The organism is Mediterraneibacter hominis (assembly GCF_014287475.1).
Taxonomy (GTDB): domain Bacteria; phylum Bacillota; class Clostridia; order Lachnospirales; family Lachnospiraceae; genus Mediterraneibacter; species Mediterraneibacter hominis.
The window spans coordinates 57,672-115,342 of record NZ_JACOPF010000005.1 but is presented as its reverse complement, the minus strand read 5'-3'; the positions used below and the strand labels follow the sequence as shown (position 1 = coordinate 115,342).

Sequence of the window (57,671 nt, the reverse complement as noted above, 5' to 3'; positions counted from 1 at the left end):
CCAGTTTCTTTTCCTTTGCCATGCTGTTTCTCTCCTTTTCCTCATCTTCTTACAACAAAATCGCCGGGACTTCCCATCCCCGTCAAGGGACCGGAACTCCCGGCGGCATTATTTTTCATATACAAAGCACGTCCTTCGCCGGCTGTACCTGTGATTTTACTTGAAATCACAAGGATTGTCAACCTTATTATCCCCGTACTTCCAGAAGCTTCTGTCTTAAATCACTCTCCATACGCCGTATCTCTTCCTCTGCTTCTTTACGTTTCTGTCTGCCCTCCCTCTGTATCTGAAGAACTTCATCAAAAGTAGAAATCAAAGCTTCGTTCGTCGCTTTGAGCGTCTCAATATCTACAATTCCTCTCTCTGTCTCTTTTGCCGTCTCTACTGTCGCCATTTTCAGCCTCTGTGCATTCTTTTTCAAGAGTTCATTTGTCATATCCGTTACTTCTCTCTGTGCAGCGGCGGCCTGTGTGGAATGTTCTACTCCTAGAGCTAACACCATCTGGCTCTTCCACAGTGGCACGGTATTAACAAGCGTAGACTGTATTTTTTCTGCCATCTGCGTATCATTGCTCTGAACCAGACGAATCTGGGGCGCTGTCTGCACAGAGATTGTCCGCGTCAGCTCCAGATCGTGTATCTTCTTTTCAAATCTTGTGCACATAGCATCTAAATCCCTTGCAGCCTGCGCATCCTGTGCAAGCCCGCTTTTTTCCGCCTTCTCAATAAGCTCTTTCAGCTTTCCTGCCCGCACTTCCTGAAGTTTTTTCTTTCCCGCAAGAATATACATGGATAATTCTTTAAAATACGTCAAATTCAACTCATACATCTTATCCAGAACCGCAACATCCTTTAAAAGCTGTACCTGATGCGATTCCAAAGCACGGCATATTTCATTAATATTCGTCTCTGCCTTTGCATACTTCGCCTTCATTGCCTGGATTTTATTAGAAGTTTTCTTAAAAATCCCCAGGAAGCCCTTCTCTTCTTCCTCATCAAAATTTTTGAGTTCTCTGACAACCCCTGACAGAAGCTCTCCAACCTCACCTAAATCCTTCGTTCTTACATTCTCAAGCGCACTTTCCGAAAAATCAGCCATTTTTTTCTGTGTGCCTGCGCCGTATTGAAGAATCATTGCAGAATTCGTCAAATCAATCTGCCCTGCAAACGCATTTACTGTTCTTTGCTCCTCTTCACTTAAAATAGAATCATCCATCACCGCATCTTTTTCTTTTACTTCCGTTTCTTTTTCCTCTTTAAATGGCTCTAACGTAAGTGTCGGTGTGGTGTCAAATTCCTGAAATTCTCTGTCCATTTCCGGCCTCCCTGCTCTTTCTTAGTTCTTAATTTTTACTTTCCGCTGATTTCATCCTCTGTAAGTCCTTCCTGCGCCAGCATCGTATGCAGCACAGAAATATCGGACGATACGTCCCATGCCGTATCCTGGAACAGGTCATCCAGCAGTTTTTCAAATGCAATATTCAACGTGTCCAGCGTCTTTTCTATCTCTGTTTTCGATGATGTAATATTCTCTCCTTGTATAGGCTGCGCGTCCAGCTCTTCATAAGCTTCTAAAAGCTTCACCGTAGTAGGAAGATAATATTCCATCAGCCTGCGTATATCCGCCACCGACTCTGGCGCCTGTTTTACCCTGTCAAATATTCGCCCTATCAGTAATTCCATATGGGATATTTTCGCTGAAATTTCTTCTCCCGGTATGGCATCATTACACTGTCTGATTTTTCTGACATACTCCTCACCTGCGCGGATTACTTCCTGCACCTGCGGGGAAAGTCTCTTTTCTTCCTCTTCTTTTCTAGAACGCATGTTCTCTTCTTCTGTTCTCTGCCGGTTCTGCCTTTCCATCAGTTCTTTATACTGATTATACGCATCTTCACTCACCATCAGGCAAGTTTTCTGCATATCCAGGTGCCCCTGACAAAACCACCCCTTTTCTATCATGTCTTCTAAATCTTTTACTATATACCTGGCAGATTTTCCCGATTGAGAGGACAATTCTTTTATTTCACAGTACTCTCTGCCTCCGATTGCGCGGATGTAGGTTCGGAATCTTTTAATTTTTCCAAGCATGCTTGTCCCTACTCCCGCCATTATTCCACACCCAATCAACAAAACTGCCAAAAATATCGCGGCTGCCTTAAAGGGAAGTCCAAAATCTCCCGCCATTCCCGATGCAACAAGCAAAATCACAAATAAAATAAGAGAAACCGCTCCAAATGCATATCCCGTCACACAAAGAAATGTCCCGCCTATTTTTGTCGACGTTCCCTTTAAATAAAGGAGCCTCTTTTCTTTTACTGCCTCCTTTTGGAGCGGCTCTTCCCATGACTTGCGGCAGCTTTTTTTCTCTCCCGCCGCTGTTCTTTCGTATTCCTTGGTGCCATACCAGCCGCCGTTTTTCACTCCTTCTTTTATATTTCCAACCGCATTGTTTATTGTATCTGTTATCGTCTGGTTCAGTCTGCCGAAATCCCGAGAATCCACTGCATCCTGGATAGTTCTTCGTATTTCGTCTCCGAATCTCTCCCAATCTCTGCCAGCCATATTGTCCCTCCTGACGAATCCTTGTACAACTGTCATAAATAACCAGATGTTACAACAGCGGCACTTGACCTTTCATTTCTTTTATATGATAATCAGTTTAGTCAGATTATATAAAAAAGTCAAGAATCTGCCTAAAAAGGAGACAATTTATGACCCCTAACATATTATTTGAAGATCCTTATATTCTCGTTTGTCTGAAACCTGCCGGTATTCCTGTACAAAGCCGTATGCTTTCAAAGCCTGACATGGTCAGTATTTTAAAAAATCATCTGTCCGCAGAGTCTTCCAAAAAGCAAGCGCCTTATCTCGCAGTCATTCACCGGCTTGATCAGCCAGTAGAAGGAATTCTTGTTTTTGGGAAAACGCCGATAGCTGCCAAAGAATTAAACCGTCAACTACAAACAGAAGGTTTTGGAAAACATTACCGTGCACTTCTACATGGAACTCCTGCTATTTTAGAAGCCAGTCTCACGGATTACATCGTCAAGGATGGGCGTACCAATACTTCCCGCATCTGCCTTCCTGACACCCCCGGAGCCAAGCTTGCCCAGCTTCATTACCGCACTATACAGTCAAATCAGACATTTTCCACAGTGGAAATCAAGCTTGTCACTGGAAGACATCATCAAATCCGGGTACAGATGGCACATTTAGGCTGCCCCATTGTTGGGGATAGAAAGTATGGAACCTATAGCATATCCTCTGACTGTACCTCCTCCTTTCCCTCACAGAAGCTCCAGCTTTTTGCATACTGCCTGGAATTTGTCCATCCCTATACAAATAAACCACTCCGATTTGAAATAGACAGACTAGATACGAAGCTTCTGTAACAAAACAAAGTGGGCAAGCCCACTTCAACTCCCCTGCCCCTCAATCTTGAGGGGCTTGTCCACTTTGCGCGCCGCCGCAATACCGCAAAGCGGTAAAATTTCCTATTATGATTAGGGTGTCAAAAGGTAACTTTTGCAAATGCTTCCGGCACTTTTCACAAAAAGATAACTTGCCAGACGACTTTATGCGCGATGGAGATGAAACTCAAAAATCTCGGAAGCCTTTGCTGACGTGATTTTCGTATTAAGAGGTTCATCGGAATGTTCCGCGCACCGGAGTCTGAAAAGTTACTTTTTGTGAAAAGTGACAAGAGAATTTAAATAAGTTACCTTTTGACACCCGAATCCTATTATATAAAAAATCAGGCTGCCGATGCTCCTATTAGACATCAGCAGCCTGTGCTCTTAATTCACTTTACATTTCTCCGGCAATCGCTTCAGGTTCTTCTTCCAGCGATTCTGTATACTTTTCCAAGATTGTACTCTGAATACGCTCTCTTGTTCCCGAATTAATCGGATGGGCAATATCACGATATTCACCGTCTAATGCCTTTTTACTCGGCATAGCGATAAATAAACCTTTTTCCCCCTCTATCACTTTGATGTCATGAACCACAAATTCATCATCAATCGTAATAGAAACTACTGCTTTGAGCTTTCCTTCTTTTGCCACTTTACGTACGCGCACATCTGTTATCTGCATACTTCTCAAGTCTCCTTTCTCTGCCTGCATTAATGCTGAAACTCTTATAATGCATACCGTTCGTTTTTCTCAACTACCACTTTCACACCATTCTCACCGACATGTCTTGTGTTTGCTCTTATCGTGTCGCGACTCTCAACAATACAATTTTCAATATATGTATTGTCACCTAAATATACATCGTTTAAGATAACTGAGTTTTTGATCACACAATTATTTCCAACAAAGACTTTCTTAAAGATAACAGAGTTTTCAATCGTTCCGTTAATAATACTTCCGCTTCCCACAAGACTGTTTTTCACAACAGCACCCGGATTATACTTAGCGGGCGGAAGATCACTTACTTTGGAAAACACACTCGGAAGTTCCCGGAAAAAGTAATTTCTTACCTCTGGTTTCAAGAAATCCATATTGGTCTGGTAATAGGAATCTACGGTTGAGATGTTACTCCAGTAGCTGTTTATCTTATAACCGTATATTTTCTTCAGATTCTTATAACGAATCAAAATATCGGTTACAAAATCATGTCGTTCTTCCTCTGCACAGTGTTCTACGAGGTCAATCAACTGTCTCCTGCGGATGATATAAATTCCCGTAGAGATAGTCTGTGAATGGGCCACCATCGGTTTTTCTTCAAATTCCTCAATTCGTGCTGACTCATTCATGCGCACGGTTCCAAAACGTGTCGCGTCATCTGTGGGTTCCAGATCTTTACATACAACAGTAATATCTGCCTTCTTTGCAATATGGTATTCCAACACTTTATTATAATCCAGTTTATACACCGCATCGCCGGAAGTAATAATCACATAAGGCTCATGGCATCGTTTCAAAAAATCCAGATTCTGATAGATTGCATCTGCCGTACCGCGATACCAATTGCTGTTATCCGTCGTAATTGTCGGAGTAAAAAGATACATTCCTCCTTGTTTTCTTCCAAAATCCCACCATTTCGATGAGTTCAAATGTTCATTTAAAGATCTTGCATTGTATTGAGTCAGAACTGCTACCTTCTGAACATGAGAATTCGTCATATTACTCAAGGCAAAATCTATCGCACGGTAGCTTCCTGCAATCGGCATGGCTGCCGCCGCTCTTTTTGCCGTAAGTTCATGCATCTTCCTGCTGCTTCCGCCTGCTAAAATAATTCCAACTGCTCTCATAACCGTTCACCTGCCTTTATCAATGTTTCTCCGCTTGCAAGCACTCCCTCGCTGTAATCTTCAATGGATGTCACACCGCTTATGGCAGTATTCTTACCGATCTGTACGCCAGACGGTATCTCAGAATTCTCCCCGATCGTTGCAAGACCTCCGCTATAAATATTCGGTTTCATTTTATTGGGTGCCTCACTTCCGATACCAATGGTCACATTATTTCCAATTACGGTATCTTCTGCAATAATCGCTTTTTCTATTATACAATTTTCCCCGATTTTTACTCCCTGCATGATGATGGAGTCTTTAATCACACTGCCCTTGCCTATCGTTACTCCACCCCCAAGCACCGAATTGTGAATCTCTCCATGTATCTCTGATCCATTACTGATGATACACCGGTCAACCACTGCATCCTCGGCAATATACTGTGGAGGAATATTTGCGCTGTTTGTATAAATCTTCCAGAATTCTTCATATAAATTAAATTCCGGAATAATATCAATCAGCTCCATATTTGCTTCCCAATAGGAGCTTAACGTTCCGACATCTTTCCAATATCCATTATATTCATATGCAAACAGCCTGTCCCCTTTCCCATGACAGTACGGAATCACATGTTTTCCAAAATCACAATTCGGCTGATCTTTTAAATGAATCAAAGCTTCTCTTAGCACCGGCCAACTGAAAATATAAATTCCCATAGAAGCCAGATTACTACTTGGTTTCTCAGGCTTTTCTTCAAATTCCTTGATTCTGCTTTCTTCGTCTGTGACGACAATGCCAAAACGGCTGGCTTCTTCAATCGGAACAGGCATAGCCGCTATCGTGACATCCGCATTGTTTGCTTTATGGAAGTCCAGCATTACTTCATAATCCATTTTGTAAATATGATCCCCTGAAAGAATCAGCACATAATCCGGATTATATGTCTCCATGTAATTTAAATTCTGATAGATTGCATTCGCCGTCCCTGTATACCACTCACTATTGCTGCTCTTCTCATACGGGGGCAGAATTGTCACCCCTCCAATGTTGCGGTCAAGATCCCAGGGAATACCAATCCCAATATGTGTGTTCAGTCTCAGCGGCTGATACTGTGTTAAAACCCCCACGGTATCTACACCAGAATTAATACAGTTACTAAGCGGAAAATCAATAATACGATACTTACCGCCAAATGCTACTGCCGGCTTTGCAACTTTGGCCGTAAGAACCCCCAGTCGACTGCCTTGTCCACCCGCTAATAACATGGCAATCATTTCCTTTTTGAACATTGCGTCACCTCATTTCTAGTTAGATATATTCATTATACCACATTTTTGGATTTAGTGAATATTTTTTACAATTTTTTTGGATTTTTTTTGCTCTTTTTGTTAAATTAGTACAAAAAGAACTTCTTTAAAAATTTCCCATATATAGTATAATATAGAAAGCATATATAATTTATGACTGTTTTCATAATTTTTCAAAATTATTTATTAAAAAGGGGCACTTTCTATGTATAAAATCAATTTCCAGAAACCAATTCATATTCATTTTATAGGAATCGGAGGCATCAGCATGAGTGGGCTTGCCGAAATTCTTCTAAAAGAAGGCTTTACAGTCTCTGGCTCTGATTCAAAGGAGTCAGCGCTTACATGTCAACTTGCATCCAAAGGAGCACATATACTTTACGGTCAAAAAGCTTCGAATATCACAGATGATATTGACTGTGTGGTGTACACTGCTGCAATCAGCCGCGACAATGCAGAATTAATTGAAGCAGTGGCACGTAAAATCCCTATGCTTACACGTGCGGAGCTGCTTGGCCAGCTGATGAAAAACTACGATACTCCCATCGCCGTTTCAGGTACACATGGTAAAACAACGACGACTTCTATGATTTCTCATATCCTCCTGGAAGGAGATTTAGATCCCACCATTTCTGTCGGTGGTATTTTAAAAGCTATCGGCGGCAATATCCGCGTCGGAAATTCAGGCACCTTTATAACAGAAGCCTGTGAATATACTAATAGTTTTCTGCACTTTTTCCCTAAGATTAGTGTCATTTTAAATATCGAAGAGGATCACCTGGATTTTTTCAAGGATCTGGAGGATATTCGTCACTCTTTCCATCAGTTTGCAGCGCTACTTCCTTCTGACGGCACATTGGTCATCAATGGGGACATTAAAAATTATACAGAAATCTATGAAGGTCTCTCCTGCCACGTTATCACTTACGGTTCTTCTTCTGACTTTGACTACAGCGCCGAAAACATCCGCTATGACGAAAAAGGCTGTGTGTCTTTTGATTTGGTAAAATTTGGTGAAACCGCAGAGCATATTACTTTGTCTGTGACAGGAGATCATAATGTCTCCAATGCATTATCTGCAATCGCTGTCGCAGAGCTTATGCATATTCCTATGAAGACAATCCAAAAGGGACTTTTCTCCTTCACCGGAACGGATCGCCGTTTTGAATATAAAGGAATGTTAAACGGTGTTACAATTGTCGATGATTATGCTCATCACCCAACGGAGATCACCGCAACTCTAAAAGCTGCGCATCACTATCCGCATAACAGCCTTTGGTGTGTGTTCCAGCCTCATACGTACACACGCACCAAAGCATTTTTCCGCGAATTTGCCGAGGCTCTTTCCCATGCAGATCACCTCGTTCTCGCGGATATTTATGCAGCTAGAGAGACAGATACTCTTGGCATCTCCTCGGCTGATTTGGCAGAAGAAGTGAAAAAATCAGGAACCGATGCACATTATTTCCCTAGCTTCAAAGAAATAGAAATCTTTTTGAAGGAACACTGTGCCCCTGGAGATTTGTTAATAACTATGGGCGCCGGAGATGTCGTAACTGTGGGAGAAGAACTCTTAAAAGAATAGTTATCCACATTTTCTACACAGAGTTATCTACAAAAAACCCGTTCTTTCCCACGAAAAAATACTTTTTTCAACAGGTGTTAGATGCTATAATACCATCTGTACGAATGATAAAATTATGAAGCTAAAAGGTGGGACAAGGTTATATGAAAACTCTGATTTTGAAAAATAAATGCCAGACAAATGCGACACTTTTATCGAATGAATTTATTGATAATTACATGATAAATGCAAACGGGGAATTTGTAAAAGTCTATTTATTTTTATTACGGCATCTCGACGACCCTTGTTCCTCTTTGACGATCTCTAAGATTGCTGACTGTCTGAAAAATACCGAGAGCGATGTCCTTCGTGCTTTTCGTTACTGGGAATCAGAAGGACTTCTTCTGTTAGAAAAAGATGAGGAAGGCAAAATCATTGGGCTTGAACTGCAAAAGACTGCTCCTTTTGTGAGCGTTTCCTCCGTGGAAAAGCAGACACCCAAGACATCTTCTGGCTCTCCTTATATATCTGCCGGTGCTTCCTCTGCTTTTTCCCCTCATACTGCCCCTGCCTCAAAGGCAATCCCGCTGGATTCTTTTAAGGCGCAGAAGGAATTGAAATCTTTATTTTTTATTGCAGAACAGTACCTTGGAAAGACATTATCCCGCACAGATATGGATGCCATCACTTATTTTTATGATACGCTCCACATGTCCGCAGACTTGATTGAATATCTGATTGAATCTTGTGCAGAAAATAATCACAAAAGCATCCATTACATACAGAAGGTTGCGCTTTCCTGGGCGGACAACGGTATTGAAACAGTTGCACAGGCAAAAGAACAAGCACTTAGTTATCATAAAAACTGTTATACTGTTCTCAATGCATTTGGTATCAAGGGAAGAGGGCCTGCCTTATCTGAGCTGTCCTATATAAAAAAATGGACTGAAGATTTCGGTTTTTCACTGGACATTATACAAGAAGCCTGCCGGCGCACGATCACCGCGACTCACCAGCCAAGCTTTGAATATACAGATTCCATACTCTCTAAGTGGAAAAAGGAAAATGTAAAACATTTAAAAGATATTCTTTCTCTAGATGAAAACTATCTAAAGAAAAAATCAGCACAAAAAGAGGTTGTCCGCAAAACCAAGCCTGTCACCAAAAATCTCAACAATTTCGAAAGACGTTCTTATGATATGGATTCTCTGGAAGAGAAGCTGTTGAACAGTAATTAAGTAAGGAGTAAATAACTTGGGACTAAAAAATTCGCAATACCAGGCAATTATGAGAGACTATGAGCAAAAGCAGTTTAGAAGCCACGATATACTGACCAAGCATTATCAAACAGTATATGAAAAGCTGCCAGAATTCAAAGAATTGGATGAGTCCGTATCATCCCTTTCTGTTCAATATGGGAAAAAGCTTTTAAATGGCGTGGAAAAGGATATTCAATCTCTCAAAGAGGAGCTGGATATTCTGCGCAGCAGCAAAGAGCATCTTCTTGTAAGCGCTGGTTTCCCTAAAGATTATCTGGAACCCGTCTATGAATGTCCTGACTGCCAAGATACAGGATATATAAACGGTCAAAAATGTCATTGCTTTAAAAAGGCTGTTACGGATTTACTCTATGAACAATCCAATCTGAAGGAAATTCTAAAGGAAGAAAATTTTGATACTTTTCAGCTTGATTTTTATTCGGATAATTTCTTTGATCCGAAAACCGGACGTTCTTCTAAAAATATTATAAAAGACGCTTTGAAGGTATGCCGCCATTTTACAGATACATTTGGAACAGAATTCCATAATCTGTTTCTCTACGGGGATGTCGGAGTAGGTAAAACCTTCCTCTCCAACTGTATCGCAAAAGAACTTATGGACCGCGAATATTCCGTTCTTTATTTTTCTGCGCCTAAGTTTTTCAATATCCTGGCGCAAAATACCTTTGATAAAAACGATATTGACGCACACAATATGTTCGAATATATTTTTAGCTGTGACTTATTAATCATAGATGATTTGGGCACAGAATATACAAACTCATTTATAGCATCCCAGCTTTTCACCTGCATCAATGAAAGGCTGATTAATAAAAAATCCACCATCATATCTACGAATCTGTCTCTGGAAGCGCTGGCTGATTTGTATACAGAACGTGCTTTTTCCAGAATTACTAGCAGTTACACATTACTAAAGCTGGTTGGGGATGACATAAGAATCAAAAAGAAGTTAAAAAACAGGGAGGAGCATTCATGCTAAGTCGAACAGAACGAATTTTAGAAAATATTCCAGTTGGCGCACTGGGCCTGATTCCAGTTACTGGCTGCGAACAGCTGGTGAAAAAGGTTGATGATTATCTGGTCAAATGGAGAAAAGAAAGCGCATCCAAATATAAAGACGATATTGCTTTCGCCGGATACGAAAAAGACTCTTTTATCATTGACGCTAAAATTCCTCGCTTTGGTTCCGGAGAAGCAAAAGGAATCATTGCAGAGTCAGTCCGCGGAAAAGATTTATACATCTTAGTAGATGTTTGCAACTATAGTGTAACCTATTCTCTCACTGGAAATATCAATCACATGTCTCCAGATGACCATTTTCAAAACTTGAAACGTGCGATCGCCGCCGTTGGCGGAAAAGGCCGTCGTGTCAATGTTATTATGCCCTTCCTCTATGAAAGCCGCCAGCATAAACGAAGCGGCAGAGAGTCTCTGGACTGTGCTCTCGCGCTCCAGGAACTCGTCCGTATGGGAGTAGAGAATATCCTGACATTCGATGCACACGATCCACGTGTACAAAACGCAATTCCTTTAAGTGGATTTGAGACCGTATCTCCCACCTACCAGTTCATCAAAGGCCTTTTAAGAAATGTAAAAGATCTACAGATTGACAGTGCACATATGATGGCAATCAGCCCTGACGAGGGCGGAACAAACCGCGCTATATACCTGGCTAACGTGCTTGGGCTCGATATGGGTATGTTCTATAAACGACGCGACTATACAAAAATTGTAGATGGGCGAAATCCAATTGTAGCACATGAATTTCTTGGCAGTTCTGTAGAGGGGAAAGACGTAATTATCATTGACGATATGATTTCCTCCGGAGACAGTATCATTGAAGTTGCAACAGAATTAAAGCGCCGCAAGGCAAAACGTATTTTTGCCGCAGCTACATTCGGTCTGTTCACTAACGGCATGGAAAAGTTTGACAAAGCATATGAAGATGGGATTCTCACAGGTATCCTTACGACAAATCTAATCTATCAGACTCCAGAGCTGCTATCCAGGCCCTACTATATTAGCTGCGATATGAGTAAATATATTGCCCTGTTGATTGATACATTAAACCATGACGGTTCTATCAACTCCCTGTTGAATCCAAATGAACGTATTCAGCGTGTACTGCAAAAATATAAAAACGGAGAAACAATCTAACATAGTTCATACCCTCTCTTTACAAGAGCACACACAATCTGTAAAGAAAGGGTACCAATTTCATATATTATTTTTATAAAAAGGGTATCACTTCTCTGTAAATCAATATTTCAGAGAAGCGATACCCTTACTTTTCCTCATTGTCCGCCGTATTATATTTTTTACAGAATATTTTCCAGTCAGTTTCTATGTATAATAAGATTATCCTTTCTTTTACACTTCTATATTGGTCAAAATATTCCGCAAATTTGTTCCTCTGTCCACCCTTTTCTGATAAACAAGACAAATTCTTGTAATAATAATACTGTATCTCATTTTCGAATCTCTCCAGACACTGTTTAATATCCAATTCGGTTCCCTTGATCCTGTAACAAGATTTCTCCATGCCAACACAGTATCTCAGATTGTCCATGCATACCTTAAGTTCCTCAAATAATTCCCGCATAATCCACCACTCTCTGATTTACAGTAAAAGTCTCGCTATAAGGATGACGATATAGTGAGTCCCTTTATAGTGACTTACTATTTACTACCTCATTATATATAATTAGAATAAATTTGTAAAGGAGAATTTGAATGGACTACGGCTATTTGGAGTTTCATATAGATGAAATACTAAAAGAAAAACACATCTCCAAAAATAAAATCTGCAAAGATTTAGATATTCCACGTTCTAACTTTAACCGATACTGCCGCAGTGAATTTCAACGCTTAGACGCTGGTTTGATCTGTAAACTGTGTTATTATCTTCAAATTGATGTCGGCAGCCTTATCACTTATCATAAAGGAAATGCTACAGATGATTCTGTATAAGCCGCGTATCTTTTTTCAATATTCTCAGCTTGAATTTTCTAAATTCTTTTGCTATAATTATTTCTGTTGTAGTTTTAGTTCGTCTAAATTACAGCAGAAAATAACATAGAAATGAGCTTAATCAGCCAAATAGAAATAAGTCTCTAAGGCGTAGTCTATTGTGCATCAATGGATTAACGCCTTTTTATATTGAGAAACGGAGGATTATTATGCCAAAAACAAAATTCCAGGAGGTAGTTTTCTGCCTGCTGATGTCATTCTTTATGGTTATAGCTATGGAGCTTTACAACACAGGACTTCGGATGCACGGTCTGACTAACGCCGGAATGCTGCATACATTCCGCGAAATAATATTAATACTGCCTATTTGTTTTATTATGAGCTTTTTCATTGTCGAAAGAATTGTGCCTAAAATCGTTTTTCAGTTGGTAACTCCCGGAGAAGACAAGCCTGTCTTTGTCATTCTCATCAGATCTTCTGTCACAGTCGCTTTTATGTGTCCGATTATGAGTCTCTGGGGGATATGCATTTTTAAACAACCAGGAAGTGAATTTCTGCCTGTTTGGCTACAGACAGTTGTTTTAAATTTTCCCATGGCATTTTTCTGGCAGCTTTTCTTCTGCGGGCCGCTGGTACGTTTTCTGTTCCGCTGTATATTTGAAAGGAAAAATGGCCAGGAGGAATTTGCCTCATAGCGTTTTTCTTGTGATTAAGTCCGTTTCCTTATTGAAGCGGACTTATTTATATTAGTGATATTTGCAAAAAACATTTCGTAAAAATCATCCTCCCCGTTAAGAACCGGAGAATTCTCTCCACCTCCGTTTGTACTCCGCTTCATTGTCGCATAAAATTCCTCTCCCGCACTGATTAATTCCATCTCATACAATTCATATCCCAGTTCCCTGCAGGTCCTGCAAAATGCAGACAGAGGCTCTGTCGCCTCCCTTGTTTTCAAAAGTCTCTGCCGTACAGACTCATCCTTGAGCGCTAAATTCTGTAATTCCTCTAATATAGTTGGTATATCCCTCATAAAATTCACCTCTCATCTAATCCAATGATTATAAAAAACCTGGAAAACTTAAATTTTTCGAGCTTTTGAACTTTTCGATTTAAAACAGTTAATTAACGTTTGGGCAACTGGGAATGCCTGATTTTACTGGGTTCTTGGAATGTAGTATTGCAAACACATTACGAACGCAGGACTTCTCATTACTCCTCAGCACACCTTATGAATCATCCACCTGACTACTTATCTTTTTTTGTAAATCACAATCTCAGGTTCTGCACCATTACACCCATACTCGCATATGAGCAGATAATCGTTGTCCGCAACAAATCCATAACATCTGTCGCTATTTGTTTTTTCTACTTGACAGCCGATATATATTTTTGTATCGTCAAGCAATTTGATTTTCCTCTCATCGGGAAGCGTGTATTCCAAATTCACATAAGCGCCGCTTAATTGAAAAAGTGTTGTTATAGGCGGCATGTCCTTAATTTTAAAAGAATTAACTTCATCTATTAGCTGCTTCTTATATTGTAAAAAACACTTTTCACCACCTGACTGATAGCATTTGGCAGCAACACATTTCCCTCCCAACGGATGCCCCTTTGTTTCCTACTCTATTGTTAAGTAAATAACCACAAAGGCAAGGGCAATGCCAGTACCAACCATAATCCACCGTAACGGAAAAATATCTGAAAGCGGACCAAAAACAGCCATTCCAGCAGGAAGAAATCCAGAATACATTGCTCCCATCAATCCAAAAACACGCCCCTGCATGGATTCATCCGCCTTCTCCTGTATAATTGTGGTTGTCGATGTCTGTATCATTGTCAATGCTATACTGTATAAGAACATTATTACAAGATAAAGTAAAAAGTAAGGAGATATGCCCATGCCAACTGTCATAATACTAAGAGCAGACAATCCGACCGCCAATGTTTTTACTCTGTTTGGGAAACCTCCCCAAATTCCTATCAATATGCCGCCTAAAGTCATTCCGGCAAACCCAATCAGTTCTGTTGCTGTTAAATACCAATAAGTATCTCCATAAGCACGACTGACTAACAATGCTGACATAAATCCGGCTGGTACACATAAGAAGATAAACATACCATAAACGATCAATATTTTCCCGATATTTTTATCTGAAAAGGAATAGCAAATACCAGCTTTTATATCTTCTAAAATAGACACTGCTTCATTTGTCACAGATTTTACTGGCAAGCGTAAGAAAAATAATATTCCAATGCCAACAAAAGCTGTCAGAATATCAATTAAAAGTGTTGAGCGGAATGTTCCTGCTGATAATACAACACCTGCGACAGCAGGGGACGCAAACTGGACAATAGACTGCATTGTTGCATTTATTCCATTGTACTTCATCAGATATTCCTCTGGTACAAGATACGGTATTACAGCATTGACAGCAGGTGTTTGAACTCCCGCACCAATGGAGCGGATAATAGATATTCCCAATAATCCACTTAACAATATGACATCTGACGACATCATAGGTATTACTAAAAACATAATAAAAGTTGCCAGCATAATTACAGTATCAGAAAGAATGATTAAATTTTTGTGACTGTATCTGTCTGCCCATACTCCACCTAGAAAAGAAGTCAAAAATTGCGGTAGATAAGAGCATATCGTAAATGCAGCCACCCACGTTCCACTTGATGTTTTCAAAGTTACATACCAAATGATTGACATTTGTACAATCATCGAACCAAACAAGGTAATACATTGACTCATGAGAAAAAGAGTAGTATTTCTTTTCCAATTATTTTTCGTTTGTTTTATTATCATTATCTTTTTTGTTCCTTTTTTCTAATAATCACTTTCTGCTCCATAAATACTCTCCATTCTACTACCGTTTGATTGGCATTTTTTTTATCAGCTTTGAAATTTCTTTTTCCCGTTTTCCTTTTGCAATCATATAGCTTTCCTTATCTTCAATATAATCATTTTCAGCTTTTAGTTTCCGATAGGATTGCCAGCGTTCTATCTGCAATTCTCCCATTTCCAGTGCACTTCTAATGGCACATCCCGGCTCATTTGTGTGAGTACAATTACGGAATTTGCACTGAACAGCGAGTTCTTCAATGTCCGTAAAAGTTCTCTCAATTCCTGTATCGTTATCCCACATTCCAAATTCACGCATACCCGGAGTATCGATTACCATACCGCCTGAAGGGAGCACAAACAATTCTCTGCGGGTAGTGGTATGTCTACCTTTATCGTCATTGCGTAGTCCGTCTGTTTTTAGGTATTCTTTACCTAATAATCGATTAATAAGGGTGGATTTTCCTACGCCCGAAGAACCAATGAATGCTATCGTCTTTCCCTCCGAAATGAATGGTAGAAGTTCCTTGTATCCATTTTCTTCTGTTGAGGTCGTAACCAGAATGTCTATTCCAAAAGCAATCGAAGATACTTTTGAAAGTTTGTTCTCCAAATCATCGCACAAATCTGATTTTGTCAGTACAACGACCGGCATAGCACTGCTGTCCCATGCAATGGAAATATATCGTTCCAACCTCCTGAGATTAAAATCATTGTTTAATGCCATACATAAAAATATCGTATCAATGTTTGCAGCAACTACCTGTTCCTGCTGCGGTTCACCAGCCGCTTTTCGGATAAAAGCACTTTTTCGCGGCAACAGTGATTCGATGATTGCACTGTTGCCAGATTCGTTCCAATTTACCCGTACAAAATCTCCAACAGCCGGGTAATCGGAAGAAGCCGTAGCCTGAAATCGGAACTTTCCTGACACTTCCGCCAATTTCTCGCCTTTGTCCGTTACAACTCGATAGAACCCTTTTTCCTGCGATAGAACACGAGCTGGTTCTAATGAAGCATCTTGTAAAGTTTCGTTTGAAAATGCTTCAGAGAATCCGTATTTTTTTATGTTAATCAAATTATTCACTATAATTTCCTTTCTGCTATAAGTTTTTATGCAAAATATTTTTGAAAGAAATCGTTGATATAACACACATAGCTTTTGGCGATTTCATCTTTTTTCTCCTTACAATCTGCTCCATCCGACAAACTGAGCAAAAGATAAAAAGGAGCATAAAACTCTACTGCTAACGCATGGGACGATGGCAACCGTTTCTCTTGTTCCTTTGATAGTTCGCGAAACAGATTTTCTATATAATCCAAGGGTCCACTTACAAGAACTTTTTGGTATAAATCATTCATTTCCGAGGATTTGTATTGTTCCAGTGTCAGCATTTTGCGAAAATTGCAGGCAATTTCATCTTCACTCCAATAACGAAATTGTGCTTTCATATAATCGCCTATACTTTCTGCTGATACATTAGAAAAAGCTTCCGGCATTTCCGAATAATCCTTTTCCGGAACACCGCTTTTCTGAGAACGCTCTACATCCAGTTGGCAAACATATTCAAATATGCAATTAAAAATATCTCTCTTGTTTTTATAATGCCTATATAACGCACCTTTTGTTATACCTAATTCTCCGGCAATCTGGCTGACAGATACCGCCTCATACCCATTGACAGCAAATAGCCGCAAAGCAGCCACTAATATTTTTTCCTTCGTATTCATCATAGCCCTCCATCTAGTAAACGATTGTTTACTAATATAGTATAGTGAACAATCATTTACTTGTCAAGTGTTTAAATATAATTTCCTACTTAAGGTGAAATGGTATACAAATGCTTTGTTTCATTAAAAAACCTCCCAAGGATTTCTCCCTGAGAGGTCTGTAAAATCTTTTGAAATTGTATGTTTTGAAACGTATGATTAACGTTTACTGAACTGTGGAGCTCTACGTGCTGCCTTAAGACCGTATTTCTTACGTTCTTTCATACGTGGGTCACGTGTCAGGTAACCTGCGGATTTCAAAACCGGTCTGTAATCAGCATCAGCTTCCAGAAGTGCTCTTGCAATACCGTGACGGATTGCTCCAGCCTGGCCTGTATATCCACCGCCATGTACATTTACCAATACATCAAATTTATCAACTGTACCCGTCGCAACAAGCGGCTGGCGTACAACAACTTTCAATGTTTCCAATCCGAGATACTCGTCAATATCTCTCTTATTGATAGTAATCTTACCTGTTCCAGGTACAAGATATACTCTTGCGATAGATTTTTTTCTTCTTCCTGTTCCATAATATTTTGCGTTAGCCACTGTAATGTCCTCCTTTCAACCTTTCCCTAAAATGTCAGTACTTCTGGCTTCTGAGCCTGATGTGCGTGATCTGGTCCAGCGTAAACATGAAGCTTCTTAATCATGTCTCTGCCCATAGGTCCTTTCGGAAGCATTCCTTTAACAGCCAGCTCAATTACTTTTTCCGGTTTCTTGTTCATCATCTCTGCCAATGTAGTCTCTTTCATTCCGCCTACATATTCAGAGTGATTGTAATAAATCTTCTGCTGCAGTTTCTTACCTGTAACTTTTATTTTCTCCGCGTTTACAACGATTACATAATCACCTGTATCGATATGAGGTGTATATTCCGGTTTGTTCTTACCTCTCAACACCTTTGCAACTTCAGAAGCAAGGCGTCCTAATGTACACCCTTCTGCATCAACCACATACCATTTTCTTTCAATCTTGTCAGGGTTAGCCATATACGTTTTCATGGGTATTCCTCCTACTAATAATCTCAACTATAACATTGCTTTTATATATGAAATCAGTACACTCCGGGGCTTTGGTGTATACCGTTTCTCCTTATGTCATGCTGTAATATTATAGTACCTGTCCGGCCTTATGTCAAGTTTTTTTCACTTTTTACCTGTCACTTTATTATCCAAAGGAATTAAAAACTGAATTTTTGTCCCCTCATTTTTTCTACTAATTATATGCAGCCTGCTCTCCTCACCATAACAGAGTATCAGCCGCCTATATACATTTTTCAAACCGATAAACTGCTTTGTCCCCTGCTCTTCACACTGCTGATAAAAAAACTCTATTTCCTCCTCTGTCATTCCTATTCCATTATCTGCTATAAGAAAATGTAGTTTTCTTTCTTCCATGTGAATCCGAATTACCAGCTTTCCTTTTTCGATTTTAGGTTCCAACCCGTGAATAATCGCATTCTCTACTAATGGCTGCAAAATAAAATTAGGAACCTGGCAATCGTATACCTCTTTTGCTACATCGTAACAAACTGTTATTTTATCCCCAAACCTTTCTTTCTGAATCAGCAGATAATCCTTGACAGCTTTTAATTCTTCATTAAGTGTAACGAAATGTTCTTTTTTTATCGTAGCGCGCAAAAGTTCCGCCAAAGCTATAGCAATATCTGATATTTCCGTATTCCCTTTTTCCATAGCAAGCCAACTGATTGTATCCAAAGTATTATATAGAAAATGCGGGTTAATCTGCATTTGAAGAAATTCCAGTTCAGCCTGTTTTTGTGTCAGTTCCATTTTATAAACTTTTTCAATCAGCATTTCTATATGTGCTGCCATTTCATTATATTCTTTTCCTATCAATCCAATTTCATCATAGGAAATCTCTTTTACTCTCGGATATTTTCCTTCTTTCCCCAGTTTCTTCATACTTTCTAATAATTCCTGTGTAGGCTTTGCTATCTTTGAAGGAAGTCGCCATTCTTACAAACACAAAGCTGATTCCTAAAATAAAAAGTACAACTGTAGCCGCAAGGAAAACCATTCTATTTAGTTCCCTGTAAAATTCTTTTACAGAGACTGTCTGTACCAGTGTCCAATCATTCTGCATTTTATTTCCAATGTAATAAAAAGATTCCGAACTGCTTAAAAAATCGTACTGAGAGTTATTTAAATTTTTGAGTTTTTCAATATCCACAGGAAATTCCGTACCTATATATTCTTCTTTATTCCCAGCTACAATTTTTCCATCCCCATCTACAACATAAGCCGCCCCCTCATAATTTATAGAGTTGTCTTTGACAATATCAGATAAATAATCGTTTTCATAAATAATATTAATATAACCCAGAGGTTTCATAGTGGTTAAATCAAGAATCGCTTTTGCAACACATATCCGGTTATCTCCTTCTATAACTTTCCAAAGACTACTTCCATTTGCCGCATAAATCTCTTCTTCTGTAAATCCGAATTGGTCTGCTTCTATTCCAACTTTTTTAACAGAAAATTCTATACCAGATACAGAAATTACGCTGATTGAAACCATATAGGGTTCATACAATGCATTGACCAATACTTCCCTTTCCGCAATCTGCCGACTCTTCTGAATACTATAAAAATCATCTGGTACAGAATTTACTGTCTTTAATTGATTCTGCATTGTCTGGCTTGATAATATCTGCAAATTTATATCCTCTGTTTTTTGAATATTATGCTCCAGATTATTTGTTGTCTGTCTGTTAACATCCTCTAAATACTGTTGGGAAATAGAACCATATCCATAACGGAATACAACAACAAAAATCCCTGCAATTCCTATCCCTGTAATACTGATAAGAACAGCAAAGATCATCATCATTCTTCTTCGTATACCGATAAATTTATGTCTCTTCATAATATACACCTTTTGTTTCTGTCCAAATTGTATTTTTATTCGGTATCTTCTGACATTTCCAATATTTCCTTAATACTATATAATCTTTTTTCTTTACCCTGTTTTCTAAATTCTCCCGGACTGCATCCAAAAGTTCGCTTAAATACCTGACTAAAATATTTCGGATCACTAAAGCCGGCACGTTCACAAATCAGATTAATCTTTTTCGCATTTTCCTGCAAAAATTCTTCTGCCGCGGCTAAACGAATACTGTTTAAAATAGCACTAAAAGAATATCCCGTTTCTTTCTTTATCATCCTGGATAGATATCCGGCAGAAAAGTGATACTTTTCTGCCAGAAAATGTAACGAAATCCCAGAGGCATAATTCTTCCCCATATCCTGAAGAATTTCCATCGCCTGTTCGTCTATCCCACGAAAGCTCCAAAAAATCTGCTCACTCAAGTCTTTGCTAACCGAAGCGCTTTCATAATTTTTGACTACATTTGCCCGATATCTCTCTCGCTCCAATGATTGAACCAGTCGTTTTACTGTTGGAAGTATTTCTTCCCGTCTTACAGGCTTTAGCACATAGTCAAAAACCTGGTTCTGCAAAGCGCGCCTTGCATATTCAAACTCCGAATAACCTGTAAGCAGTATAATAGCTACGTCCATCGAATGTTCTTTAATATATTCTGCCAGTTCCAGACCTGAAAGTCCGGGCATTTTTATATCACTGATAAGGATATCTATCTTTTCATCCAGTAGGATATTTTTCGCCGCTAATCCGTTTTCCGCTTCAAGTACTTCTTGGATTCCCATCGACTCCCACGGAAGAGAGCGTAAACCATTTCTGATAATCCTCTCATCATCTGCTATCAGTAATCTCATCACCAATGTCACCTTTCTTTAGCCTTTTACTGCTCCTGCAACCATTCCTTCCATAATATGCTTATGAAGCCAGATATACACAACAATGCTGGGAATAATTGTAATAATAACCGCGGCTATCTCAACTACATAATCGGTTGCATACTGCCCCTGGAACTCTGTAAGCCCTACCGGCAGCGTCATTTTTTCTGCATCTGTCAGAAAAATCTGAGGAAGCAGCAAATCATTCCAGACTCCTATAAATGTTACAACTGCTACTGTAACAATTGAAGATCTTGAAATAGGCATTACAATTTTGAAAAACAGACGATAAATATTACATCCATCCATAACCGCAGCTTCTTCCAGCTCTCTTGGCAAAGCTCCCATAAACCCTGTCATAATAAAAATGGCCAGCGGAAATGCAACTCCTATATGCGGAAGGATTACAGCCAAATGCGTATTTAACAGCCCTACTTTATTGAACATTGAAAACAAAGGAATGATCGTAGCATATACCGGGATCATCATTCCCAAAAGAAAAATGTTCAAAGTCACTTTGGACAGTTTCCACTGCATCCTGACGATCGCGTACGAAACCATACAGCTTAATATAACAGCCACCACAACAGTTACTACCGCAATAATAACAGAATTGCCAAAGTATTGAAAAATGTTTCCTTCTATAATTGCCCGTTTGTAGTTTTCCAGGCTAAATACTGCCGGCAGTCCCCATGGATTTGCATATAATTCTTCATTCGTTTTAAAAGAACTGAAGAAAAGCCAGACAAGAGGAAACAGGCACATAATTGTAAACGCAATCAATATTATATATTTTGGAACTAAAAAACATTTTTCTTTCAATGAATGTTTCATTTTCCTCTCTCCTCTCTAATATTCTGTCGGCTCTGAACGGAATATAAAATTAGACAGCAGCACTGAACAAATACAGAGCAGCAGCAATACTACACCGATCGACGCTGAATATCCATATTTTAAAGTTCTAAATCCCTGATAATACATATATGTAGACAATAGCTCCGTTGCATGATCCGGCCCGCCTTCCGTCATAACCGCAACCAAATCATAGTATTTCAATGCCGATGTGACAATTAGAACAGCATCTACTTTCAAAATTGGTTTTATCAATGGAAATGTAATTTTTTTGAATTGTTCCCACTGACCCGCACCGTCAATTCTAGCAGCTTCATAATAGGACTCCGGAATATTTTTCATAGCCGCTATCTGTATAATCATATGATAGCCTATAAATTGCCACATAACAACGATCATGATGCAAAACATAGCCAGCTTTTTATCTGCAAGCCATATATGCTGAAGATCTTCCAGTCCAACGGTTTCTAGTAATTTATTAAGGATTCCAAATTCTGAATTATAAATGAAGGTCCAAGCCAGTCCTATCGCTACACCACAGATAACACTCGGCAGAAAAAAACGGTCTGGAAGAAATGACTTCCCTTTATTTTTTGGAACAGAATATTTCCCAACAATAAAGCTATCGGCAAATTTGCGACCAAAGAACCAATCACCAGTATAACATTATTTCCCAGTGCTTCTATAAAGGTCTTATCACGAAACAGATTTATATAGTTCTTCATTCCTATAAATTTGCTGGGGCTCATTAAGTCCGTCTGTAGGAAACTCATATATACGTTATACCCAATCGGTATTAGAACAAAAACTGCATATATGCAAAACGCCGGAAGTACAAAAACCGCGATACTTTTTTTATTTCCCAATACCTTATTCATGCCATTCCTCCTAACCGCTTGTTTTCGGAAGCCTTATCGCTCCACATTGTCTTCTGCAAATTGCTGAAGAGCGTCAAATGCCGTCTGCGGATCCTCACCGCCTAACACAGCAACGCAAGTATTATTAAATTCCACGCCTTCTCCTGCCGCAAACTGTCTGTCCAGCCATGGTATTACATTTTCTTGTTCGTTAGAAACCTTTAAAACATCTGCTGTCAGTGAATCTAACTTCGTCTCATCAATCTCAAACTCGCGTTCTGGAATTCTGCCGGCATTATATAAAAGTGTCTCTTCATTTTCCTCAGAAGTCCAATACTTCAGAAATGCAATAGCTGCATCCTTATGTTCCGAGTTTTCCGCAATTGCAAAGCTGGTGTCAACAGAACCTATCGAAATATTTTCATACTGAGGATCTGTCGGCGGCAATGCAAATGCCGATATGTTTTCTCCCAAGTCACTCTGCGCTATTTTATCTGTTTCCCATACTCCCGTGAACAGCATTGCCGCCTGACCGTTCGTAAACGTGTTCACCGCTTCATCTGGGTTTGCGCCGATATATCCTTCCTGAAAATATCCCTTGTCTGCCATATCCGTCATTTCTTTTGCAGCTTTTACAAATGTTTCGTTATTCCATTTTTCTTTTCCGTCATTAATATCATCGAATAATTGGCTTCCTGCCATTCCAATAGCAATCTGCTGTACTATCTGTGCGGAAGGATATGCCTCTCTTCCTGCCAGGCTTATTGGTGTAACACCATTGTTCTTTAATGTTTCACAGACATTGAGAAATTCTTCAAATGTTGTCGGAACTTCTACATTATTCTCTTCAAAAATCTCTTTATTGTAGTACACAACACAAAGAGTTTTTTGTGTCGGAATCCCATAATATTTCCCATCATATGAAAGCAATTCTAAAGTGCCGCCTGCAAAAGAATTTTTCCATTCTTCATCTTCTTCTAGGTAAGATGTAATATCAGCTACTTTGCCTCCTTCTACAAAAGGTTCGAGATAGGACAATTCCCAAGTGTAGAAAATATCCGGCACAGCGTTAGAAGCCATCAAAGTTGTCAGTTTTGTCTTATACTGTTCATTCTCATAATAGTCAATCTTGACTTCTACGCCATATTCGTTATTTTTAGAAAATTCTTCTGCAATGGCATTATAGTCATCCACATTTGCATCCGCCTCAGTCCCTACGCACATGACCGTAAGTGTTTCTTTTTCTCCCGAATCACTTTCTGCCGTCTTTTCAGACTGACATCCTGCCAGCAGTCCTCCTGCCATGGCAATGGTTAATAAAACCGAAATACTTTTTTTCATCCTTTAAATCCCTCCTTAATTTTACTAAATTTATAATATCATCCTAAAACTTGTTCAAAAAGGCGTGATTATTACCTAAAAAGTTGAATATTTTCACCACATTTCATCTTATATTTTATTTTTTTTTATTATTATTCTCTAACAATCACAAATACATTTCCAGAAAACCCCGGCATTTTATATATTTTTAGCACATCCCCCTTAATATCTGTTTGAGCAGCACTCAGACTATCCGTAATTTTCCATCTACTTCCCGGAAGATGTAAAGAAATTTCGTCCGGCGCTTCTTCAAACGTATGTACTACAATCATTCCTTCGTTCTCTCTTATCCGAACAACCGCCTGCCAGCCTTTGGGATGGCGCAGACTTGCATTTCGTCTGTTAATAATAGAGCTGGAACCATATTTAATCACAGGAACCACCCGTTTATACAACGATACGGCACGGCTGACCCGCTTCCTTTGTCCCACACTCAACTGAGCTATTTCTCCTGAAAGACACATCCTTCCCAGAAAAGCAGCCGACAGGCTGTAATCCATCTCTCTTGGAGAATCTGCTGCCAGCAAAACAGCCCAGACCTGTGATTGACGAGGTAATATAAGGCGATGCATCGATGCGGCTATAATCGGAATTTCAGGCACCCCATGAGCATCTGAACAACTGTTCATTGAACATCGTTGAAGTATAGACGCCTCCAGCCGATTTCCTCCAGCTGATGTTATCTCAATAACCAATTCAGGAAGTTCTTTTCGGAAGCTCTCAAGAAGTGATAAGGTCCCTTCTCCCTGACAGCGCAGCCCTTCCCCCAATCCGTCTGGATGATCCACGCCTATTCCCAGCGTCTCACTGTGATCCACTTTAAGATAGCCAAAACCTGATTTCCTAAGGAATTCAGTTACCCGCGAATGAATATAGGCAATTGCATATGGATCCTGCAAGTCCCATGCTCTGCGCACTCCGACAGTCAATGGTACGCCATCTCTTTTCAGCAGATGTTCTGTTTCTTGGAATGCTTTTGAATCCCTTGCAACATATTCCGGCTCAAACCAGATTCCTGGTATCATCCCATATTCCCTGATTTTCTCGGTTACTGCACGTATTCCGTTAGGGAACCTTTCCTTTTCCGGAATCCAGTCTCCAAATGACGTAACCCAGTTGGTATTTTTATCTGTTGGTGTGTACCAGCCAGCATCAATCACGAAATATTTTACTCCCAATTCGGCTGCTTTTTTTGCCGTGTCCAGCAATCCTTCTTCACTTGGCTCTCCCCAACTTGTACACCAGTCATTATAGATGACAGGCAGTTCCTGTTCTATTGCCGGCTGTTCTTCCGCCGCCTGCTGATCTACGCTGACCAGCCTTTCGCATGCCTCATCTACTGTACCGGCAACACAGGTCAGCCAGGCGGCAGGGGGAGTGAAGGTTTCTTTTGTATCTATTGTTTTTGTCCAGTGTCCAAATTCTCTGTCCGCAATTCCTCCAGACATCACTATATCATCATGGCGTCGGCCAATTTCCATCTGCCAGCTAACAGGCGCCTCCAGACGTGCGCCCCATGTAACGCCTGCCGCAGTATCCTCCACAAGAGTTGTCGGAAACCATCCGCGCGTAGGCATAGAGCCTACCTGTCCAAATCGCTCTGACAAATGAGTTTTCCCCGCCCACGTCCGTTCCAGGTGTAAATGTTCAATAGATTCGCTTACCATCTGGCCCTCTGCCGACCATCCAGTGCGAAAACGGTGAACCAGTATTTTTTCCCCTGCATCAGATGAATCATAAGGGCTGATTCCTCCGATAGAAAAAGAAGTAAACAGTTCGAGTTTAACGGCTTTTTCCGAGCCATTTACAAAACTGGTTTCACTTTTTAATATTCCCTTTGTTCCTTCTTCTAATTTATGAAAAATACGAAGCCCACTCTTATCCTCCAAGATTGTAACTATCTTATCGTCTTCCACCTTTTGTTCGACTAAATGAAATCGTTCATTCGATGGTGACCACTTCATTGTCCTTCCACCGCCAAATTCTCCTGGTTGATCGTCCCCGTTGATTTTAATATGTACCAACGGCTCAACTTTGATTGCAATTCTTCCTTTCAGATGTCCCCGCGCCCATTTCTCATTATCAAGTGTTCTTCGTTTTTCGGAGAGAGGAAGAGTGAAATGAGCTGGATATAGCCAGAGTCCTACTTGTCTGTTTCTATCTGTAATGTATCGTACTGTTATATCTCCCAATATATATTCTGACAAAACAGAAATCGTTTCTTCGGCAATATCCGTATTTGCTATACTGCTGTCATATATTCTATTATTTTCTTTTACCAGCATAATTATTTTCCTTTCTTTTCCGCTTTACCTTTTAAGCAGCTATTTAAAGGCATAGTTACACTAAATCTGGTCCAGTCACCCAGCCTTCACCTTGTCGCAACCAGACAACCTTTGGCACAGAATCTTCCTTTTCCATATCCAGCAGTTGCAGCGGCAACCCTCCATGTTCTGCATACATCCAATAATGGCAGGGTATCAGAATCTGACATTTCATTTCTTTTGCAAAATCGTATGCTTCTATGGGATTCAAATTTCCAAACCTCCCATTAATAGGCATAATCGCAATATCAGGATGTAGATTCATCACCGCCTTTTTTAATTCTGGGGAATATGCCGTATCTCCCGCATAGTAGAGGCGTATCTCCCTAAAATCAAATACAAACCCCATTGCATTCGGAGTTTCCGCGCCATGGTCGGAAAATACTGGCGTGACAGCCACACCGGGCAATTCTGTTTTTTTCTCATATTCTAGTTGTGTATACACTTTCTCCAACCCAAACTTCTGAATCCACGGTATAATAGAACAAGGACCCCATATTTCTTTAAATTGCCCGTTCTGTGCCATTACTTCTATTAAATCTGCATCAAAGTGATCTTCGTGTTCGTGGGAAATCAACAATATGTCACATTCCAATTCTTCACATCCGCATACAGCAGGAACCAGCCTCTTAAATCCTGTTTTCTTCTCACAAAAATCCGATAGACACGGATCGACAGCAACCGTATTTCCTTTCGGTGTCTTAATCAGGAACCCCGCCTGTCCTAGCCAGAATAAAGCAATTTCATTCGCTTCTGGTTCTGCCAGATACACTCCTTCCATAAATCCTTTTGTATGAATTTTATTAATAAATTTCATTTTGCCACCTCTCTTAGTATTTAAGCCTATTGTGGAAGTTTCTCTGCTTTCCTTTTACCATTCCGCTACTGTTCCGTCATAATTTCGCCAGACAGGATTTTTCCAGTCATGCCCCTCACATGCCCTTTCTTTTACATACTCTTCATTAACTTGAACGCCAAGCCCAGGTGTTTCGGGTATGTCAATAAATCCCTGATGATATGTAAACACTGATTTATCTATAAGATAATCCAGCAAATCTCCAGACTGATTATAATGAATCCCCAGGCTCTGTTCCTGGATGGATACATTCGGTGTACATGCATCCAGTTGTACACATGACGCCAGCGCTATCGGCCCCAACGGACAATGTGGTGCCACACTGACATCATACGCCTCCGCCATAGCAGCTATTTTTTTACACTCACTGATTCCTCCTGCATGGGAAAGATCGGGTTGAATAATATCCACATAGCCTGCTTCTAAAAGATCTTTAAAGTCCCATCTGCTAAACATCCTTTCACCTGTTGCTATAGGTGTAGAAGTATGATTGGCAATATCACGTAGTGCCTCGTTATTCTGAGGCAATACAGGCTCTTCTATAAACATCAGTCGGAAGTTCTCCAGTTCCTTAGCCAGCGTTCGTGCCATACTTTTATGTACACGTCCGTGAAAATCTACCGCTATCCCCATCTCACTTCCCAGCGCTTCTCTGAGTGCTCCTACTCTTTCAATTACTTCATCGATTTTTCTGTAATTGTCTATATAATGCATTTCTTCTGTGGCATTCATTTTTACCGCGCGATATCCTTGCCTGTATTTCTCTTTTGCCGCGCTTACAACATCCTGTGGGCGATCGCCTCCAATCCAACAATACACTTGCAATTTGTCCCGGCAGCTTCCTCCAAGTAATTCATAAATTGGAACATTTAAATATTTCCCTTTAATATCCCACAAGCACTGATCTATCCCCGCTATTGCACTCATCAGTACCGGTCCGCCCCTATAAAATCCTGCCCGGTACATTACCTGCCAATGATCTTCTATCTTCAAAGGATTTTTGCCTATCAAATACGTTTTCATTTCTTCTACTGCCGCCTGAACAGTAGACGCGCGTCCCTCAACGATCGGTTCACCCCAGCCACAAATATTTTCGTCTGTCTCTATTTTTAAAAAGAGCCATCGCGGAGGAACCTGATACAGTTTCATTTCAGTAATTTTCATTCTCTTTCTTCTCCCCTTCTATTTAAATATTTCTTTCTTCTGTTACGGGCAGCTTTATAGACACTTTATAGGAGGTTCCAGAACGAATATTTCGAATCACCCCGTCAGGCACATACTGTCCGTCTACAAATACTTCTATTTTGTTTACCTTTTCTTCTCTTTCTACATGAATGTCCAGTTCTGCTCCCCGGAATCTTCGTATAATCTCTGCCTTCTTCCACTCCGACGGAAGCTGAGGGCTTATTATCACCCCATCCCTAATACCTTTTATTCCCAAAAGCTCTTCTATGATACAGCGATACAGCCAGGCAACAGTTCCTGTATTAAATAGTTGGCTGGATCTCCCTGCCGTCTTAGGTATTTGCTTATATGCCCCACGAAAATAATTCGGAATAAATACCGGTAGTTGCCCCCTTTGTATAAAATCTTTTCTTCGGGGATCTGGTATCATTTTCCTGAGCAAACGGTACGCATTTTCCTTTTCTCCACTTATATATAAAGCGTAAATATAGAATACAGACGCATGGTTGTATACAGAACCATTTTCTGCTGTTCCCGGATATTTCTGGGTCAATCTTCCAATGTCCTCCTGCATAGCTGTATATGCGGGTGAAAGTTTTTCTATCCCATAGGGTGTTTCCAGATATTCCTCTACCATTTTTATCATCAATTCTTTTTGTTCTTTATCTGGCGCCCCGCATAGCAGCGCCCAGCTCTGGGGATTAATATAGATTTTTCCTTCCCTGTCTTTCTCTATCCCAAAAATACGGTTATCATCTGTAATTCCCCGGGCATACCACTTACCATCCCAAAAATATGTATTAATATTTTCATTCAATTCTTTTACTGTCTTTTTATATTCTAAAGCTTTATCGCTCCATCCAATTTTTCCGCATATCTCAGCCCACACAGTACATGCATATGCAACCGCCATTGTCAGCCATGCCGATACGCCTTTGCCTTTATACCCGACCATATTCATAGGATCGCACCAATCCCCCTGCCCAATTAAGCACAACCCTCTGGAATCTGTATTTTTAATCATCCAAGCCATTCCTCTGTCAATATGTTTGAACACAGAAATAGCTTCCTTATCATCTGCAAAAGGCAACGTCTCATTTAAAATGTCATAATCATTCGTTTCATTCAAATAAACCTCCAACCAAAGAGGCAGCCAAACGCAGTGATCCATATGGGGAATCTGATTGATATATTTCAACACAGTATCCTCTTTAAGTTTTATCCCATCTGGCATACGCCCATTTTTAAACTGCTGTTTCAGTGCAAACAAAAACGCATCCCTACTCCTATCTGGTTTTATGTAACACATTCCCATATGATCCTGTAAGTAATTGCGGATCTGGGGATCCATCGTCATTCTGTTTGTAATTCCATGATAATAAATCTGGTGCGGCAGCCATGTATTTACAAAATTATCAAATATTTCATCTCCTGTCTTTACTGATATACATCCCTGCCCCTCTGCTATATATGCGGCATATTCCGATTCAGCCAAGGCAAATGCATCTGTCATTCTATAATCAGATACCCCAAAATACTTCTTTCGCACTGATGCTATCTCTTCTTCCGTTTTCGCCGGTCCGAATAGGAACCTGAATTCTTTTTCCTCCGAAGGATTCATATCCATTCTATATTGGAATACACAAACTGGCGTTTCATATCTCGCCTCTCCATTTGACAGTTTATCCGCCACAACTCCGTCCGGCATAGACAAACTGCCCTCACCTCCAAATTCTTCCTGCGCCGCCTCCCATGCATACGGTTCCTTTTCCGTCAGTAAAAATGTCTTATCCTTGTAATTTTTAATAGCCTCATAATCTTCTTTTTTTTGGTATGGGGTAACTGACGAGCACACAATAGCTTGCAAATCCGGATTATATATTCCTTCTTGATTCATCCATGACATATAGCCTACTGTAAAATAGGGATATATGCTGAGTTGTCTTTTCTTTTTACTTTTATTTTTCACTTTTATCTTCCAAAGCTCTAACGCTTCATCCCTAGGAAGGCTTAGCTGCATTTCAATGCCTATACCGTAATTTTCCGCGTACCAGACAATTTTGTCTCTTCTCACACTGAATTTATATTTTTCAGGAGAACATCGCATTGGTTCATAAGGAGCAGAAAACATCTCTTTGCTGTTTTCATCCTTTACATATACAAAACGTCCAGGATGTTCCGTATAATAAGGCACTTCCGGCTGCATAAAAGTCTTTTCCTCAATATTAGGCGCATGGGAATACTTTGCCGGTTCTGGCTGCATAAACTGTGACACTACGTACCCCCGGCAGTTCGCATGAAGCATCATACTGCTGTTCCAGAGAAAACCAGAAGCCTTTGGCATCATAACAGGACTGTCAAGTTCACACCGCTCCTTATCGAATATTACATTCATAAAACTTCATCCTTTCTATTGTAGTTCACACTTCGTTTTAGCCTAATTTTATCATCCGTGGTATCATCAAAATAGTTGGTTTTACTACTTAAAAAGTTGAATATTATAACCTTTTAACCCATGCAAAAAAACGGATATATAAAAATCTTTGATTCCGGCAGCCTTGTCCATCCAAAGTTTCTTACACATCCGCTTCCTATTTTCATTTTATACTGTCAGTTAAGGTTTCTCTCTAATACATGAAATTTCTCCGTCAGGCTTTTGCATGCCTCGTGGAAAATCCCTACATCTACAGAATAGGAAATATACTGTACCCCTGCTTTCATCCACATTTCCATCATCCTCCCACTGTCTGTGAAAGTTCCAACAACAACGCCGCGGCTCTTTGCCACTGTCACAATCTGATTCATCTCTTCCACTACACGGGGATGATTGACCTGGCCGGGTACTCCCAGGCTCTGGGAAAGATCATACGGGCCGATAAAAATAATATCTATCCCCTCGACCGCCAGTATCTCCTCCAGATTCTCTACCGCTTCTTTCCCCTCAATCTGGGCAATTACAATCGTCTCGTTTGCCTGTTTAAAATAATGTTCTTTTTCCATAGACGAATAGTGCGCTGCTCTTACAAAACGGCATACACCCCTTTCTCCTAATGGGGAAAATTTCGCCAGCCTCACAGCCTCTTTTGCCTCTTCTGCCGTTGAAATCTGCGGAATCTCCACAGCAGCAGCACCAATATCCAGTGCTTTCCCGATTGCTTCCTCTGTCACCGCCGCAGCCCGCACCACCGGCAATATCCCAGATACCTGCGCCGCGCGGATATTATTCTGCATATCCTGTATGTTGACAGGCCCATGCTCCATGTCCAGAATCGCAAAATCCATTCCCGCGTATCCGGCAGCTTCTACAAAACCAGGATCGCTGGTTTTCATAAAGGGCCCGAAAACCGGTTTCCCTGCCTGTAATTTTTCTTTAAATATTTGTATCAGTTTTTCATTCACCACTGTTGCCTCCCAATCCTCTAAAGTTCTTGATTTCTCTAATTCTAGCATGCTTAGTTTTTCCAAAACAGTTGGTTTTTCTACTGAAAAAGTTAAATATTATAACTTGTTTACACCACACAAAAACGGATGTATAAGAATCTTTGATTTGGACAAGTTCCTCCATCCCAAAGCTTCTTACACATCCGTTCTCTACTTTCACTTTATACTGTCTATACTGTCTAATTAATGTTTCCCTCTAATACATGAAATTTCTCCGTCAGGCTTTTGCATGCGTCGTGGAATATCCCTACGTCCACAGAGTAAGAAATATACTGTACCCCTGCCTTCATCCACATTTCCATCATTCTCGCACTGTCCGTAAAGGTTCCTATGACGACGCCGCGGCTCTTTGCCGCTGCCACAATCCGATTCATTTCTTCCACTACGCGGGGATGATTGACCTGACCGGGCACTCCCAGGCTCTGGGATAGATCATACGGGCCGATAAAAATAATATCTATCCCCTCGACCGCCAGTATCTCCTCCAGATTCTCTACCGCTTCTTTCCCTTCAATCTGGGCAATCACAATCGTCTCGTTTGCCTGTTTGAAATAAATCTCTTTTTCCATAGAGGAATAGTGTGCTGCTCTTACGAAACGGCATACGCCCCTTTCTCCTAATGGGGAAAATTTCGCCAGCTTCACAGCCTCTTTCGCCTCTTCTGCCGTTGAAATCTGCGGAATCTCTACAGCAGCAGCACCAATATCCAGCGCTTTCCCGATTGCTTCCTCTGTCACCGCCGCAGCCCGCACCACCGGCAATATTCCAGATACCTGCGCCGCGCGGATATTATTCTGCATATCTTGTATATTAACAGGCCCATGCTCCATATCCAGAATCGCGAAATCCATTCCCGCATATCCGGCGGCTTCCACAAAGCCGGGATCACTGGTTTTCATAAAGGGCCCGAAAACTGGTTTCCCTGCCTGTAATTTTTCTTTAAACGTTTGTATCAATCTTTCATTCATCGCCGTCGCCTCCTACGCTCTAGACATCTGTACGGCGCAAGTTTTTCCCGCAGGCGTCATCACACATATTTCCATTTTCCCAAGCAAGCTTTCCGTTGACAAAGCATTTTTCTATTCCACTTGCAAGCTGCACCGGCTTCTCAAAGGTCGCATGATCCTTTAGTTTGGAAGGTTCAAAAATATTAATATCCGCAAAATATCCTTCTTTTATCTGTCCGCGGCGTGCAATACTCATACGTGACGCCGGCAGGCTGGTCATTTTCCGCACGGCTTCTTCCATTGTAAATAAGTGCCGTTCTTCTACATACTCCCTGATAATTTTAGGAAACGCTCCGTACATACGCGGGTGGGGTGTGTCTGTCACCGCATAAATAGAATCCGAAATTACCGTAGAATATGGTAGTTTTGCTACTGTGTCAATATCCTCCTGGCACATACTCATGTTGATGATCGCTACTTTTCCATTTTCATCATGCAACAGCCATGCCACAAATGCTCCGTCACTCTCAAAACCATATTCTTTTGCGGCTTCTGACACCATTTTCCCTACGAACTTTTGATTGCTCTCTTTGTTTACCCCAGATATTAAAATCCTGTCCCATCCGAGTGTAATCGCAAAATTATCCCAATCGTCGTAGTCTACTTCCAAAGATTTGCAGAATTCTTCTACTCCTTCTTTTGTTCCCATTCTTTGTAATGCACGGTTCATATCACCATTTACAAATGCAGGGGGAACCATTGTTGTGAGTGCAGTGGAGCCTCCTTCATAAGGATAAAAATCACAGGTAACATCCTGTCCTTCGTTGCGTGCCTCTTCAATCAATGCGATAGCGCGGTGGATTTCTTTCCTCCAATTTGCCATACCACAGGATTTAAAATGGCTGATCTCTACAGGGCAGCCAACCTTTTTCCCTATTTCTATTACCTCTTTTACGCTGTCCACCATACTGTCGCCTTCTCCTCTGATATGGGTACATAGCGGCGTCTTATATTTTCCCATAGGCGCTAACATTTTCGCGTAATCATCTGTAGAATTATAACATTCCGGCAAATACATGATTCCTGCCGATACACCGACTGCTCCCTTTTCCAGCGCGTCCTCAATATAACCGGATGCCTTTTTCATCTCTTCTTCTGTAAACGGTGTATTGGCAAATCCCTTCACCGCTATCTTCACCGTACCTGATCCTATCATAGACGCGAAATTCAGCGGAAGCTTTATTTTATCCAGCGCATCCATGTATTCCCCATATGTATGAATCCCTCTGTATGCAGGGCCTACAACAGGCTCTGCAAAAGCGAACATCTCTTCTGCCTTTTCCTCTTCTTCCGGTACCGGAACCATAGAAAAACCGCAGTTTCCCGCTACTGTTGTTGTAATCCCCTGCGCCAGCATTACTTTTCCAAAATCTGTACCATAAAAAGGCTGAATATCACAATGCCTGTGAATATCAATAAAACCTGGAGTAACGGTCTTCCCCTGTGCATCTATAATTTCTGCCTCTTTTTCAATTTCTTTTAATTCCGGCGTATCCTCTCCCTTTTTGAATACTTTTTTAATCAGTTCATCTTCTATATATATGTTTCCTTCAAAAGGTTCATTTCCCAATCCATCATAAATCACACCGTTTGTGATCAATATTTTCGTCATACTATTTTATGCCTCCTCCTGGGCTTCATTCAAATAATTATAAACAGTAAAACGGGAAATACCTAAAAAGTCTGCAACCCTCTCCGCAGATTTTTTTATTAAAAAAGCGCCTTTATTATCCAGGTATCTGACAACCGCTACTTTATCCTCTTTATCCAATGTGTCCAGTGTATGTCCTGTACTCTCAACTGCTTCCTTCATGAGGATCTCCAGCAATTCATCTATATTGCTTGTGAATACTTCCCTCGTATTCTCTTCTCTGTCTGGACTTGTCAGCTTCATCATTGCTGACTGTCCGGCTACAAGAGCAGTAATGTCGTAATTGATACAAAGGCTCCCCACTGCATTTCCCTGTTCATCTAAAAAATATTTGCTGGAGGAGCGTAAAATACGCCCCTCCTTTGTTCTATTTATATAACAATACTCATCCTTTGGCTGGGCAGTCCCGCGCAAAATGGCCAATCCTGCGTCTGTTCCCCCATCTCCTACGTTTCTTCCGGTTACATGTCCATTCCAGATTGCAACAATCGTATTATCATAAGATCTGGTTAAATCATGCAAAACAACCTCGCAGTCATCACCAAATTGCTTAGCGATACATTCTCCTATTTCACACAACATCTTAAAATGCTCATTTACAAAACTCATCGTCTGCCCGACCTCCAACACATTCAATTTTTACTGAGCTGTGCCGCGGCTTTCTACTACAAGCGCCATACGCTCTTCCTCTGACATTTCAACCTTCTTGGTGCACAGAGATACAACCACTTCAGCAACCAGCGCTACAATTGTAGCTGGAATCGCCGGACCTGTAAAGATACCAACGATCCATTCCTGGAACGGAGTCACAAACAAGTACAGTACTCCGAACAGAGTTCCAATACCTACGCTGGCAAGTCCGCCCTGCCATGTAGCACGTTTCCAGAGGGCACCCAATACCATCGCTATAGACACACCTGGAATAATAGAACCAATCACGTTGCTGATATAGCTGATAACGTCCTGTGCAAACAGTGTCGCACAAAAAGCCAGCAGCAATGTAACAACTGTCATGATACGTGACCATTTGCCGACCTTTTCTTCCGGCAGACTCTTTCCTGTGAAAATCGGGTAAATATCCTGAATTGCAATTGTAACACCTGCAATTGCATCAGAATCTCCCGATGACATTGTCGCAGATAAACCGGAAATCATAAACAAAAGACCGAGTACCGGACCTAATGCCGTCGTCGCAATATAGGTAAATGCAAAATCTGGATTCTCCAAAACAGAGGCTGCATTATTATTGGTTGCGATCGTAAACGCTGCCATACCTATAATTGCCGGCAGCAATGAGAAGCCAAGCAGCAGCAGACCAGAAGTTTTTAACGCGTTTGTCGCCGTCTTATTGCTCTTTGCAGTATAGACTCTCATACGGTAAGTAGGTGTTCCCCAGCATGGAATGAAAATAGACCAGATTAAAGATACCAGAGCCATCACTCCCATTGTGCCTACGCCGTAGAAGGAAAGGTTTCCTTCCATTCCCGCTGCTGTAATTGTATCTGTGATACCACTCCATCCTCCTGCCATCGGCAGACATACCGCTGTAATCGCAATAAATCCAATCACCAGAATTGTAAGCTGAATCAAATCTGTCCACACAACGGCCAAATACCCGCCGATGATAACATAAACGCCAAATGCCAAAACAGCGATCGCTTTGGATGTAACCAGATCTAACCCTGTTACATAACTTAGATAAGTAGCGCCGCCATTGACATGATTTCCAAGCCATACGACCTCGATCACATACATCATGATACTCATAACACTTTTTACAAGCTTATTTCCATTATAATGGAATTGTGCTTCTTCTGCCATAGTTACAAAATTCTTTTCTCTTAATTTTGTCTTTTTTGCAATCCAGGCAAGTGTCAGAACTCCAAGCGCTGCCCCCAATCCATATGCGGCGCCTCCAAATCCCATTTTAAATCCGTTTGCAGTAGCGCCGATAGAAGAACCAGTCCCGATCAATGTCGCACCCATTGTAGCAAAAATCAGAAAAAACGGGAGCTGCCCGCCTCCTGTCAGGTATCCTTTTCCTGAAGACTTCCCTTTACTGCTTATGTATCCGACTACAATCATAAGTACTACATAAAGTGCAAATCCTATTAGGAAAAATGTTCCAAAATTTCCTTCCATGTTGTTTCCTCCTTCATCCTTTATTCAACAAATTGTTTAACATGAGCTTATTATCATTTCAACAATTTGTCAATATAATTTCTTCACCCCCCCCCCAATTTCTGCACTTTTCCCAAAATTTCGCAGGCTTTTTTGTCTAAATTTACAGTTTTTTTGTTTTTAAAATTTATCATTTGACTCTTTCAACATTTTGTGTAAAAATAAAAAAGAGGAAATTCAACAATTTATCAATTCTCTTGAATCTTTATATTTTATGTATTATATTATCAAACGTAAGGAGGCACAGTTTATGAAGGAACCGTCTTATACCTTTTTGGGAAGCCAGGATGTAATTACTCCCGCTTTAATCTATTATCGCAGCCTTATCCGCGATAATCTGCAAAAAGCAATTGAAACCGCCCGCGGCGCAGAACATCTTTGGCCTCACATCAAAAGCCACAAAATGGCGGATGTTATTCGCATGTCAATGGATATGGGGATTACTCGTTTTAAATGTGCAACGATAGCGGAAGCAGAGGTTGCAGCCGGCAATAAAGCAGCGCATATTATCGTTTCCTATCCGCTTATCGGGCCAAACATCTGCCGTTTTATCAAATTAGCAGAAAGTTTTCCACAGACACATTTCTATGCGATCGGGGATAACTTAGATATGTTAGCGCATCTGGGAAATGCTGCGGCAAGTTCTTCTCTTAAAAACGTAGATGTACTTGTCGATGTGAATATGGGAATGAACCGTACCGGCGTACCGCTTTCTAAATTAGCTGTATTCTGTGATTTTTGTTCCCAGATAAAAGGAATTACTTTAAAAGGACTCCATTGCTATGACGGTCACCGGACAGAGCATACATATGAAGAAAGAAAAAAAGCGGCAGATACCGTAGATCTGGAGATAAAATCTCTGTTGCATACGATATGCACAAAGCATCCCTCCTGTTCTCTGGTTATTATAGGTGGGTCTCCTTCTTTTCCCTGCCATGCAGATTTCTGTCTTACTGAAGGGAAAGAAGAGAATACGGAAGTTTATTTTTCCCCAGGTACCATTTTTATTTATGACTATGGCTACTCTCAAAAATTTCCGGATTTACCATATGTGCCCGCAGCAGCAATTCTCACGCGTGTCATAAGCTGTCCGGACAAGGGTATTTTCACTATTGACTGTGGCTACAAAGGAATCGCCGCTGATCCGGCCGGTACGCGCGGCTTGCTTCTGGGAGTCGAAAACTGCGAAGAACTGTTTCAGAGTGAGGAACACTGGACCTATCGTATGAAACCAGGATATGAGGATACATGTCCGAAGGTAGGCGATGAGCTTTTCGTTATTCCTACGCATATCTGCCCGACCAGTGCCCTCTACGTTTCCGTCCTTGTAGTAGAAAATGGCAAAATTGTTGACAACTGGCCTGTATCTGCCAGAAACCGAAAAATAACCTATTAGTGTGCCTGCACATAATTTCATTATAGATGCAGCGATACACTAAACATATAAATTCATTTAAAAGGAGAGATAAAACATGAACATTTATGATGTATTAAAAGAAAAAGGAATCACTCTGCCGGCTCCGCCGCCAAAGGGAGGCGTCTACACACCTGTGCAGGAATTTGGCACAAATTTATTGTATTGCTCTGGCTGCGGCCCAGATTTAGGAAATGGCAATACAGTCGTAGGAAGGGTTGGAGAAAATTTGACTCTGGAAGAAGGGCAGAAGGCTGCTTATAATTGTATGCTGAACCTTCTCGCAAATCTCGATGCAAAAACCGGAGATCTAAATAAAATCAAACGTTTTGTCAAGGTTCTTGCCTTTGTAAACAGTGCAGATGACTTTGATAAACAGCCGCAAGTTGTAAACGGCGGCTCTAACCTTCTGGTGGATCTCTTCGGCGAAGAGGTTGGCTGTCCGGCAAGGACAGCAATCGGCGTCAATACCCTGCCTGGTGGAATTGCATGTGAAATTGAAGTACTTGTAGAACTAAAAGAGGATTAAAAAATGTGCTGAAGCCCCCCTGTTGCTTCCGACAGTTTTTACTGCCAAAGCAGCAGGGGGGGAGCTTTTTTTATTCTTTTTTCACAGCAGTCCAAAGCATGATATAATAAAATAAAAAGGCAGGTACGAATTATGTGGGCTTATAACGAGACTTTCTATCAGATATATCCAATTGGTTTTTGCGGCGCCCCGATACACAATGACGGGGTCTGTATTCCTCGTATCAGGAAAATTGGGGAATGGAGCGAATATCTTGAACACCTTGGAATTGGTTCCATTATTTTAAACCCAGTTTTTGAATCTGATAATCACGGTTATGATACAAGAGATTTTAAGCAAATAGATTGCCGTCTTGGCACGAACGATGATTTTAAAGAGGTTTGTAAAGCGTTGCATGAACACCATGTAAAAATTATACTGGACGGTGTTTTTAACCATGTGGGCAGGGGCTTTTGGGCTTTCTTAGACGTACAGGAAAAAAAGTGGGATTCCCCTTATAAAGACTGGTTTCACATTAATTTCGACGGCAACAGCGGATATAACGACGGTTTCTGGTACGAAGGCTGGGAGGGACATTTCGAGCTGGTAAAGCTGAATTTACAGAACCCGGAGGTTAAGAATTATCTTTTAGACTGTGTAAAATTCTGGATAGATACATTCGATATTGACGGGCTGCGTCTGGATGTAGCTTACAGCCTGGATCATGATTTTATGCGCAGTCTGCGCAGCTTCTGTGAGGCAGCAAAACCTGGTTTTGCTCTGATCGGAGAGGTTCTCTTCGGAGACTATAACCTTATCGTAAATGACGAAATGCTGCATAGCTGTACAAATTATGAATGTTACAAAGGAATTTATTCCAGCTTCAATAGTATGAATCTATTCGAGATTGCACATTCTCTAAACCGCCAATATGGAAAAGAGCAATGGTGCCTCTATCGCGGAAAGCATCTGATGAATTTTGCAGACAATCACGATGTCACCCGCATCGCCAGCATTTTAACAAATAAAAATCATCTTCCCCTTGCATACGGCATCCTTTTTGGTATGCCCGGTATCCCCTGTATTTACTATGGAAGTGAATGGGGAGAGGCGGGAGAAAAAGCACCTGATAATGATTATGCCCTGCGCCCTTGCTTTGAAGAGCCAAAGCCCAACGAATTAACCGATTTTATCCGAACACTTATCTCTATCCGTAAAAATAGTACGGCGCTTTGCAGCGGTGATTACGAAAACCTTGTAATCACAAACCATCAGCTTATATTTGAACGCCAAACAGAAGAAGAAAAAATTCTCGTCGCCGTCAATGCGTCCGAGAATCCTTATACAGCATATGACCATAGACTATACGGAGATTTCCTCGAGCTTATAACAGGAGAAAAGGAAACACTGAACGGACAGTGCTGCCTTGAACCGTACAGTATAAAATATTATAAAGCAACCTGTTGTACTAGTTCAATCTATATTTATTGAAAAACTGTAAGAGCCTAAAATCCCTATAGGATTAAACTAAAGGTCCTGATTATTGAATCTTATATTATAAACTGTTTTATTTTTCCAAGTTCATAGGTTTCATACAAAATACTGTTTAATGCCATACAAAGGTTATATTCCAATATTTTGTTGGCAAAGCTGATACAACAGACCTTGAAAGCTTTTCGTCCGCACTCCCTCTATATTTAACTGCTCACTTAATTGGGAAAATACGGTTTCTTCGAAAATTAATAGATGTATTAATTTAGGTCGAGCAGTTTTATTATTTGATTGCCATAAGGCTCTCCTGATCTGACATTTTCTTTGTAAGGGTTTTCCAGACACACCCTCTATTATTCCATCCTTTTCTAACTACTTCCAGCACTTACCTTGCACTTCTTTTGGGCCTGAATTTTATAAAAACAATCTTTCTAGTCTACTTCAAAGACTGGTTCTATATCTATCGTTTTACTTATTTGCAAAATTTTCCTCTTGACCGTTGGTAACCAAAAAGGGCATTCATTTCTGTCTGTATTTGATATCATATTGTCTATGTAGCCAAAAAATCAGATAGTCTGGTATTTTAGGAAGATATATTCATTTTTCATTGTAATTCACGGAAACTTGAAGTCTCCCATAACAAATATAGCTTAACTTTTTCTGAAAAATTTCATTTTCTCTTGTTTAAGAATCTGGAAAACTTAATAAAAATGAAGCTTTCCAGACATTTTCATCTACGATGATTACAAAGCACTCAAGAAGTTAAACCGATGAGAACAGTTTCCTTTGGAAATATCAGTCTTTCAGTTTGTTCTCAGCATATATTGCGGCTCCTATGATACCATTGAATTGTGAGGGTTTTGAATAAATAATTTCTATGTTCTGTGCAGGCATAGGTTTTCTTACATGTTCATAAATATTTTCCTCTAATATTTTATAAGGAAAACCTCTCATTGCAACAATTCCTCCTCCTATTATAATACGGTCCGGATCAAAAATATTAATTTCTGTAGCAATCGGAATTGCCATCCGCTTTATATAAGACTGTACCTCTTCTTCATTACCATGTTGTAAAAATAAATCTTGAATATGAGTCTGTGGAAATTCTTTTCTACACATTTCTTCCAGTACTCTCCCACTAATATAAGTTTCCATGCACCCTCGATTCCCACATGAGCAAATTTTCTCTGATATTAAACAGGGAATATGTCCTATTTCTCCTGCTACCCCATTTCTTCCAATCAATAATTTTCCGTCTACAATAATCGCATTCCCAATGCCTGTTCCAAAATAAATACCAATAGCTGTTCCGTTTAATGGAATTTGATTGGAATATAAATCATACATTAAAAGCATACTCGAATCTCGCTCAACAACAGTTCGAATTCCCAATGCATCTTCGAATCTGGAAACTAACGGAATATTATCCATGCTGACAATATTAGGGGTTGAAAGCACTATACTTCTTGTATGATTCATCGTTGACGGCAATCCGATTGAAATCATACAAATATCCAACTTCGCTTTTTTCAGATAATCTTGTATAACTTTAATTAGCGCATTACAATTATCCTTTTGCGTAGCCCATGATTGTGTATTCACAATCGTACTATCCAGCAGTTCAAAAGAACTGTTTACTAAGCCTATTCGTGTATGTGTTCCCCCTACATCAATTCCTAAAATTGTTTCTGTGCTCATTTTTTACTCCTGTTAAAATTTCAAATTGCTCTTTCATTTTTTTTGCTGCCGTTCCCAAATCTTTATCCAAAGAAAACAATCCCGAATTTCCAACGACCAAAATATCTGCTCCTGCTTCATACAATTGTTTGAATGTATTTTTATTACATGCTCCATCTATTTGTATTAGATAGTGACAGTTGCTTTCTTCTCGTATTCGGATAGCATTTTTTACCTTTTCTAACATTTCAGGAATAAACTTTTGCCCTGCAAATCCTGTATCTATTGTCATTATCGTCAACAAATCTATACGTTTCTTGTAATTTTCAATAGCTGTTAGTGGCACCGCCGGACTAAGCACAACGCCAAATTTATTTCCTTTTTTATGAATCAATTCATAAATTCTAAAAACATTTTTTTCTACAGTTTCTGCCTGAACTGAAATGTAATCATTTTTTCCTAATTCCAAAGCCTCTATAGACATCCTAGGCTCTTCACACATTAAGTGTACATCCATTGGCAAGCGTACATTTTTTCTGACCATATTACAAAATGTAGGAGATAATGCGATATTAGGGCAAAAATGACCATCCATAATATCTATATGATATAAATCCATATACTCATCTAATATAGTCAGGTCGCGGGACAAATTCATCATATCCATACACATTAAAGATGGCGCAAACAACACTTTTTTCATGAGTGATCCCCCTGTTTATCTTCAAGAAAATTTTCTGGCTGCCATGTCTGCACTGGAGTCCAGATTTTTTGTGCAGGAATAGTAACATTATCCATTAAATATAATAGCTGCTCACGGAAATAATGAATCATGTGACGATGTTGAGGATTTTTAGATACATCTCTAAGTTCTTCCGGATCATCCACAAGATAGTACAGTTCCTCATGGTATTTTCCAGGTGTCTTATATTTATTATATTTTATGTATTTATATTCCCTAGTCTGAAGCATTTGCCATCTTTCTGTACGTTCTGGGTTTACCCTCTCTTTGCGCAAAGGAATATCTCCACCCCGGGCATTAACAGCTTTTAAACTCGTCCAATCCTGCTCCTCTGTGTATTCTGTTTCAGTAAATGAATATGCTCTTACACTTTCTGCTTCTCCTCGCACAATTGGCAACAGCGATCTGCATGGAATAATATTATTGTACGCAGGCCACGATTTTGAAAGTGCTTCTTCTGGTTCTAAACCGGCATAATCCAAAATTGTAGCAGCAACATCTGTTAATTCTACAGGGGCTTTTACTAACGATTTAGAATGGAATCCCGGCATACGTATTGCAAGAGGTACAGTAGCGCATTGTTTCCAAGGAAATGCTTTCTGCAGTCTATAATGATCTCCCTGCATATCTCCATGGTCGCTTGTGAAGATAATAAGTGTATCTTCAAGGATCTCTTTATCCTCTAAGAGTTGCAGAATCTTTCCTACCTCTTCGTCAATCAACGTAATCATAGCCTTATACTGCCGGATTTGGACATTAATATTATGACGTTCTTCATCTGTCAAATTCTCGCCTTCCTGTAAAGCATAATAATCTTTATCTTCCAGAGGAAACATATCCACATATCTTTGCGGTGCATCATAGGGCCTATGTGGACTGCAAAACGAAACCGCCATATAAAAGGGATTATTCAAATCGTGATTATCAATGTATTCCCTTGATTTTTCCCCTATTACTTTATCAATATAATACTTTTCTTCCAAAGGACTTGGAATTCCTTGATCAAAATTATGAGAAGGATAATCACTATTCGTTCCACTATTAATTACATATTGTTCCATCTTTTGAAGTAAACCTTCTTTGTTCAAAAAATCCGCATAATTACAATAATTATTTAAAAGCAGCGATTTTCCTGCCACTTCCCATGTATGATCGTATCCATAACATTTATTATTTTCTTCATGTTCTTTAATATTAATTCCTGTATGAACCTGCGTTCCCCATTTCCATGTCTGCTGAAAATGAAATTTCCCTATGCCATAAGTCTCATATCCAGCCTTTTGTAATGCCTGCATAAATGTAGGTATCTGTGGAAATAGATCTCCTGACATCGTCAATGTACCTATCTGTCTTGGGTACCGTCCTGTTATCAGCGCTGTCCGTGCCGGAGTACAGATAGGATTTGGTGACTGACAATGCATAAATCCAGTTCCTTCATTTGCAATTCTATCTATGTTAGGCGTGTCCATACGAGAGTTTGGCATATAGCCAACAAAATCATTACGGTGCTGATCTGTCATAATTAATAAAATATTTTTCTTGTTCATTTTTCTCCTCCTACCACCACCGTATTTGATCAGTCACATACTCTCGTAATTTAATAAATTCCGATGAAGTAACGTCTCTTGGACGCGGCAGCGGATTCTCTAATTCCTCTTTAATTTTTGACGGTTTATTAGTTAAAATCAATATTCTGTCCCCTACGTAAACTGCTTCTTCCAAATTGTGAGTAATAAAAATAACTGTTGTATTAAATTGTTTGCATATTTTTACAACTTCATCTTCAAGACGAAATCTAAGATTAATATCCAACTGACCATAAGGCTCATCCATTAATAACAACTCTGGTGCAATTACAAACGCACGGGCAATCACGACCCTTTGAAGCATACTGGCAGATAATTGATTCGGATAGTAATTCTCAAATTTTAATAAGCCGACAATACTCAAAGCATCTCTTACTTTTTTCTTTATTTCATTTTTAGTCAAAGCTAATTCTTTCTTTTTAAATTCTAACCCTAATGCCACATTTTCTGCCACTGTCCGCCACGAAAGAACAGAATTTTCTTGAAAAATATATGCAATACTTTGCTTTTTCAAATTCACAGGTACCGAATCTAACAAAATTTCTCCCGAATCAATATCATGTAATTTAGTTAAACTATTCAAAAACGTTGTTTTCCCACATCCCGTCGGTCCTACAATACAAAGGAATTCTCCTTTTTTCACTTCAAATGATACATTGTCTAATACAAGAAGTTCTCCATAACTCTTTGTCAAATTTTTCACTTGAACCTTTATTTGTTCACACACGGTTACCCCTCCTCACATATCATCCTCAATTTGAGCCGTTATCTCCTTTCGGAGTTCCAGAAATTCTACAGATGTCAGTTTTCTAGGTCTTGGAATATTTATTTGGTATTCTTTCTTGATTTTAGCCGGACAGCGACTAAATACAATAATTCTATCAGCCAAATAGACAGCCTCTTCTATGTTATTTGTAACAAACAATACTGTATTTTTTTCTTTTTGCCAAATCTTACTTAGTTCTTCTTGCATCATATATCTTGTCTGTGCATCAAGTGCGCCAAACGGTTCGTCCATAAGGATAATATCCGGTTGATTACAATAGGCTCGTGCAATGCCCACTCTCTGCTTCATTCCTCCTGACAATTTAATAGGATAAGTGTCTTCAAACCCTGTTAGTCCTACTAAATCAATAAATTTCTGTGCACGAGGCAAATAATCTTTCTTATCAATACCTTGCACCTTAGGTCCATAACTAACATTTCCCATAACTGTCAGCCATGGAAACAAACGTATATCCTGATATACCATTCCTCTAGAAGGAGCCGGATCTTTAATTTCATTGTCTCTTTCCAGAACTCTGCCTCCGCTTGGCAATTCATGCCCTGCTATAATATTTAATAATGTAGTTTTCCCACACTGCCCCGGACCAAGCAATACTGTAAATTCTCCAGCCCGAACATCAAATGATACATCATTTAAAACTTCTATAAAATTATTTTTGGCTTTTAAAGATTCAAATTTTTTCGAAATATGATCGCATTTAATTACAGTCTCACCCATTTAATCACCTTTCTCTTACATTCCACTTAATAAGATGTTTTTCAAGCCACCGCATCAATGCGGCAATAAGAAAGCCTGTTACTCCAATTACTGCCATACCTGATACAATTTGTGCCATGTCTGCATTTTCCATTCCCTTTAATATCATCCAGCCTACTCCTTCTGTTGCCCTTGCCATTTCAGCTCCAATCACAGTCATCCATGCGTTTGTCAGAGCCACCTGTGCTCCTGCAAATATTTGTGGTACAATGGCTGGAAATACTACTCTAAAAAATATCGTTCGCGGTGGTGTTCCCAACATAAGAGCCGCATCTATTAACTTTTTATCCACTCGCACTGCCCCTGTATATGTGTTCATAACAAACGGAACGAATGCTCCAATAAAGATAATAAAATACTTCGCTTTTTCAAAAATTCCAAACCATAAGATTGCCAGCGGCACCCAAGCTATCGGTGGGATAGGACGTAATAAATCAAACAAAGGATGTAATATAATATTGCAGACTTTTGACTGAGACATTAAAAGTGCCAGGACTATTCCTGCCGCTGCTGCTAAAATGTAACCGACTCCCACCCTGGACAAACTCCATCCAGCATGCCCCCATATCGTACATGGTCCCACCTTTGTTGTAATATGTTGGAGAATAAATTCCCCCACTTCTAAAGGTGTGGCAAATTTAGCGCTCCCCGGCTTTACTAATATTTGCCAAATAACTAAAAAAAGTAAAATTGCTGCTCCTCCGTAAATCAAACGCTCCCATTGAATATTTGTCTTTCTTTTTTTCATCAGTAACGTCCTTTCGTCAAAATAATCTCCAAATAATCAAGAATTATCGATAAAACAAGCCCTATCACTCCAATGGTCAACATACCCACTATCACCAGATCAGCACGGCAGTATACTCTCGCCATTTGGATCATATATCCAAGTCCTTCAGTTGCCCCAAGAAGTTCTGCTCCGACTAATGAAGTCCAGGCCGTATTAAATCCTATTTTCAATCCTGTACAAATCATTGGAACTGCCGTTGGAATTCCTATTTTCCACAAAAGCTGCCAGTTAGAGGCTCCCATGGTTTGTCCCGCCCACATGTGTACAGGATTTATGCTGGTTATACCCGTATACGCATTCAATGCAGCTGCTATAAATACTGTTAAAAATACAATCGCGGATTTTGCAATCAATCCAATCCCCAGCCATAAAATAAAAATAGGGATCCAGGCAATCGGTGGAATCGTTCGAATAATATCGAACAGAGGTCGTACTGTCATTTCAAATTTTTTATACCAGCCTAATGCAATACCAAACGGTATTCCAAGCAACGTACCAGCAAAGTAGCCTATACCTACAACGAGTAAACTATTAAGAATATGGACTCCAAGAATATTACCATCCGGATTTGCATTTGTTAATTTGTCTACAAAAGTTTCAAAAACTGTAACAGGAGATGGAAATAACGATGTATTCGCCAGTTGGAACACATCTGTAATCAACCACCAACACGCAAGGAACCCTGCTATCGACAAGAGCGAAAATATCTTTTCTTTAATCTTCTGCCGTTTCTTCAATTTACTATCCTCCATATATTTCACCTGCGTGATCCGACAGGTAATTGTTATAAATATTTACCTGTCAGATCGTATTTTTTAAAATTTCTCTAATGCACTGTCCATAATATCTTGTACAATATGTTCTTCTACAACTTTATAATCATCCTTTGTAATAGACCCCTGCTCAACTTGAAATTCTGCAATCACACGAAGAGAGCTACCAACTTCATGTGTCTTTGCTTCTTCCGAAGTCAGGAAAACGCTTTTCAAGGTAGATGCCCTCATAGCTTCAGCGTCTGATGTATCTTTTCCATTCAAAGAAAGATATTCCGTACACTGTGCGACATAATCATCTTCATCCTCTGCAAAATGGTTGCCTGCTTTAAGGATAATTTCTATTATAGATACCAGAATTTCTCTATTTTCTTCACTATAAAAATCCTTTGACACAACAATATTATCGTAATACGGTGTCTTAATGTCTGTCATTGTACACGCCTTTTGGTACCCATCTTCAAGTAATAAATCCGTATATGGATACGAACATGCAAAAATATCCCCCTCACCAGAAATAAATGCCTGATATCCCTGTGCAAACTCCATATTTACAATTTGAACATCTGTATCCTCCAGGCCTAAAGCTTTTAACCATTGACTTACACAAATATGATGTCCACTCCCAACCGGCAAAATAATTTTGGATCCTTTCACTGAATCTGCGTCACCATAGATTTCCGGATACTCTTCATTCACACCTTTGTTCTCCATAATTTCGCTGCCTTCTCTTACAATGAGATTAATGTCTCCAGCCGATGTAAAATACTCGCCTATCTGATACGCGCCATACGCTTTAATAGAATTTACTGCTGCTGCGCCAACAAATCCCACATCCCATATTCCTGCACCTAATGCTTCGTTTGCTGGTGCTCCAGAAGAATATGTCTGCAGTTCCATTTCAAAGCCTTTCTCTTTGTCCCACCCCATTTCATGAGCATACCATGCAGCCAATCCTGTTTGTTGATCCAAAACCGCTACTCTGACCAGAGGCATTTCTCCTTTTGATTCTGTCTCCTTTGATAAAGAATTCGTGTTCCCATTGCTTCCACAAGCTGATAACCCAATGATTAAAATACATACTGTCAATAATGCCGCAATTTTTTTCATATTCTTCCTCCTGAATTTGTTTAATTTTCTACATTTTACTAGAAATTTATCTTGTTTCTATTATTCCCCTTTATCTCCTCCCCTCTTTCCATATTTATTTAGATTTGTCAAAGGGTAAACGATTACTCTTTGATAATCCCCTTTTTAAGTTTATAGATAAAACTAAACTACTTTTTTCTCGTAGTTTTCCGTCTAACAAGATTGATCGGTACCAAAATATGCTGTTTTTTGGTTTTCTTCTGTTCTTCTATCATTCTTAGTACCAATTTTGCTGCTTTCTTGCCTATGAGCGCTGTATCCTGAACTATTGTTGTTATCGGCATTCTTCCAAACTGCGAAATAGAAATACCATCAAATCCTACCAAACTAACTTGATCCGGTACCTGTATTCCCTTGTCCAGTAAAGCTTCAAGTGCCCCTGCTGCCAGCCAATCTGTTTGACAAAAAATACCATCGAAATGCATTCCACTCCCAATAATCCTTTTTACAATGGTTTTACCTTCGTTAAAATCAACCTTACTTGGACTAAAAATTCGCTCCTTCTGTAAACTAATTCCTCTTTCTTCACAAGCCGCAACGAATCCATTTGTACGTATTTTTGTAACCGTAGACTCTTTTAATGCCGTAATTACTACTAAATCTCTACATTTGCAGTCTATCAACTCCTGAGCTGCAAGATATCCTCCCTGAAAATGATCTGAAGAAAGCCATGCTACATTTCCTACATCTGTATATCTATCATATTCATCAATATATATAGTCGGAATATCTTTATTCAATTGCTTAAAAACAGATGTTTTGCTATTCACAATAATGATTCCGCTAACATTTTGTGCAACAAGGTAAGATACACATTGCTTTTCTATTTCTGCAGACTCATTTGTATTATATATCACTAAAGAATATCCCTTTGAAAACAAAAAAGTCTGAAGTGACAGTATGATTTTTGCAAAATATTCATTACCAATATCTGGTACCATAATACCTACAGCTTTTGTCTTATTTTCTCTAAGACCTTTGGCTAATTGATTTGGCTTAAAATTATATTTTTCAATTACCTTTTTTACTTTTTCTTCTGTCTCCTGAGAAAAACGTCCATTTTGGTTTATAACCCTTGATACAGTTGCTACGGATACATTGCACATTTCCGCAATATCTTTTACTGATATCTTCTTTCCATTCATACATTCTCTCCTATGCTTTGAGTAAAGGTTTACTCATTTTTTAGTATATACATCTTCTCCTGTTTTGTCAACATTTTTTACATATTATTTCTCACAAACACTTTATTTTTGTGCAAAACATCATTTTATTCAAGCAGTGATTTGTTCTATCCTCAATAAGCACCTGTTATGTACTAATCCAAAGGGATGGGTACAGCAAACATTATCGCTGGTTCGCTTATGAAGTGATACTTTTTGAACCTTCTTATCTTGGTTCTTCCACTTGCGCTCTCATGTATTTCTTTCTTGCTTCTTCTGTAATATTGCCAATTATTGATAGATATAATATACTAATCCAGAATACTTTGTTTTATTTATTCTGCAATTCTGGATGAGCTTTTGATCTTATTATAAGTACCAGACAGCAACAATATAATTCTGACAAAAGGTCTTGTGCTTCAGAATGAAAAGCTCTGGAAAGAAATTATTAAAAAAGATATCTTTTCAAAAATCAACTTCTGTGAGTTCAAAGTAGGTTAAGCGTTCAGAGCGTTCTTCAAAATATAAACCGTGGTTCCACTTTCATACTCGTTTTCATTATCAGACCACTTCAGACCATACCCCGGTTTATAGTTCACTCATTGGAAATATCCCCCCTCTCTAGTACTTTAACAGCCGCGTCTGGTACATCCGACTCCATCCATTCATATCGTTACATTCATCCTCACTAACAATTTCTTTTATAACACCTTCCAAATCCTAGTACTTTCATGTACGTCCTCTACTTTGAAAAACAGAAAGAACATTCGCTGGTTTTTTCAGACTCCAACAGTTAGCATTGCAAAAGTGCCGGCTTCCTCCAACAACACATTTTCTTCCTTCAAGCGGTGGATTTCATTGTCCCGCTCCTTGACATGCTTATGCAACATAATAAGGCGAAATATGCTTTTATCCGCAGCTGCGCCGGATTTGAGGAACTATTGGCACAGGCCGGAAATGAAAGCCTGTAGCATAAGTGCAGCCAGTTTTGCTTTGTCTAAAAGTACAAACCTAAGCTGAAGAAAAAGCAAGTGTGAAAGAGATGCTTTGCGTAAGTCAGATATTTCGGCGAAACCCTGACGAACAATGTAAAGCCTCTCCTTCACACTTTTCTTTTATTTATTAGCAGGTCGCCCCGCCCTTAAGGTGCTTCTGTGCCGCTATATTTTCTGCTTTTCTTTCTAAAAGCCCGTCTTCCAGAAGCTGTTCCTGTACATTTTCAAAGCCCAGTCGTGCCACCGTATCGGCAAACCGTTCTCCTGTGATTCCCTGTTCGCGGAACAGAAGAATTGCTTTTTCTACAACATCCAGTACTTCATTTTTATCTGTAAATACTTTGTCCAGGTATCTTCCCTGCGCCACCTTTTTCCCCCAGCGGCCTCCGATATAGACGCGGTATCCGGTGATCGAATCTTCTATTGCTTTAAATGGACATTTCCCCACACAGCGCCCGCAATGATTACACAGGTTCTCATCTATCGCAATTTTCCCGTCCTCCACTTTCGCAATCTGAATCGGACAGACATTTTCTATCTGGCATACTTTACAGCCCCGGCATTTTTCAAGGCTGATCTGCGGTATTTTTTGTCCGATAATTCCTAAATCATTCAAATCTGGTTTTACACAGTTGTTCGGACATCCTCCCACCGCAATTTTAAATTTATGCGGGAGCTTCACTGTATTAAATCCATGATAGAATCTCTCATGGATTTCTTCTGACAGGGCAAATGTGTCAATCAGACCATACTGGCAGGTTGTTCCCTTGCAGGATACAACCGGACGTACCTTCGAGCCTGTTCCTCCCGTCTCCAATCCCGCCTGCATAAGATATTCGCGCAGAGGCTCAATATTCTCAAACGAGACTCCCTGGATCTCCATCGTCAGACGTGAGGTCATCGTCACTTCCCCGCTTCCGAACATCTCTGCCGCTTCCGCTATCGTTCTCGCTTCTTCTGCTGTGATTTTCCCGTTTCTTGTGATGACGCGCCCGTTAAATTTGTCCGGCGTCCGCTTGTCATGCAGAAATCCAAGCGCCTTCACCCTTGTGATTTCTTCCGCAGAAACCTGTTCCACCAACGCCTCTGCTTTTACATCATTAAAGAACGTAGAACCCTCCAATACGACCGTATTCTTATATCCATAATAACGCATTCTGTTCTGGAGGAAATATCCTCTTTTTCCTTTCGCGCAGACAAGCAGCAGCTTTTCTTCCTTTTCCAGACCTGGTATTTCGCCGTTTACAGAGGCAAGATTTACATAAACTGCACCACGCACAGATGGTTCCAGTCCGACATCTACCACTTTATATCCTTCTGCTTTTCCTTCCAGATACTCTGCCGGAGTCATACTTACAATCGTTCCGTTTAATTTATTAAGCAGTACATACACCGCCTGTACAAATGGATGAATTGCCGTAGAAAACGGCGGTGCATATGCAAAATCCGCATTTTCAAAATCTTCCAGTACTGCGCCCATATTTATTCCCATTACAGCAATATCCGTCATTTTATCCACCGCGCCTGTTCCTAAAACCTGAACCCCCAGTAATTTATGACTCGCCTTATCCGCAATGATTTTTGTAATGAAAAAGGAAGCATCTGGATAGTAGTGCGCTTTATCATCTGTGGGAACTAAAGCGGTAATCACATCATATCCCGCTGCCTTCGCCTGGACTTCTGTCAATCCGGTACGCCCGCAATTCAAATTCGGAAGCTTCACTACGCCTGTACCAAGTACTCCTGGATATGCTTTTTTCTCTCCCGCAAGAATCTGCGCCAAAGTACGCCCTTCCATATTTGCAGAAGATCCCATAGGAGACCACTGTGCTTCCTTTGTAATCCGGTTTGTCACCATCGCACAGTCGCCTACTGCATAAATATCATCTACAGTGGTTTTTAAAGAACTGTCCACTTTGATTGTCCCCTTGAACATCTCAATTCCAGTTCCATCTAAAAATGCAGTATTCGGACGTATTCCTGCTGCCATCACTACCATTTCACAATTCAACGTTCCTGCTGACGTACGGATAGCACTTACTCTCTTGGTTCCGAGGATTTCCTCTCCCTTTGTACCTGTAATTACGCGGATACCTTCTTTTAATAAATGCTTTTTGATATAAAGCGCAATCTCATAATCTACAATATTAGGCAAAAGCTGATTCGCAAAATCAATCACCGTAACTTTGACACCTTTTGCTTTTAAATTCTCCGCTACCTCCAGTCCAATAAATCCCGCGCCGATAACAACCGCCTTTTTTACATTCTGCTCTTCCACATAAGAACGCATCGTAACCGCATCATCCGGCGTGCGCATTTTAAATACGCCCAAAAGGTCTTTCCCTGGAATCGGGAGAACCGCCGGAGACGCTCCCGTTGCTATCACCAGGCGATCGTATGTATATTCTGTTTTTTCTCCTGATTTCACATCCTGCGCCGTTACTGTTTTCTCTGCGGCATTGACAGCAATGACTTCTTTTCCTGTCTCCACCGAAACTCCTGTCAGTCCGGAATATTTCTGCGGTGTATTTACAATGAGTTCCTCTCTGCTTGCGATCATTCCGCCTACATAGTATGGAAGTCCGCATCCTGCATAGGAAATGTCCTCATCTTTTGTAAGGACAAGTACTTCTATACTGCGATCCTCTCTTTTTAGTTTGGCCGCGGTTTTTGTTCCCGCAGCAACACCTCCGACAATCAATACTTTCATTTTCTACCTTTCCTCTCTTTCTTTATCCGGCCAGGTTTCCTCCGGCCTGAACTCCTCTGCCGCAGCATCCACTTCTTTTCTTTCCTTTGTTCTGTGGCAACAGTGCCTTACATTGGCACATTCCGGCTTAAACGCCGTACATACAATGACATCTCCGCCTCCAATTACAATCTTTTTGCCGTTGACAAGAGCATCTGCCATCTTCTGTCTCGCTTCGTCATAAATCCGCGTCACCGTAGGTCTGGAGACATCCATTTTTCTTGCACACTGCTCTTGTGTCAGGTGCTCGTGATCTAAAAGTCTTATCGCCTCATATTCGTCAAATCCTAAGCGGACTGTCTCCACCACTCCGCCTCTGACAGGAAGGAACTCTGTCACTGACGGTTTGGAGCAGATGCACCTGCATTTCTGCGGTCTTGCCATTGTACACACCTCCTTATATCATAAAGTATAACACTTTATGAACATATGTCAATAACTTGGCAATAATCTCTCTTATAAATCTGAAACAGACAAAAATTCCTCTTAATATAGCCACTGTTCTATGCCTAGAAAACTCCCTGTCTTCAAATATTTACATTGCCAGACCACATTCAAATGCCAGAAGCATATATTTTTGAGCATTTGTAAATCCATATAATTCTAAATCTCTGATTTCCCACGTATCAGAGCTTAGACTATCTGCTCCGTATAGAAACTGGAGGAATGGAATTTTCCTGTATTGTGATACAGCCAGCATAGAAGCACATTCCATTTCAACCGCAAGACATCTTTCCTGCTTACGTCTGCGTATAGCAGGTATGGTTTCTCTGTAAATAGCGTCCGAAGTCCATGTTTTTCCTTTTATATAAGGATAACCGCAGCTTTTTAAAACCTGTTCCAGTACCTCGATAGAATGTGTATTCGCCTCAATCTCTTCCGAAGGTTCTATATAGTGATAGCTTGTCCCCTCGTCACGAATCGCAGAAACAGGAATAATAATATTCTCTTTCACTTTATGGTCATCCAGTACTCCGCAAGAACCAAACAATACAAATTTCTCCGCCCCATAGCAACGACTTCCTCAAAGCCCGCCACACAGGCAGGCGCGCCTACTCTCGACAAATAAAAGGAAATATCCGTATTTTTATACCTGATTTTATAAACAGGTGTCATTCCATTTGCAGTATATAGCTCTGCAATCTTTTCCGTATTCTGTAAGGACGAAAATTTCTGAATTATTTTTTCCGAAAAGGTGGATACACAGATTTTCGGAAAATTGGAAATCCTTTTTGTAGTATCGGAAGGTGTAAAAAGAACCGGTTCTTCTATCTCATGCCTTTGAAAAATTGTTTTTATCATTATAAGCCAGCCCTCCCTGTAAACTGTAAACTTTACATTTTCCTTTTTATAATTTATCTGTGTTTTCAAAGTACAGGGAAATCTCTCCGCATTTTGGACAGACTGCAGCCTTCACCTTTCCCAGCTCTTCTCCGAATATCGTTCGCCCTTTCACTAACTGCAGGCTTCCTATGGCTGTTAAATTACTGATTTGAAGGCTGTACCCTTCTGACATTTCACAATTACATCTATTACAAATTCGCATAATTTCTCCTCCTTCATACTGCTTATCGTTACTCTGTAAGCTGGAATCTATCGCATACATGCATTGACAAATTTCATAGGTACATCCATGCGTTCTGCTACTTGTTCTGGTGTCATTCCACTATTTAAGAAACGCTTGCATACTATTTTCATGCTCTCGCCAACTTCAATAATATGTTTATCTGGGTCATAGAAACGAACCACACGCTGTCCCCATGAATGTTCTACAATAGGGTGGACATATTTAATATCACATTCTTTCAGCTTATCCGCAAATTCATCAAAATTATCTTCTTCAAAGTAAATTTCAAAGTTATTGCCACCAAAAGAAATATCTCTTTTCCCGATAAAGTCTTTATATGTTTCAACCGTCTGCAAAGCCAAACCGCCAGTTAAAGTTTTATTTGCTCCAAAATCCATAATCACATGAAGCCCAAAAACCTTTTTGTAAAACTCGACTGATTTATCTATATCGGCTACCACCAGCATAGGATTTTTCATTTTCATTTTCGCTACCTCCACAACTTTCAATTTATTGTTCCGTTCATTTTTTCTCTAAACCGAGATTTAACGTTTTTTCTTTAAATAAACAATTAGGACTATTGCCAATAGCATTACTCCTATAATTATAAGAAAATCCATGAAATCATCATTCACTTTCCCTGCAATAAATACAGCTGTAGGACCGTCCGCCCCTCCAATAATGGAGACTGTGGTATGTTCTTTTACTTTCGCTAAAATTCCAAAAACAACTAAAAAGAATCCTAAAATACAGCCAATAATTCCCATTACTTTTTTCATTGGGCGAGCCTCCTCAATCTTCAATTTTCTCAGTTCTATAAAACTGGAATTTATTTTATTATTTCCCATATAAACCGGGAGTTATTTTTCGCAATTCTATAAACATGGTACACATTAGTTAGTTTCATTATAATATTCACTTAATATTTTTGCTAAAATTTTCGGATTTTCTTCATTTACAATATGCCCCATATTTTCAATAATTTTTAGTTTAGCTTTTTGAATATTTCTATGAAAATAATATGCGGATTTAATATTCGCTCTATCTTTTTTCCCACAAATTATAAGAGTAGGACATTTTATTCTACTGACGCTGCTGCTGAAATCTAATTTTTTCATAGAGTTTCCCAATATAAAAGTATCTTTCTTAATTAAATGCCAATATACCACCTAACGAAATACCGCATAAGTTTATTTGTCCGTCATTATTATTACAATATTCAGCGAATAAAGAATATAAATTATGATAATTAGCCTCTTTTCCGTTTAAAATTGAAGATAAGTTTGGACACAAAATATTCTCATTGTTTTCCATATATGAAACTGTTTTGTTCCAACTTGCTGACTTATGACCCGAACCATGAATAAAGATATTTTTCATCTGCATCTGCCTTTCAAAGTTATCCAGTTGTTCTTGAGAAATTTCTTTTCTTTTTCTTAATTATCGTATTTGATCTGCTATATTCATTGAAAGCGCTCCTTTCTCTATTCTGACTATATTATACATACCGTCATAGCTGTATTTCTACCGGATAGATACAGCAATTTGTCAACCGGCGGCTGCCTTTAATATTCTCTTTTCCCGGTGAATTGATTTTAGCATATTCATATTGCTCTATAAAATCTACTAAATAAAGATATAACATTATGAAAAACTATGATACAATCCTAATATATCATATCAACAAAGGAGAAATCTATGTGGCATGCTAAGGGACTAAAACAAAATGCAAAGAAATCCTTACAAAAAAACTTCTGGAGAATCTTAGGAATCTGTTTATTAGTAGGTTTTATTGCGACTGGTATGAGAGTAACTCACCATGTGGACAATGCCGCCAAGCATTTTATCGGCGGTCGGTTTGAGTTTCCGTCTAATGCTCAGATTATGAATGAACTATATCAGGATATCCGACAGAGAAATGCCCCTGAATATAATGAAACTCTGGAACAATTAGGGCAGGTTTATACCCCTGAAAAGGGAGTACTTGCACGTATTTACAATCGTATGACAGAGGACAAATCGGTTCTCTATGGATTTGTAAATGCGATGGACGATATCTTTCTCAAAGATAAAGCAACACAAGGTATAATCATTCTGGCAGGGGTCGTCATTCTTCTTCTTTTTCTGGCTTTTATAAGTAATATTCTTCTGGTAGGTCAATGTCGTTTCTTATTAGAAAATCGTTCATATCAACAGGTTAAATTAGGAAGATTGCTTTTCCCATGGCGAGTCCGACGATGGCGAAAAACTGCTTTCACCATGTTTGAAAGATCTTTTTTTATATTTTTATGGGACTTAACAATCATCGGTGGAATCATCAAACGATATTCTTACAAAATGATCCCCTATATTCTGGCAGAAAATCCGGATATCGGGCATACTGAAGCCTTTGAATTGTCTCGTAAAATGATGTACGGAAATAAAATGAAAACATTCCTATTAGATTTATCTTTTCTGGGATGGAGAGTTCTAAATCTTTTCACCTTCGGCATTTTACGGTATGTATGGATTAATCCTTATGTAGAAGCTGTATACGCTGAGTTATATTGTTCTCTCAGGCAGGAAGCTTTGGCACAAAAGTATCCTCATTACGAATATTTAAATGACACCTTGCTATTTACAGCTTCTTCCCTTGAAGATTATCCTGTAGAGCAGTACCCTTTATATAATCCAAATACAAAGAAATGGATGAAAACCGACTACCGTAGAACCTATTCTATCCGTTCTGTCATCTTAATCTTTTTTTCTTTTTCTATGATCGGGTGGCTTTGGGAGGTGTCCCTGCATCTTTTTGGGGACGGTGTTTTTGTAAATCGGGGATTTTTTCACGGTCCATGGCTTCCGATTTACGGAACTGGAGGAGTTCTTATCATATTATTATTAAAGAAATTCGTAGACAGACCGCTGGTTACTTTTTTTATGACGGTTCTCGTCTGCGGAATTGTTGAATATTTTGTCGCACTGTTTTTATGGGAGTTCAAACAAATGTATTGGTGGAATTACACAGGGTATTTCTTAAA

General features: G+C 39.8%; 58 protein-coding genes and 1 pseudogene (2 of these 59 cut by a window edge). 11 read left to right on the top strand and 48 right to left on the bottom strand.

All coding sequences use genetic code 11. From position 1 onward, the window contains the following. The 3 genes from proS to H8S37_RS16395 all read right to left on the bottom strand — a co-directional run. Positions 1–22, bottom strand: partial view of a proline--tRNA ligase gene (gene proS, locus H8S37_RS16405; RefSeq protein ID WP_186877144.1) — the start only. The gene continues 1,421 nt to the left of window position 1, outside the view; only the first 22 of its 1,443 coding nucleotides appear in the window; its start codon is at positions 20–22; its stop codon lies off the left edge, out of view. A 165-nt stretch (positions 23–187) separates the two neighbouring features. Further along, complete coding sequence (locus tag H8S37_RS16400) at positions 188–1,315, bottom strand: toxic anion resistance protein (protein WP_186877143.1); 1,128 nt, start codon at positions 1,313–1,315, stop codon at positions 188–190. Positions 1,316–1,350: 35 nt separating this feature from the next. Next, on the bottom strand, positions 1,351–2,565 hold the full coding sequence (locus tag H8S37_RS16395; protein ID WP_186877142.1) for a 5-bromo-4-chloroindolyl phosphate hydrolysis family protein: 1,215 nt from the start codon (positions 2,563–2,565) through the stop codon (positions 1,351–1,353). 149 nt (positions 2,566–2,714) lie between these two features. Between H8S37_RS16395 and H8S37_RS16390 the strand changes: the two genes are divergently transcribed. After that, positions 2,715–3,395, top strand: a complete 681-nt coding sequence (locus H8S37_RS16390; RefSeq protein ID WP_186877141.1) for an RluA family pseudouridine synthase — start codon at positions 2,715–2,717, stop codon at positions 3,393–3,395. A 415-nt stretch (positions 3,396–3,810) separates the two neighbouring features. Here the strand turns inward: H8S37_RS16390 and spoVG are convergent, their stop codons facing one another. Genes spoVG through H8S37_RS16375 form a run of 3 tightly spaced genes read right to left on the bottom strand, consistent with a single transcriptional unit; the run spans position 3,811 to position 6,532 of the window. Continuing rightward, a complete protein-coding gene (spoVG, locus tag H8S37_RS16385; protein WP_186877140.1) occupies positions 3,811–4,098 on the bottom strand; it encodes a septation regulator SpoVG in 288 nt (95 codons plus the stop codon). Between the two features lie 44 nt (positions 4,099–4,142). After that, positions 4,143–5,261 carry a glucose-1-phosphate adenylyltransferase subunit GlgD gene (gene glgD, locus H8S37_RS16380; protein ID WP_186877139.1) on the bottom strand — a complete coding sequence of 373 codons (1,119 nt, stop codon included), beginning with the start codon at positions 5,259–5,261 and terminating at the stop codon, positions 4,143–4,145. Next, the gene (locus H8S37_RS16375) at positions 5,258–6,532 is read right to left on the bottom strand and encodes a glucose-1-phosphate adenylyltransferase (protein ID WP_186877138.1); all 1,275 of its coding nucleotides are present in this window, start codon (positions 6,530–6,532) and stop codon (positions 5,258–5,260) included. Before H8S37_RS16375 ends, glgD begins: the two co-directional genes overlap by 4 nt. Before the next feature lie 223 nt (positions 6,533–6,755). Here H8S37_RS16375 and murC point away from each other — a divergent pair, with 223 nt between their 5' ends. The 6 genes from murC to H8S37_RS16345 all read left to right on the top strand — a co-directional run bounded on the left by murC (position 6,756) and on the right by H8S37_RS16345 (position 13,059). Further along, entirely contained in the window at positions 6,756–8,135 is a 1,380-nt protein-coding gene (gene murC / locus H8S37_RS16370; protein WP_186877137.1) for a UDP-N-acetylmuramate--L-alanine ligase, read from the top strand. A 143-nt stretch (positions 8,136–8,278) separates the two neighbouring features. After that, the gene (locus H8S37_RS16365) at positions 8,279–9,352 is read left to right on the top strand and encodes a DnaD domain protein (RefSeq protein ID WP_186877136.1); all 1,074 of its coding nucleotides are present in this window, start codon (positions 8,279–8,281) and stop codon (positions 9,350–9,352) included. A gap of 16 nt (positions 9,353–9,368) precedes the next feature. Next, positions 9,369–10,373 (top strand): ATP-binding protein, encoded by a 1,005-nt coding sequence (locus H8S37_RS16360; RefSeq protein ID WP_186877135.1) that lies wholly within the window; start codon positions 9,369–9,371, stop codon positions 10,371–10,373. Next, positions 10,367–11,551, top strand: a complete 1,185-nt coding sequence (locus H8S37_RS16355; RefSeq protein ID WP_186877134.1) for a ribose-phosphate pyrophosphokinase — start codon at positions 10,367–10,369, stop codon at positions 11,549–11,551. Before H8S37_RS16360 ends, H8S37_RS16355 begins: the two co-directional genes overlap by 7 nt. Before the next feature lie 576 nt (positions 11,552–12,127). Continuing rightward, positions 12,128–12,364, top strand: a complete 237-nt coding sequence (locus H8S37_RS16350) for a helix-turn-helix domain-containing protein (RefSeq protein WP_186877133.1) — start codon at positions 12,128–12,130, stop codon at positions 12,362–12,364. A 209-nt stretch (positions 12,365–12,573) separates the two neighbouring features. Then, the gene (locus H8S37_RS16345; RefSeq protein WP_186877132.1) at positions 12,574–13,059 is read left to right on the top strand and encodes a DUF2798 domain-containing protein; all 486 of its coding nucleotides are present in this window, start codon (positions 12,574–12,576) and stop codon (positions 13,057–13,059) included. A 14-nt stretch (positions 13,060–13,073) separates the two neighbouring features. Here the strand turns inward: H8S37_RS16345 and H8S37_RS16340 are convergent, their stop codons facing one another. The 23 genes from H8S37_RS16340 to H8S37_RS16235 form a co-directional block, all read right to left on the bottom strand. Beyond that, positions 13,074–13,394, bottom strand: a complete 321-nt coding sequence (locus H8S37_RS16340; protein ID WP_186877131.1) for a hypothetical protein — start codon at positions 13,392–13,394, stop codon at positions 13,074–13,076. A gap of 219 nt (positions 13,395–13,613) precedes the next feature. Then, a complete protein-coding gene (locus H8S37_RS16335; RefSeq protein ID WP_186877130.1) occupies positions 13,614–13,964 on the bottom strand; it encodes a DUF3795 domain-containing protein in 351 nt (116 codons plus the stop codon). Positions 13,965–13,982: 18 nt separating this feature from the next. Continuing rightward, positions 13,983–15,179, bottom strand: a complete 1,197-nt coding sequence (locus H8S37_RS16330; RefSeq protein WP_186877129.1) for an MFS transporter — start codon at positions 15,177–15,179, stop codon at positions 13,983–13,985. A 61-nt stretch (positions 15,180–15,240) separates the two neighbouring features. Beyond that, positions 15,241–16,302 carry a ribosome small subunit-dependent GTPase A gene (gene rsgA / locus H8S37_RS16325; protein WP_186877128.1) on the bottom strand — a complete coding sequence of 354 codons (1,062 nt, stop codon included), beginning with the start codon at positions 16,300–16,302 and terminating at the stop codon, positions 15,241–15,243. Between the two features lie 26 nt (positions 16,303–16,328). Then, a complete protein-coding gene (locus H8S37_RS16320; RefSeq protein ID WP_243207236.1) occupies positions 16,329–16,949 on the bottom strand; it encodes a TetR/AcrR family transcriptional regulator in 621 nt (206 codons plus the stop codon). Between the two features lie 195 nt (positions 16,950–17,144). Next, positions 17,145–17,537, bottom strand: a complete 393-nt coding sequence (rpsI, locus tag H8S37_RS16315; RefSeq protein ID WP_186877127.1) for a 30S ribosomal protein S9 — start codon at positions 17,535–17,537, stop codon at positions 17,145–17,147. Between the two features lie 26 nt (positions 17,538–17,563). Beyond that, the gene (rplM, locus tag H8S37_RS16310; RefSeq protein ID WP_186877126.1) at positions 17,564–17,992 is read right to left on the bottom strand and encodes a 50S ribosomal protein L13; all 429 of its coding nucleotides are present in this window, start codon (positions 17,990–17,992) and stop codon (positions 17,564–17,566) included. A gap of 144 nt (positions 17,993–18,136) precedes the next feature. Beyond that, positions 18,137–18,916 carry a sensor histidine kinase gene (locus H8S37_RS16305; RefSeq protein ID WP_186877125.1) on the bottom strand — a complete coding sequence of 260 codons (780 nt, stop codon included), beginning with the start codon at positions 18,914–18,916 and terminating at the stop codon, positions 18,137–18,139. Further along, positions 18,861–19,880, bottom strand: coding sequence for a PDC sensor domain-containing protein (locus H8S37_RS16300; RefSeq protein ID WP_186877124.1), 1,020 nt, complete (start codon positions 19,878–19,880; stop codon positions 18,861–18,863). The genes H8S37_RS16305 and H8S37_RS16300 overlap by 56 nt, the downstream gene beginning before the upstream one ends. A gap of 35 nt (positions 19,881–19,915) precedes the next feature. Next, the gene (locus H8S37_RS16295) at positions 19,916–20,749 is read right to left on the bottom strand and encodes a response regulator transcription factor (RefSeq protein WP_186877123.1); all 834 of its coding nucleotides are present in this window, start codon (positions 20,747–20,749) and stop codon (positions 19,916–19,918) included. A gap of 18 nt (positions 20,750–20,767) precedes the next feature. After that, the gene (locus H8S37_RS16290; RefSeq protein ID WP_186877122.1) at positions 20,768–21,604 is read right to left on the bottom strand and encodes a carbohydrate ABC transporter permease; all 837 of its coding nucleotides are present in this window, start codon (positions 21,602–21,604) and stop codon (positions 20,768–20,770) included. Between the two features lie 15 nt (positions 21,605–21,619). Continuing rightward, positions 21,620–22,129, bottom strand: coding sequence for a carbohydrate ABC transporter permease (locus H8S37_RS17355; protein WP_330605038.1), 510 nt, complete (start codon positions 22,127–22,129; stop codon positions 21,620–21,622). Positions 22,130–22,152: 23 nt separating this feature from the next. Beyond that, positions 22,153–22,500, bottom strand: coding sequence for a carbohydrate ABC transporter permease (locus H8S37_RS17350; protein ID WP_243207235.1), 348 nt, complete (start codon positions 22,498–22,500; stop codon positions 22,153–22,155). A 33-nt stretch (positions 22,501–22,533) separates the two neighbouring features. Further along, positions 22,534–23,820 carry an ABC transporter substrate-binding protein gene (locus H8S37_RS16280; RefSeq protein WP_186877121.1) on the bottom strand — a complete coding sequence of 429 codons (1,287 nt, stop codon included), beginning with the start codon at positions 23,818–23,820 and terminating at the stop codon, positions 22,534–22,536. Positions 23,821–23,951: 131 nt separating this feature from the next. Continuing rightward, positions 23,952–26,144 (bottom strand): glycoside hydrolase family 36 protein, encoded by a 2,193-nt coding sequence (locus H8S37_RS16275; protein ID WP_186877120.1) that lies wholly within the window; start codon positions 26,142–26,144, stop codon positions 23,952–23,954. A gap of 55 nt (positions 26,145–26,199) precedes the next feature. Further along, entirely contained in the window at positions 26,200–27,000 is an 801-nt protein-coding gene (locus H8S37_RS16270) for an MBL fold metallo-hydrolase (RefSeq protein WP_186877119.1), read from the bottom strand. Positions 27,001–27,054: 54 nt separating this feature from the next. Next, entirely contained in the window at positions 27,055–28,203 is a 1,149-nt protein-coding gene (gene dgoD, locus H8S37_RS16265) for a galactonate dehydratase (protein ID WP_186877118.1), read from the bottom strand. 22 nt (positions 28,204–28,225) lie between these two features. After that, positions 28,226–30,619, bottom strand: a complete 2,394-nt coding sequence (locus tag H8S37_RS16260; protein ID WP_186877117.1) for a GH36-type glycosyl hydrolase domain-containing protein — start codon at positions 30,617–30,619, stop codon at positions 28,226–28,228. A gap of 215 nt (positions 30,620–30,834) precedes the next feature. Then, on the bottom strand, positions 30,835–31,674 hold the full coding sequence (locus H8S37_RS16255; protein WP_186877116.1) for an HpcH/HpaI aldolase family protein: 840 nt from the start codon (positions 31,672–31,674) through the stop codon (positions 30,835–30,837). Positions 31,675–31,844: 170 nt separating this feature from the next. Continuing rightward, a complete protein-coding gene (locus H8S37_RS16250; protein ID WP_186877115.1) occupies positions 31,845–32,633 on the bottom strand; it encodes an HpcH/HpaI aldolase family protein in 789 nt (262 codons plus the stop codon). Positions 32,634–32,652: 19 nt separating this feature from the next. Next, the gene (locus H8S37_RS16245; RefSeq protein WP_186877114.1) at positions 32,653–34,284 is read right to left on the bottom strand and encodes an N-acyl-D-amino-acid deacylase family protein; all 1,632 of its coding nucleotides are present in this window, start codon (positions 34,282–34,284) and stop codon (positions 32,653–32,655) included. A gap of 6 nt (positions 34,285–34,290) precedes the next feature. Then, complete coding sequence (locus tag H8S37_RS16240) at positions 34,291–34,932, bottom strand: helix-turn-helix transcriptional regulator (RefSeq protein ID WP_186877113.1); 642 nt, start codon at positions 34,930–34,932, stop codon at positions 34,291–34,293. A 30-nt stretch (positions 34,933–34,962) separates the two neighbouring features. Further along, entirely contained in the window at positions 34,963–36,465 is a 1,503-nt protein-coding gene (locus tag H8S37_RS16235) for a sodium:solute symporter family protein (RefSeq protein WP_186877112.1), read from the bottom strand. A gap of 289 nt (positions 36,466–36,754) precedes the next feature. Here H8S37_RS16235 and H8S37_RS16230 point away from each other — a divergent pair, with 289 nt between their 5' ends. The 3 genes from H8S37_RS16230 (at position 36,755) to H8S37_RS16220 (ending at position 39,917) form a co-directional block, all read left to right on the top strand. Then, positions 36,755–37,900 (top strand): D-TA family PLP-dependent enzyme, encoded by a 1,146-nt coding sequence (locus H8S37_RS16230; protein ID WP_186877111.1) that lies wholly within the window; start codon positions 36,755–36,757, stop codon positions 37,898–37,900. A gap of 76 nt (positions 37,901–37,976) precedes the next feature. Continuing rightward, positions 37,977–38,447, top strand: a complete 471-nt coding sequence (locus H8S37_RS16225) for a RidA family protein (protein WP_186877110.1) — start codon at positions 37,977–37,979, stop codon at positions 38,445–38,447. A gap of 132 nt (positions 38,448–38,579) precedes the next feature. Continuing rightward, positions 38,580–39,917 (top strand): alpha-amylase family glycosyl hydrolase, encoded by a 1,338-nt coding sequence (locus H8S37_RS16220; protein ID WP_186877109.1) that lies wholly within the window; start codon positions 38,580–38,582, stop codon positions 39,915–39,917. A gap of 59 nt (positions 39,918–39,976) precedes the next feature. Here the strand turns inward: H8S37_RS16220 and H8S37_RS17795 are convergent. The 19 genes and pseudogenes from H8S37_RS17795 to H8S37_RS17340 all read right to left on the bottom strand — a co-directional run. Then, positions 39,977–40,220: pseudogene (locus H8S37_RS17795) on the bottom strand (IS982 family transposase); the annotation flags it as partial. A 492-nt stretch (positions 40,221–40,712) separates the two neighbouring features. Next, positions 40,713–41,615, bottom strand: coding sequence for an allose kinase (gene alsK, locus H8S37_RS16215; protein WP_186877108.1), 903 nt, complete (start codon positions 41,613–41,615; stop codon positions 40,713–40,715). Beyond that, a complete protein-coding gene (gene alsE, locus H8S37_RS16210) occupies positions 41,587–42,297 on the bottom strand; it encodes a D-allulose 6-phosphate 3-epimerase (protein WP_186877107.1) in 711 nt (236 codons plus the stop codon). Before alsE ends, alsK begins: the two co-directional genes overlap by 29 nt. Then, entirely contained in the window at positions 42,294–43,883 is a 1,590-nt protein-coding gene (locus H8S37_RS16205; RefSeq protein ID WP_186877106.1) for a sulfatase family protein, read from the bottom strand. Before H8S37_RS16205 ends, alsE begins: the two co-directional genes overlap by 4 nt. A 10-nt stretch (positions 43,884–43,893) precedes the next feature. Beyond that, on the bottom strand, positions 43,894–44,649 hold the full coding sequence (locus tag H8S37_RS16200; protein ID WP_186877105.1) for an ABC transporter ATP-binding protein: 756 nt from the start codon (positions 44,647–44,649) through the stop codon (positions 43,894–43,896). Between the two features lie 12 nt (positions 44,650–44,661). Continuing rightward, positions 44,662–45,426, bottom strand: a complete 765-nt coding sequence (locus H8S37_RS16195; protein WP_186877104.1) for an ABC transporter ATP-binding protein — start codon at positions 45,424–45,426, stop codon at positions 44,662–44,664. A 4-nt stretch (positions 45,427–45,430) separates the two neighbouring features. Next, positions 45,431–46,213: an ABC transporter permease gene (locus H8S37_RS16190; RefSeq protein ID WP_186877103.1), complete on the bottom strand. Its 783-nt coding sequence runs from the start codon at positions 46,211–46,213 to the stop codon at positions 45,431–45,433. Then, complete coding sequence (locus H8S37_RS16185; protein ID WP_243207234.1) at positions 46,213–46,992, bottom strand: ABC transporter permease; 780 nt, start codon at positions 46,990–46,992, stop codon at positions 46,213–46,215. Before H8S37_RS16185 ends, H8S37_RS16190 begins: the two co-directional genes overlap by 1 nt. 78 nt (positions 46,993–47,070) lie before the next feature. After that, entirely contained in the window at positions 47,071–48,138 is a 1,068-nt protein-coding gene (locus H8S37_RS16180; protein ID WP_186877101.1) for an ABC transporter substrate-binding protein, read from the bottom strand. Positions 48,139–48,305: 167 nt separating this feature from the next. After that, positions 48,306–49,322 carry a LacI family DNA-binding transcriptional regulator gene (locus H8S37_RS16175; RefSeq protein ID WP_186877100.1) on the bottom strand — a complete coding sequence of 339 codons (1,017 nt, stop codon included), beginning with the start codon at positions 49,320–49,322 and terminating at the stop codon, positions 48,306–48,308. A 1,140-nt stretch (positions 49,323–50,462) separates the two neighbouring features. After that, a complete protein-coding gene (locus tag H8S37_RS16170) occupies positions 50,463–53,045 on the bottom strand; it encodes an FAD-dependent oxidoreductase (protein WP_186877099.1) in 2,583 nt (860 codons plus the stop codon). Between the two features lie 3 nt (positions 53,046–53,048). Further along, complete coding sequence (locus H8S37_RS16165; RefSeq protein ID WP_186877098.1) at positions 53,049–53,468, bottom strand: DUF134 domain-containing protein; 420 nt, start codon at positions 53,466–53,468, stop codon at positions 53,049–53,051. Positions 53,469–53,619: 151 nt separating this feature from the next. Next, positions 53,620–54,039: a nucleoside phosphorylase gene (locus H8S37_RS17790; protein ID WP_330605033.1), complete on the bottom strand. Its 420-nt coding sequence runs from the start codon at positions 54,037–54,039 to the stop codon at positions 53,620–53,622. Then, entirely contained in the window at positions 54,036–54,386 is a 351-nt protein-coding gene (locus H8S37_RS17785) for a hypothetical protein (protein WP_330605032.1), read from the bottom strand. The genes H8S37_RS17790 and H8S37_RS17785 overlap by 4 nt, the downstream gene beginning before the upstream one ends. A gap of 46 nt (positions 54,387–54,432) precedes the next feature. Next, positions 54,433–54,630, bottom strand: a complete 198-nt coding sequence (locus H8S37_RS16155; RefSeq protein WP_186877097.1) for a hypothetical protein — start codon at positions 54,628–54,630, stop codon at positions 54,433–54,435. A gap of 47 nt (positions 54,631–54,677) precedes the next feature. Further along, positions 54,678–55,136: a VOC family protein gene (locus H8S37_RS16150; protein ID WP_186877096.1), complete on the bottom strand. Its 459-nt coding sequence runs from the start codon at positions 55,134–55,136 to the stop codon at positions 54,678–54,680. Between the two features lie 60 nt (positions 55,137–55,196). Continuing rightward, positions 55,197–55,430 (bottom strand): sodium ion-translocating decarboxylase subunit beta, encoded by a 234-nt coding sequence (locus tag H8S37_RS16145; RefSeq protein WP_186877095.1) that lies wholly within the window; start codon positions 55,428–55,430, stop codon positions 55,197–55,199. Positions 55,431–55,544: 114 nt separating this feature from the next. Continuing rightward, on the bottom strand, positions 55,545–55,769 hold the full coding sequence (locus H8S37_RS17345) for an alpha/beta fold hydrolase (RefSeq protein ID WP_243207233.1): 225 nt from the start codon (positions 55,767–55,769) through the stop codon (positions 55,545–55,547). Positions 55,770–55,797: 28 nt separating this feature from the next. Next, positions 55,798–56,031, bottom strand: coding sequence for a hypothetical protein (locus H8S37_RS17340; protein WP_243207232.1), 234 nt, complete (start codon positions 56,029–56,031; stop codon positions 55,798–55,800). Between the two features lie 318 nt (positions 56,032–56,349). On the opposite strand from H8S37_RS17340, the gene H8S37_RS16135 reads away from it, so the two are divergent. After that, positions 56,350–57,671 carry the 5' portion of a DUF975 family protein gene (locus H8S37_RS16135; protein ID WP_186877094.1) on the top strand. The gene runs 226 nt beyond the window's last position, so only the first 1,322 of its 1,548 coding nucleotides appear in the window; its start codon is at positions 56,350–56,352; its stop codon lies beyond the right edge, outside the window.

Excerpts from the sequence above, each read along its gene's own strand:
- H8S37_RS16400 (WP_186877143.1), bottom strand. The coding sequence starts at position 1,315 with ATGGACAGAGAATTTCAGGAATTTGACACCACACCGACACTTACGTTA.
- H8S37_RS16395 (WP_186877142.1), bottom strand. The coding sequence starts at position 2,565 with ATGGCTGGCAGAGATTGGGAGAGATTCGGAGACGAAATACGAAGAACT.
- H8S37_RS16390 (WP_186877141.1), top strand. The coding sequence starts at position 2,715 with ATGACCCCTAACATATTATTTGAAGATCCTTATATTCTCGTTTGTCTG.
- spoVG (WP_186877140.1), bottom strand. The coding sequence starts at position 4,098 with ATGCAGATAACAGATGTGCGCGTACGTAAAGTGGCAAAAGAAGGAAAG.
- glgD (WP_186877139.1), bottom strand. The coding sequence starts at position 5,261 with ATGAGAGCAGTTGGAATTATTTTAGCAGGCGGAAGCAGCAGGAAGATG.
- H8S37_RS16375 (WP_186877138.1), bottom strand. The coding sequence starts at position 6,532 with ATGTTCAAAAAGGAAATGATTGCCATGTTATTAGCGGGTGGACAAGGC.
- murC (WP_186877137.1), top strand. The coding sequence starts at position 6,756 with ATGTATAAAATCAATTTCCAGAAACCAATTCATATTCATTTTATAGGA.
- H8S37_RS16365 (WP_186877136.1), top strand. The coding sequence starts at position 8,279 with ATGAAAACTCTGATTTTGAAAAATAAATGCCAGACAAATGCGACACTT.
- H8S37_RS16355 (WP_186877134.1), top strand. The coding sequence starts at position 10,367 with ATGCTAAGTCGAACAGAACGAATTTTAGAAAATATTCCAGTTGGCGCA.
- H8S37_RS16350 (WP_186877133.1), top strand. The coding sequence starts at position 12,128 with ATGGACTACGGCTATTTGGAGTTTCATATAGATGAAATACTAAAAGAA.
- H8S37_RS16345 (WP_186877132.1), top strand. The coding sequence starts at position 12,574 with ATGCCAAAAACAAAATTCCAGGAGGTAGTTTTCTGCCTGCTGATGTCA.
- H8S37_RS16340 (WP_186877131.1), bottom strand. The coding sequence starts at position 13,394 with ATGAGGGATATACCAACTATATTAGAGGAATTACAGAATTTAGCGCTC.
- H8S37_RS16330 (WP_186877129.1), bottom strand. The coding sequence starts at position 15,179 with ATGATAATAAAACAAACGAAAAATAATTGGAAAAGAAATACTACTCTT.
- H8S37_RS16320 (WP_243207236.1), bottom strand. The coding sequence starts at position 16,949 with ATGATGAATACGAAGGAAAAAATATTAGTGGCTGCTTTGCGGCTATTT.
- rplM (WP_186877126.1), bottom strand. The coding sequence starts at position 17,992 with ATGAAAACGTATATGGCTAACCCTGACAAGATTGAAAGAAAATGGTAT.
- H8S37_RS16305 (WP_186877125.1), bottom strand. The coding sequence starts at position 18,916 with ATGAAGAAACTGGGGAAAGAAGGAAAATATCCGAGAGTAAAAGAGATT.
- H8S37_RS16300 (WP_186877124.1), bottom strand. The coding sequence starts at position 19,880 with ATGAAGAGACATAAATTTATCGGTATACGAAGAAGAATGATGATGATC.
- H8S37_RS16295 (WP_186877123.1), bottom strand. The coding sequence starts at position 20,749 with ATGAGATTACTGATAGCAGATGATGAGAGGATTATCAGAAATGGTTTA.
- H8S37_RS16290 (WP_186877122.1), bottom strand. The coding sequence starts at position 21,604 with ATGAAACATTCATTGAAAGAAAAATGTTTTTTAGTTCCAAAATATATA.
- H8S37_RS17350 (WP_243207235.1), bottom strand. The coding sequence starts at position 22,500 with ATGAATAAGGTATTGGGAAATAAAAAAAGTATCGCGGTTTTTGTACTT.
- H8S37_RS16280 (WP_186877121.1), bottom strand. The coding sequence starts at position 23,820 with ATGAAAAAAAGTATTTCGGTTTTATTAACCATTGCCATGGCAGGAGGA.
- H8S37_RS16275 (WP_186877120.1), bottom strand. The coding sequence starts at position 26,144 with ATGCTGGTAAAAGAAAATAATAGAATATATGACAGCAGTATAGCAAAT.
- H8S37_RS16270 (WP_186877119.1), bottom strand. The coding sequence starts at position 27,000 with ATGAAATTTATTAATAAAATTCATACAAAAGGATTTATGGAAGGAGTG.
- dgoD (WP_186877118.1), bottom strand. The coding sequence starts at position 28,203 with ATGAAAATTACTGAAATGAAACTGTATCAGGTTCCTCCGCGATGGCTC.
- H8S37_RS16260 (WP_186877117.1), bottom strand. The coding sequence starts at position 30,619 with ATGAATGTAATATTCGATAAGGAGCGGTGTGAACTTGACAGTCCTGTT.
- H8S37_RS16255 (WP_186877116.1), bottom strand. The coding sequence starts at position 31,674 with ATGCTAGAATTAGAGAAATCAAGAACTTTAGAGGATTGGGAGGCAACA.
- H8S37_RS16250 (WP_186877115.1), bottom strand. The coding sequence starts at position 32,633 with ATGAATGAAAGATTGATACAAACGTTTAAAGAAAAATTACAGGCAGGG.
- H8S37_RS16245 (WP_186877114.1), bottom strand. The coding sequence starts at position 34,284 with ATGACGAAAATATTGATCACAAACGGTGTGATTTATGATGGATTGGGA.
- H8S37_RS16240 (WP_186877113.1), bottom strand. The coding sequence starts at position 34,932 with ATGAGTTTTGTAAATGAGCATTTTAAGATGTTGTGTGAAATAGGAGAA.
- H8S37_RS16235 (WP_186877112.1), bottom strand. The coding sequence starts at position 36,465 with ATGGAAGGAAATTTTGGAACATTTTTCCTAATAGGATTTGCACTTTAT.
- H8S37_RS16230 (WP_186877111.1), top strand. The coding sequence starts at position 36,755 with ATGAAGGAACCGTCTTATACCTTTTTGGGAAGCCAGGATGTAATTACT.
- H8S37_RS16225 (WP_186877110.1), top strand. The coding sequence starts at position 37,977 with ATGAACATTTATGATGTATTAAAAGAAAAAGGAATCACTCTGCCGGCT.
- H8S37_RS16220 (WP_186877109.1), top strand. The coding sequence starts at position 38,580 with ATGTGGGCTTATAACGAGACTTTCTATCAGATATATCCAATTGGTTTT.
- alsK (WP_186877108.1), bottom strand. The coding sequence starts at position 41,615 with ATGAGCACAGAAACAATTTTAGGAATTGATGTAGGGGGAACACATACA.
- alsE (WP_186877107.1), bottom strand. The coding sequence starts at position 42,297 with ATGAAAAAAGTGTTGTTTGCGCCATCTTTAATGTGTATGGATATGATG.
- H8S37_RS16205 (WP_186877106.1), bottom strand. The coding sequence starts at position 43,883 with ATGAACAAGAAAAATATTTTATTAATTATGACAGATCAGCACCGTAAT.
- H8S37_RS16195 (WP_186877104.1), bottom strand. The coding sequence starts at position 45,426 with ATGGGTGAGACTGTAATTAAATGCGATCATATTTCGAAAAAATTTGAA.
- H8S37_RS16190 (WP_186877103.1), bottom strand. The coding sequence starts at position 46,213 with ATGAAAAAAAGAAAGACAAATATTCAATGGGAGCGTTTGATTTACGGA.
- H8S37_RS16180 (WP_186877101.1), bottom strand. The coding sequence starts at position 48,138 with ATGAAAAAAATTGCGGCATTATTGACAGTATGTATTTTAATCATTGGG.
- H8S37_RS16175 (WP_186877100.1), bottom strand. The coding sequence starts at position 49,322 with ATGAATGGAAAGAAGATATCAGTAAAAGATATTGCGGAAATGTGCAAT.
- H8S37_RS16170 (WP_186877099.1), bottom strand. The coding sequence starts at position 53,045 with ATGAAAGTATTGATTGTCGGAGGTGTTGCTGCGGGAACAAAAACCGCG.
- H8S37_RS16165 (WP_186877098.1), bottom strand. The coding sequence starts at position 53,468 with ATGGCAAGACCGCAGAAATGCAGGTGCATCTGCTCCAAACCGTCAGTG.
- H8S37_RS17785 (WP_330605032.1), bottom strand. The coding sequence starts at position 54,386 with ATGATAAAAACAATTTTTCAAAGGCATGAGATAGAAGAACCGGTTCTT.
- H8S37_RS16155 (WP_186877097.1), bottom strand. The coding sequence starts at position 54,630 with ATGCGAATTTGTAATAGATGTAATTGTGAAATGTCAGAAGGGTACAGC.
- H8S37_RS16150 (WP_186877096.1), bottom strand. The coding sequence starts at position 55,136 with ATGAAAATGAAAAATCCTATGCTGGTGGTAGCCGATATAGATAAATCA.
- H8S37_RS16145 (WP_186877095.1), bottom strand. The coding sequence starts at position 55,430 with ATGAAAAAAGTAATGGGAATTATTGGCTGTATTTTAGGATTCTTTTTA.
- H8S37_RS17345 (WP_243207233.1), bottom strand. The coding sequence starts at position 55,769 with ATGAAAAAATTAGATTTCAGCAGCAGCGTCAGTAGAATAAAATGTCCT.
- H8S37_RS17340 (WP_243207232.1), bottom strand. The coding sequence starts at position 56,031 with ATGAAAAATATCTTTATTCATGGTTCGGGTCATAAGTCAGCAAGTTGG.